General features: G+C 70.4%; 51 protein-coding genes, 1 tRNA gene and 1 riboswitch (2 of these 53 cut by a window edge). Of the genes, 12 read left to right on the top strand and 40 right to left on the bottom strand.

Translation table 11 applies throughout. The features are described 5' to 3' along the window. Positions 1-788: the 5' portion of an acetyl-CoA C-acetyltransferase gene (locus ACTWQI_RS08085; protein ID WP_443268857.1), read on the bottom strand. It extends 424 nt beyond the left edge of the window; the window shows 788 of its 1,212 coding nt (coding positions 1-788); the start codon lies at positions 786-788; the stop codon falls past the left edge of the window. Between the two features lie 133 nt (positions 789-921). Here ACTWQI_RS08085 and mce point away from each other — a divergent pair, with 133 nt between their 5' ends. From mce to ACTWQI_RS08050, 7 genes are all read left to right on the top strand, one after another. Then, entirely contained in the window at positions 922-1,371 is a 450-nt protein-coding gene (gene mce, locus ACTWQI_RS08080) for a methylmalonyl-CoA epimerase (RefSeq protein WP_443268855.1), read from the top strand. A gap of 254 nt (positions 1,372-1,625) precedes the next feature. Beyond that, positions 1,626-5,267 carry a polarized growth protein Scy gene (gene scy / locus ACTWQI_RS08075; RefSeq protein WP_443268853.1) on the top strand — a complete coding sequence of 1,214 codons (3,642 nt, stop codon included), beginning with the start codon at positions 1,626-1,628 and terminating at the stop codon, positions 5,265-5,267. Between the two features lie 115 nt (positions 5,268-5,382). After that, positions 5,383-6,318 (top strand): cellulose-binding protein, encoded by a 936-nt coding sequence (locus ACTWQI_RS08070; RefSeq protein ID WP_443268851.1) that lies wholly within the window; start codon positions 5,383-5,385, stop codon positions 6,316-6,318. Between the two features lie 207 nt (positions 6,319-6,525). Beyond that, complete coding sequence (locus ACTWQI_RS08065; protein WP_443268849.1) at positions 6,526-7,560, top strand: ATP-binding cassette domain-containing protein; 1,035 nt, start codon at positions 6,526-6,528, stop codon at positions 7,558-7,560. A gap of 3 nt (positions 7,561-7,563) precedes the next feature. Further along, complete coding sequence (locus ACTWQI_RS08060; RefSeq protein ID WP_443268848.1) at positions 7,564-8,334, top strand: ABC transporter permease; 771 nt, start codon at positions 7,564-7,566, stop codon at positions 8,332-8,334. Positions 8,335-8,518: 184 nt separating this feature from the next. Then, entirely contained in the window at positions 8,519-9,784 is a 1,266-nt protein-coding gene (locus tag ACTWQI_RS08055) for an ATP-binding cassette domain-containing protein (RefSeq protein WP_443268846.1), read from the top strand. Next, a complete protein-coding gene (locus tag ACTWQI_RS08050; protein ID WP_443268844.1) occupies positions 9,781-10,920 on the top strand; it encodes an ABC transporter permease in 1,140 nt (379 codons plus the stop codon). The genes ACTWQI_RS08055 and ACTWQI_RS08050 overlap by 4 nt, the downstream gene beginning before the upstream one ends. Positions 10,921-10,963: 43 nt before the next feature. On the opposite strand, the gene ACTWQI_RS08045 is transcribed toward ACTWQI_RS08050, so the two are convergent. Then, positions 10,964-11,314 carry an ATP/GTP-binding protein gene (locus ACTWQI_RS08045; protein ID WP_443268842.1) on the bottom strand — a complete coding sequence of 117 codons (351 nt, stop codon included), beginning with the start codon at positions 11,312-11,314 and terminating at the stop codon, positions 10,964-10,966. A gap of 234 nt (positions 11,315-11,548) precedes the next feature. Here ACTWQI_RS08045 and ACTWQI_RS08040 point away from each other — a divergent pair, with 234 nt between their 5' ends. Continuing rightward, on the top strand, positions 11,549-12,577 hold the full coding sequence (locus ACTWQI_RS08040) for an LLM class flavin-dependent oxidoreductase (protein WP_443268841.1): 1,029 nt from the start codon (positions 11,549-11,551) through the stop codon (positions 12,575-12,577). Positions 12,578-12,644: 67 nt separating this feature from the next. Here the strand turns inward: ACTWQI_RS08040 and ACTWQI_RS08035 are convergent, their stop codons facing one another. Beyond that, positions 12,645-13,037: an SCO5389 family protein gene (locus ACTWQI_RS08035; protein WP_443268839.1), complete on the bottom strand. Its 393-nt coding sequence runs from the start codon at positions 13,035-13,037 to the stop codon at positions 12,645-12,647. Positions 13,038-13,327: 290 nt separating this feature from the next. On the opposite strand from ACTWQI_RS08035, the gene nucS reads away from it, so the two are divergent. After that, entirely contained in the window at positions 13,328-13,990 is a 663-nt protein-coding gene (gene nucS / locus ACTWQI_RS08030; protein ID WP_443268838.1) for an endonuclease NucS, read from the top strand. 66 nt (positions 13,991-14,056) lie between these two features. Here nucS and ACTWQI_RS08025 read toward each other — a convergent pair whose 3' ends face one another. From ACTWQI_RS08025 to ACTWQI_RS08015, 3 genes are all read right to left on the bottom strand, one after another. Then, complete coding sequence (locus tag ACTWQI_RS08025) at positions 14,057-16,666, bottom strand: ATP-binding protein (RefSeq protein ID WP_443268836.1); 2,610 nt, start codon at positions 16,664-16,666, stop codon at positions 14,057-14,059. A 312-nt stretch (positions 16,667-16,978) separates the two neighbouring features. Next, positions 16,979-17,302 carry an STAS domain-containing protein gene (locus ACTWQI_RS08020; protein ID WP_443268834.1) on the bottom strand — a complete coding sequence of 108 codons (324 nt, stop codon included), beginning with the start codon at positions 17,300-17,302 and terminating at the stop codon, positions 16,979-16,981. Positions 17,303-17,434: 132 nt separating this feature from the next. Then, entirely contained in the window at positions 17,435-18,283 is an 849-nt protein-coding gene (locus tag ACTWQI_RS08015; protein WP_443268832.1) for a 3-hydroxyacyl-CoA dehydrogenase family protein, read from the bottom strand. Positions 18,284-18,643: 360 nt separating this feature from the next. Between ACTWQI_RS08015 and ACTWQI_RS08010 the strand changes: the two genes are divergently transcribed. Both ACTWQI_RS08010 and ACTWQI_RS08005 read left to right on the top strand, forming a co-directional pair. Beyond that, entirely contained in the window at positions 18,644-19,216 is a 573-nt protein-coding gene (locus ACTWQI_RS08010; protein WP_443268831.1) for a cob(I)yrinic acid a,c-diamide adenosyltransferase, read from the top strand. Between the two features lie 245 nt (positions 19,217-19,461). Then, positions 19,462-21,081: a glycosyl hydrolase family 18 protein gene (locus ACTWQI_RS08005; RefSeq protein ID WP_443268829.1), complete on the top strand. Its 1,620-nt coding sequence runs from the start codon at positions 19,462-19,464 to the stop codon at positions 21,079-21,081. 144 nt (positions 21,082-21,225) lie between these two features. Here ACTWQI_RS08005 and ACTWQI_RS08000 read toward each other — a convergent pair whose 3' ends face one another. The 26 genes from ACTWQI_RS08000 to ACTWQI_RS07875 all read right to left on the bottom strand — a co-directional run bounded on the left by ACTWQI_RS08000 (position 21,226) and on the right by ACTWQI_RS07875 (position 49,597). Continuing rightward, positions 21,226-21,705 (bottom strand): DUF2550 domain-containing protein, encoded by a 480-nt coding sequence (locus ACTWQI_RS08000; RefSeq protein ID WP_443269334.1) that lies wholly within the window; start codon positions 21,703-21,705, stop codon positions 21,226-21,228. A 151-nt stretch (positions 21,706-21,856) separates the two neighbouring features. Next, positions 21,857-22,237, bottom strand: a complete 381-nt coding sequence (locus tag ACTWQI_RS07995) for a F0F1 ATP synthase subunit epsilon (RefSeq protein ID WP_443268827.1) — start codon at positions 22,235-22,237, stop codon at positions 21,857-21,859. Positions 22,238-22,356: 119 nt separating this feature from the next. Then, positions 22,357-23,799 carry a F0F1 ATP synthase subunit beta gene (gene atpD / locus ACTWQI_RS07990; protein ID WP_443268825.1) on the bottom strand — a complete coding sequence of 481 codons (1,443 nt, stop codon included), beginning with the start codon at positions 23,797-23,799 and terminating at the stop codon, positions 22,357-22,359. A gap of 3 nt (positions 23,800-23,802) precedes the next feature. Beyond that, on the bottom strand, positions 23,803-24,714 hold the full coding sequence (locus tag ACTWQI_RS07985) for a F0F1 ATP synthase subunit gamma (RefSeq protein ID WP_443268823.1): 912 nt from the start codon (positions 24,712-24,714) through the stop codon (positions 23,803-23,805). A gap of 2 nt (positions 24,715-24,716) precedes the next feature. Then, a complete protein-coding gene (gene atpA / locus ACTWQI_RS07980; RefSeq protein ID WP_443268821.1) occupies positions 24,717-26,288 on the bottom strand; it encodes a F0F1 ATP synthase subunit alpha in 1,572 nt (523 codons plus the stop codon). 118 nt (positions 26,289-26,406) lie between these two features. Beyond that, complete coding sequence (locus tag ACTWQI_RS07975; protein WP_443268819.1) at positions 26,407-27,222, bottom strand: F0F1 ATP synthase subunit delta; 816 nt, start codon at positions 27,220-27,222, stop codon at positions 26,407-26,409. Further along, positions 27,219-27,764, bottom strand: a complete 546-nt coding sequence (locus ACTWQI_RS07970; RefSeq protein ID WP_443268817.1) for a F0F1 ATP synthase subunit B — start codon at positions 27,762-27,764, stop codon at positions 27,219-27,221. Before ACTWQI_RS07970 ends, ACTWQI_RS07975 begins: the two co-directional genes overlap by 4 nt. A gap of 44 nt (positions 27,765-27,808) precedes the next feature. Then, positions 27,809-28,054: an ATP synthase F0 subunit C gene (atpE, locus tag ACTWQI_RS07965; protein WP_443268816.1), complete on the bottom strand. Its 246-nt coding sequence runs from the start codon at positions 28,052-28,054 to the stop codon at positions 27,809-27,811. A 77-nt stretch (positions 28,055-28,131) separates the two neighbouring features. Beyond that, positions 28,132-28,944: a F0F1 ATP synthase subunit A gene (gene atpB / locus ACTWQI_RS07960; protein WP_443268815.1), complete on the bottom strand. Its 813-nt coding sequence runs from the start codon at positions 28,942-28,944 to the stop codon at positions 28,132-28,134. 252 nt (positions 28,945-29,196) lie between these two features. After that, positions 29,197-29,637 (bottom strand): hypothetical protein, encoded by a 441-nt coding sequence (locus ACTWQI_RS07955; protein WP_443268813.1) that lies wholly within the window; start codon positions 29,635-29,637, stop codon positions 29,197-29,199. Between the two features lie 259 nt (positions 29,638-29,896). Next, entirely contained in the window at positions 29,897-31,195 is a 1,299-nt protein-coding gene (locus tag ACTWQI_RS07950) for an MraY family glycosyltransferase (protein ID WP_443268811.1), read from the bottom strand. 116 nt (positions 31,196-31,311) lie between these two features. Then, positions 31,312-32,664 carry a serine hydroxymethyltransferase gene (gene glyA / locus ACTWQI_RS07945; RefSeq protein ID WP_443268809.1) on the bottom strand — a complete coding sequence of 451 codons (1,353 nt, stop codon included), beginning with the start codon at positions 32,662-32,664 and terminating at the stop codon, positions 31,312-31,314. A gap of 279 nt (positions 32,665-32,943) precedes the next feature. After that, the gene (locus ACTWQI_RS07940; protein WP_443268807.1) at positions 32,944-33,591 is read right to left on the bottom strand and encodes an arsenate reductase/protein-tyrosine-phosphatase family protein; all 648 of its coding nucleotides are present in this window, start codon (positions 33,589-33,591) and stop codon (positions 32,944-32,946) included. Then, a complete protein-coding gene (locus ACTWQI_RS07935; RefSeq protein ID WP_443268805.1) occupies positions 33,588-34,235 on the bottom strand; it encodes an L-threonylcarbamoyladenylate synthase in 648 nt (215 codons plus the stop codon). Before ACTWQI_RS07935 ends, ACTWQI_RS07940 begins: the two co-directional genes overlap by 4 nt. 172 nt (positions 34,236-34,407) lie before the next feature. Then, positions 34,408-35,253, bottom strand: coding sequence for a peptide chain release factor N(5)-glutamine methyltransferase (prmC, locus tag ACTWQI_RS07930; RefSeq protein WP_443268803.1), 846 nt, complete (start codon positions 35,251-35,253; stop codon positions 34,408-34,410). Between the two features lie 42 nt (positions 35,254-35,295). Then, positions 35,296-36,372, bottom strand: a complete 1,077-nt coding sequence (gene prfA, locus ACTWQI_RS07925) for a peptide chain release factor 1 (protein ID WP_443268801.1) — start codon at positions 36,370-36,372, stop codon at positions 35,296-35,298. 200 nt (positions 36,373-36,572) lie between these two features. Beyond that, positions 36,573-36,797 carry a 50S ribosomal protein L31 gene (gene rpmE / locus ACTWQI_RS07920; RefSeq protein ID WP_443268800.1) on the bottom strand — a complete coding sequence of 75 codons (225 nt, stop codon included), beginning with the start codon at positions 36,795-36,797 and terminating at the stop codon, positions 36,573-36,575. A 160-nt stretch (positions 36,798-36,957) separates the two neighbouring features. After that, complete coding sequence (locus ACTWQI_RS07915) at positions 36,958-38,079, bottom strand: LCP family protein (RefSeq protein WP_443268798.1); 1,122 nt, start codon at positions 38,077-38,079, stop codon at positions 36,958-36,960. A gap of 220 nt (positions 38,080-38,299) precedes the next feature. Further along, entirely contained in the window at positions 38,300-40,063 is a 1,764-nt protein-coding gene (locus ACTWQI_RS07910) for a trypsin-like serine protease (RefSeq protein WP_443268796.1), read from the bottom strand. A gap of 250 nt (positions 40,064-40,313) precedes the next feature. Further along, complete coding sequence (gene rho / locus ACTWQI_RS07905; protein ID WP_443268795.1) at positions 40,314-42,341, bottom strand: transcription termination factor Rho; 2,028 nt, start codon at positions 42,339-42,341, stop codon at positions 40,314-40,316. Between the two features lie 336 nt (positions 42,342-42,677). After that, the gene (gene thrB / locus ACTWQI_RS07900; protein WP_443268794.1) at positions 42,678-43,592 is read right to left on the bottom strand and encodes a homoserine kinase; all 915 of its coding nucleotides are present in this window, start codon (positions 43,590-43,592) and stop codon (positions 42,678-42,680) included. A 267-nt stretch (positions 43,593-43,859) separates the two neighbouring features. Next, on the bottom strand, positions 43,860-44,945 hold the full coding sequence (gene thrC, locus ACTWQI_RS07895) for a threonine synthase (RefSeq protein ID WP_443268792.1): 1,086 nt from the start codon (positions 44,943-44,945) through the stop codon (positions 43,860-43,862). A 10-nt stretch (positions 44,946-44,955) separates the two neighbouring features. Continuing rightward, a complete protein-coding gene (locus ACTWQI_RS07890) occupies positions 44,956-46,302 on the bottom strand; it encodes a homoserine dehydrogenase (RefSeq protein WP_443269333.1) in 1,347 nt (448 codons plus the stop codon). A gap of 132 nt (positions 46,303-46,434) precedes the next feature. After that, complete coding sequence (gene lysA, locus ACTWQI_RS07885; RefSeq protein WP_443268790.1) at positions 46,435-47,826, bottom strand: diaminopimelate decarboxylase; 1,392 nt, start codon at positions 47,824-47,826, stop codon at positions 46,435-46,437. A 37-nt stretch (positions 47,827-47,863) separates the two neighbouring features. Next, positions 47,864-48,955: an ArgS-related anticodon-binding protein NrtL gene (gene nrtL / locus ACTWQI_RS07880; RefSeq protein ID WP_443268788.1), complete on the bottom strand. Its 1,092-nt coding sequence runs from the start codon at positions 48,953-48,955 to the stop codon at positions 47,864-47,866. A gap of 135 nt (positions 48,956-49,090) precedes the next feature. Further along, positions 49,091-49,597 (bottom strand): response regulator, encoded by a 507-nt coding sequence (locus ACTWQI_RS07875; RefSeq protein WP_443268786.1) that lies wholly within the window; start codon positions 49,595-49,597, stop codon positions 49,091-49,093. 274 nt (positions 49,598-49,871) lie between these two features. Between ACTWQI_RS07875 and ACTWQI_RS07870 the strand changes: the two genes are divergently transcribed. Continuing rightward, a tRNA-Arg gene (locus tag ACTWQI_RS07870) sits at positions 49,872-49,943 on the top strand. A gap of 100 nt (positions 49,944-50,043) precedes the next feature. Here ACTWQI_RS07870 and ACTWQI_RS07865 read toward each other — a convergent pair. The 8 genes from ACTWQI_RS07865 to ACTWQI_RS07830 all read right to left on the bottom strand — a co-directional run. After that, positions 50,044-50,184 carry a hypothetical protein gene (locus ACTWQI_RS07865; RefSeq protein ID WP_443268784.1) on the bottom strand — a complete coding sequence of 47 codons (141 nt, stop codon included), beginning with the start codon at positions 50,182-50,184 and terminating at the stop codon, positions 50,044-50,046. Between the two features lie 150 nt (positions 50,185-50,334). Next, the gene (locus tag ACTWQI_RS07860; RefSeq protein WP_443269332.1) at positions 50,335-50,913 is read right to left on the bottom strand and encodes a DUF6596 domain-containing protein; all 579 of its coding nucleotides are present in this window, start codon (positions 50,911-50,913) and stop codon (positions 50,335-50,337) included. Continuing rightward, a complete protein-coding gene (locus tag ACTWQI_RS07855) occupies positions 50,850-51,272 on the bottom strand; it encodes a sigma factor-like helix-turn-helix DNA-binding protein (RefSeq protein ID WP_443268782.1) in 423 nt (140 codons plus the stop codon). Before ACTWQI_RS07855 ends, ACTWQI_RS07860 begins: the two co-directional genes overlap by 64 nt. Before the next feature lie 2 nt (positions 51,273-51,274). Continuing rightward, a complete protein-coding gene (locus ACTWQI_RS07850; RefSeq protein ID WP_443268780.1) occupies positions 51,275-51,757 on the bottom strand; it encodes a VOC family protein in 483 nt (160 codons plus the stop codon). A 501-nt stretch (positions 51,758-52,258) separates the two neighbouring features. After that, positions 52,259-54,583 carry a 5-methyltetrahydropteroyltriglutamate--homocysteine S-methyltransferase gene (gene metE / locus ACTWQI_RS07845; RefSeq protein WP_443268778.1) on the bottom strand — a complete coding sequence of 775 codons (2,325 nt, stop codon included), beginning with the start codon at positions 54,581-54,583 and terminating at the stop codon, positions 52,259-52,261. Between the two features lie 193 nt (positions 54,584-54,776). Further along, a riboswitch (cobalamin riboswitch) is annotated at positions 54,777-54,985 on the bottom strand. A 146-nt stretch (positions 54,986-55,131) separates the two neighbouring features. Further along, positions 55,132-56,142: a pyridoxal-phosphate dependent enzyme gene (locus ACTWQI_RS07840; protein ID WP_443268776.1), complete on the bottom strand. Its 1,011-nt coding sequence runs from the start codon at positions 56,140-56,142 to the stop codon at positions 55,132-55,134. Continuing rightward, on the bottom strand, positions 56,063-57,109 hold the full coding sequence (locus ACTWQI_RS07835; protein WP_443268774.1) for a GHMP family kinase ATP-binding protein: 1,047 nt from the start codon (positions 57,107-57,109) through the stop codon (positions 56,063-56,065). Before ACTWQI_RS07835 ends, ACTWQI_RS07840 begins: the two co-directional genes overlap by 80 nt. Then, positions 57,106-57,671, bottom strand: the 3' portion of a protein-coding gene (locus tag ACTWQI_RS07830; RefSeq protein ID WP_443268773.1) for a Rossmann-like domain-containing protein. Its footprint extends 271 nt past the window's final position; only the last 566 of its 837 coding nucleotides appear in the window; its start codon lies off the right edge, out of view; it ends in the stop codon at positions 57,106-57,108. Before ACTWQI_RS07830 ends, ACTWQI_RS07835 begins: the two co-directional genes overlap by 4 nt.

Genomic DNA, 57,671 nt, shown 5'->3' with positions numbered 1-57,671 from the left:
ACGACGGCGGCCGCGCCGTCGGAGATCTGCGACGACGTTCCCGCCGTGATGGTCCCGTCCTTGGCGAAGGCGGGCCGCAGCTTGCCGAGCGACTCGGCCGTGGTCTCCGCCCGGATTCCCTCGTCCTTCGAGAAGATCACCGGCTCGCCCTTGCGCTGCGGGATCTCGACCGGGGTGATCTCGGCGTCGTACAGCCCGTTCTTCTGCGCCGCGGCGGCCCGCTGGTGGGACAGCGCGGCGATCTCGTCCTGCTCGGCCCGGCCGATGCCCAGCCGGGTGTTGTGCTTCTCGGTCGACTCGCCCATGGCGATGCCCTCGAAGGAGTCCGTCAGCCCGTCGTGGGCCATGGCGTCGAGCATTTCCACAGCGCCGTACTTGAAGCCCTCACGGGACTTCGACAGCAGATGCGGGGCGTTGGTCATCGACTCCTGCCCACCGGCGACGATCACGTCGAACTCGCCCGCGCGGATCAGCTGGTCGGCGAGCGCGATGGCGTCGAGCCCGGACAGACACACCTTGTTGACAGTGAGCGCCGGCACGTTCATCGGGATCCCGGCCTTGACGGCGGCCTGCCGCGCCGGAATCTGCCCGGCGCCCGCCTGCAGAACCTGGCCCATGATCACGTACTGCACCTGGTCGCCGCCGATGCCGGCCCGGTCGAGCGCGGCCTTGATGGCGAAGCCGCCGAGGTCGGCCCCGGAGAAGGTCCGCAAGGACCCGAGCAATCGCCCCATGGGCGTACGGGCGCCTGCGACGATCACGGAGGTGGTGCCGGTCGTACCAGTCATGAGGGTCCCCTAGGGAGAGGAAGTGAACGAGGGTTTACGTCAATGTACTGAGCAGTACGCCCGCGGTCACCGGTCCGCAGGTGTGATCGCGCGCACGTTGCGTAACCATGTGTGCGAGAGGTGCACTGGAGCCATGCTGACGCGTATCGACCACATCGGGATCGCCTGTTTCGACCTCGACAAGACTGTCGAGTTCTACCGTGCCACCTACGGCTTCGAGGTGTTTCACACCGAGGTCAATGAGGAGCAAGGGGTCCGTGAGGCCATGCTCAAGATCAATGAGACCTCGGATGGGGGCGCCTCCTACCTCCAGCTTCTGGAACCCACCCGCGAGGACTCCACCGTCGCGAAGTGGCTGGCCAAGAACGGCGAGGGAGTACATCACATCGCCTTCGGGACGGCCGACGTCGACGCGGACGCCCAGGCCGTCCGGGACAAGGGCGTCCGGGTCCTCTACGACGAGCCGCGCATCGGCTCGATGGGCTCGCGCATCACCTTCCTGCACCCCAAGGACTGCCACGGCGTCCTGACCGAGCTCGTCACCTCCGCCGCCTCCCACGGCGAACCCGAAAACGACCACTGACCGTTCCTTCTCCTGGCCGGTAGAGTGGCCCAGGCCGCGGTGCGGGTTGGGGGCTGTGGCCCATGCCTCGCCGATGATCTGACACCATTCTCCGATAGGCACGTACTGGAGCGCGTGGAGCCGCCGACCACGGATCCACGCTCGCCAGGGCGAGCCGGCGAAGAACAGTGCAGATCGGAGAACCGGGCCGGCGCCCGGGCGGCAGAAAGCAGGCGCCGGTATCGACGCAACCAGGGGACGGATGGGACCGCGGAGTGCGGGGCTACGACCGCTACGAGGCTGACGACCACCTCTCGAAGTTCGAAGCCGAGATGGAGCGGCTGAAGACCGAGCGGGAGAAGGCCGTCCAGCACGCCGACGACCTCGGCTACCAGGTCGAGGTGCTGCGCGCCAAGCTGCACGAGGCGCGCCGCAACCTCGTGTCCCGCCCTGCCTACGACAGTGCCGACGTCGGCTACCAGGCGGAGCAGATGCTCCGCAACGCCCAGATCCAGGCCGACCAGCTGCGCGCCGACGCCGAGCGCGAGCTGCGCGAGGCCCGCGCCCAGACCCAGCGGCTGCTCCAGGATCAGGCCGAGCGGCAGGCCCGGCTGGAGGCCGAGCTGCACGCCGAAGCGGTCGCCCGCCGGCAGCGCCTGGACCAGGAACTGGCCGAGCGGCGGGCCACCGTCGAGTCGCACGTCAATGAGAACGTCGCCTGGGCCGAGCAGCTGCGGGCCCGCACCGAGGCCCAGGCCCGCCGGCTCCTGGAGGAGTCCCGGGCCGAGTCCGAGCAGGCGCTCGCCGCCGCCCGCTCCGAGGCGCACCGCCTCGCCGAACAGGCCCGTGAGCGGCTGGTCTCCGAGTCCGACGCGGCCCGTGCCGAAGCCGATGCGATCCTGCGCCGGGCCCGTACGGATGCGGAGCGGCTGCTGAACGCGGCCTCCAACCAGGCCCAGGAGGCCACCGACCACGCCGAGCAGCTGCGCAGCTCCACCGCCACCGAGTCCGACTCGGCCCGCCGCCAGGCGACCGAGCTGACCCGCGCCGCCGAGCAGCAGATGAAGGAGGCCGAGGAGGCGCTGCGCGCGGCGCGCGCCGAGGCCGACCGCCTGCGCGAGGAGGCCGAGGCCGCCGCCTCGAAGCGGCTGAGCAGCACCGAGTCCGAGAACGAGCAGCGCACCCGTACCGCCAAGGCCCAGATCGCCCGGCTGGTCACCGAGGCCACCAAGGAGGCCGAGGCCACCAAGGAGGAGGCCGAACAGGTACGGGCCGACGCCCGGGCCGAGGCCGAGCGGCTGATCGCCGAGGCCGAGGAGATCGCCCGCTCCAAGGCGGCCGAGGACGTCGCGGCCCAGCTCGCCAAGGCCGCCCGCAGCGCCGAGGATGTGCTGGCCAAGGCATCCGAGGACGCCCAGGCGACCACGCGGGCCGCAAGCGAGGAGGCCGAGCGGATCCGGCACGAGGCCGAGGCCGAGGCGGAACGGCTCCGCGAGGAGGCGCAGAGCAGCGCGGAGCAGCTCAAGGGCGCGGCCAAGGACGACACCAAGGAGTACCGCGCCAAGACCGTCGAGCTGCAGGATGAGGCCCGCCGGCTGCGCGGCGAGGCGGAGCAGCTGCGCGCGGATGCCGTCGCCGAGGGCGAGCGGATCCGCGGCGAGGCGCGCCGCGAGGCGGTCCAGCAGATCGAGGAGTCGGCCAGCACCGCCGAGGAGCTGCTGGCGAAGTCCAAGGCCGACGCGGAGGAGCTCCGGGCCGCCGCCGCCACCGAGGGCGAGCGCGTCCGCACCGAGGCCATCGAGCGGGCCTCTCAGCTGCGCAGGCAGGCCGACGAGGCGCTCGAGCGCGCCCGCACGGAGGCCGAGGAACTGCGCGCCGAGGCCGCGGAGCAGACCCGGCAGATCTCGGAGGCGGCCGCCGAGGAGGCACGCCAGCTGCGCGAGGAGGCCGAACAGGCCGCCCGCGACCGCCGCGAGGAGGCCGCCGAGGAGCTGACGCGACTCCACACCGAGGCCGAGGAGCGGGTGACCGCGGCCGAGCAGGCGCTGGGCGAAGCCCGTACGGAGGCCGAACGGCTGCGGCGGGAGGCCGCCGAGGAGACCGAACGGCTGCGCTCCGAGGCGGCCGAGCGGATGCGCACGCTCCAGCAGCAGGCCGAGGCCGAGGCCGAGCGCCTGCGGGGCGAAGCCGCTGCGGACGCCTCGAACTCCCGCGCCGAGGGCGAGGCCGTGGCCGTACGGCTGCGCAGCGAGGCAGCGGCCGAGGCCGAGGAGTTGCGGGCCCAGGCCCAGGAGACGGCGGACCGGGTGCGGGCGGAGGCCGCTGCCGCGGCCGAGCGCACCGGCACCGAAGCCGCTGAGGCGTTGGGCGCCGCCCAGGAGGAGGCGTCCCGCCGCCGCCGCGAGGCCGAGCAGCTGTTGAGCGAAGCCCGTGAGGAGGCGCACCAGGAGCGGGCACAGGCGCGCGAGCAGAGCGAGGAGCTGCTGGCTTCCGCGCGCCAGCGCGTCGAAGAGGCGCAGACCGAGGCGCAGCGCCTGGTCGAGGAGGCCGAGCGGCGATCGGCGGAGATGGTCGCGGCCGCCGAGCAGACCGCGCAGCAGGTACGGGACTCGGTGACCGGGCTGCACGAGCAGGCGGAGGAGGAGATCTACGAGCTCCGCTCGGCCGCCGAGCACGCGGCCGCCCGCACCCGCTCCGAGGCGCAGGAGGAGGCGGAACGGGTCCGCGCCGACGCGTACGCCGAGCGGGAGCGGGCCTCCGCAGACGCGACCCGGATCCGCCGCGAGGCGCAGGAGGAGGGCGACGCCGCCAAGTCGATGGCGGAGCGCACGGTCACGGAGGCGATCGAGGAAGGCGACCGGCTGCGCTCGGAGGCCCGGGAAGCCGCGGGGACGCTGCGCACCGAGGCGGCGGAGCAGGTCGACCGGCTCATCACGGAGGCCTCCGCCGAGGCCGAGCGGCTGCGGAACGAGGCCGCCACGACGCTCGCTTCGGCCCAGGAGCACGCGGCGCGCACCCGTGCCGATGCCGACCGGATCAAGGCCGACGCCGAAGCGGAGGCGGAGCGGCTGCGCTCCGAGGCGCAGGAGGAGTCGGACCGCGTGCTGGACGAGGCCAGGGAGGCCGCTGCCAAGCGGCTGGGCGGCGCCGCCGAACAGGCCGACCAGCTCGTCGCCAAGGCCCAGGAGGAGGCCGTGAAGGCCGCGACGGCCGCCGAGGAGCAGGCCGACACCATGGTGGGAGCGGCCCGCACGGAGGCGGACCGGATCGTCACCGAGGCGACGGACGAGGGCAACGGTCTGGTCGAGCGGGCCCGTACGGACGCGGACACGCTGCTGAGCGAGGCCCGCCGGGACGCCACCGCGATCCGGGAGCGCGCCGAGGAGCTGCGCGCCCGCACCGAGAGCGAGATCGAGGAGCTGCACGAGCGGGCGCGCCGGGAGACGTCGGAGGCCGTGAAGACCGCGGGCGAGCGCGTGGACAAGCTCGTGAAGGCGGCGAACCAACAGCTCGCGGAGGCCCAGGAGAAGGCCAAGGCGCTGGTCTCGGATGCCGGCAGCGAGGCGAGCAAGGTACGGATCGCCGCGGTGCGGAAGGCCGAGGGGCTGCTCAAGGAGGCCGAGCAGAAGAAGGTCGAGGCACTCCGCGAGGCCGAGAAGGTCCGTTCCGAGGCCGCTGCGGAAGCCAAGCGCATGGTCGACGAGGGCAAGCGCGAGCTGGAGGTGCTGGTGCGCCGCCGCGAGGACATCAACGCGGAGATCTCCCGCGTCCAGGACGTGCTCGAGGCGCTGGAGTCCTTCGAGGCTCCGGGCGGCTCGAGCAAGGCTGGGGCGAACGGCAGCTCCACGGCGGGCGGCGGCAAAGCACCCGCCGGAGCAGGTGCCGCCCGATCGAGTGGCAAGCAGTCAGAGGGATGAGACACCCGAAAGGGGGTTCATTCTCCAGATGGAACCCGCATTGACTCGATGACACGCCGTCCTCGCCCCTAGGATTCCCTCTATCACCTCACCGGTCTCTTTCGACAGGAACCCCATGAGCGACACTTCCTCCCCCTTCGGCTTCGAGCTCGTGCGGCGTGGATACGACCGCGGGCAGGTGGACGACCGCATCACGAAGCTCGTCGCCGACCGTGACAGTGCACTGGCTCGTATCACTTCTCTGGAAAAGCGCATCGAGGAGCTGCACCTCGAGACTCAGAACGCCCAGGCTCAGGTCGCCGACGCCGAACCGTCGTACGCCGGGCTCGGCGCGCGCGTCGAGAAGATCCTCCGGCTCGCCGAGGAGGAGGCCAAGGACCTGCGCGAGGAGTCCCGCCGGGCCGCCGAGCAGCACCGCGAACTGGCCGAGTCCTCCGCCCAGCAGGTCCGCAACGACGCAGAAGCGTTCGCTGCCGAGCGCAAGGCGAAGGCCGAGGACGACGGCGTCCGGATTGTCGAGAAGGCGAAGGGCGAGGCGGCGAGCCTGCGCGCCGAGGCCCAGAAGGACGCCCAGTCCAAGCGCGAGGAGGCGGACTCCCTCTTCGAGGAGACCCGCGCCAAGGCCGCCCAGGCCGCCGCCGACTTCGAGACGAACCTCGCCAAGCGCCGCGAGCAGTCCGAACGCGACCTGGCATCGCGTCAGGCCAAGGCCGAAAAGCGCCTCGCCGAGATCGAGCACCGTGCCGAGCAGCTCCGCCTGGAGGCCGAGAAGCTGCGCACGGACGCGGAGCGCCGGGCCCGCCAGACGGTGGAGACTGCGCAGCGCCAGGCCGAGGACATCGTGGCAGACGCCAACGCCAAGGCCGACCGCGTCCGCAGCGAGTCCGAGCGCGAGCTGGCGGCGCTCACCAACCGCCGCGACAGCATCAACGCGCAGCTGACCAACGTGCGCGAGATGCTGGCGACGCTGACCGGCGCGGCCGTCGCCGCGGCCGGTACCCCGGACGAGGAGCCGGCCACCCGCGGCGTTCCGGCCCAGCAGTCCCGGTAGTCGCTCGCCGCTACGGCCGCTTCCGCGGAACCGGACGACGCCCCGTGCGCCTCGTGCCAGCAAGATGGCGCGAGGCGCACGGCGTTGAGTGGCCCGAAGGGCGCACGATGAGGCCGGTTGCCGACGCCCGAACGGCGCGCTCGTCGGGCTACCCCGCCCGGAGGGCGCGCGGTGGCGAACGGCATCGCCGTGTGTTTAGCGTGTGGGGTGATAGAGCTCGAAGAGCTGACGAAGCGGTACGGGGACAAGCTGGCCGTCGACCGGCTGACGTGCACAGTGCGCCCCGGCATCGTCACCGGCTTCCTCGGTCCCAACGGCGCGGGCAAGTCCACCACCATGCGCATGGTGCTCGGCCTGGACTACCCCACCGCCGGAGACGTCCGGATCGACGGCCGGCACTACGCCGATCTGCGGGACCCCCTCACCTCCATCGGCGCGCTGCTCGAGGCGAAAGCGGTCCATGGCGGCCGCAGCGCGTACCACCACCTCTTGTGCCTGGCACAGAGCAACGGCATCCCGCGCCGGCGGGTCCATGAAGTGCTGGACCTCGTCGGCCTGTCCTCCGTCGCGAAGAAGCGCGCGAAGGGCTTCTCGATGGGCATGGGGCAGCGGCTCGGCATCGCCGCCGCCCTGCTTGGCGACCCGCGGATCCTGATGTTCGACGAGCCGGTCAACGGTCTCGACCCCGAGGGCATCCACTGGATCCGGAACCTGATGAAGCGCCTGGCCGCAGAGGGCCGTACCGTCTTCGTCTCCAGCCACCTGATGAGCGAGATGGCGCTCACCGCCGACCACCTGGTGGTCATCGGCCAGGGCAGGCTCCTCGCCGACACCGCGATGACCGACTTCATCGCGCGGAACTCGCGGTCGTACGTACGGCTGCGCTCGCCCGAGAGGGAGCGGCTGCTCGATGTCCTGCACGAGGCGGGCCTGACCGCGGTGTCCGTGGCGAACGGATCGCTCGAGGTGGAAGGCGGGGATGCGGCCAGAATCGGCGAGCTGGCGGCCGAGCACCGCCTGGTGCTGCACGAGCTGAGCCCGCAACAGGCCTCCCTGGAGGAGGCGTTCATGCGGCTGACCGCCGGATCGGTGGAGTATCACGCCCACAGCGACGGAGGCGGAGCCGGTCTCCCGGCACCGGCGCCCGTACGAGCGGCAGCCGGTGCCGGGGAGCCCGCCCAGGGAGCCTGGGGCGCGGACTGGCGGGCCCGGACGGGCAGCCGCGACCGAGAGGGGGCCTGACCGATGGCAGCTACACAGGTCCTGCAGTCGGAGTGGACGAAGATCAGGTCCGTGCAGTCGACACTGTGGACGCTGAGCCTGGCGCTGGTCGTCACCCTCGCGCTCGGCGCGCTGATCAGCATCGTCACCCGCAACACCTTCGAGGACCTGTCGGTGCGGGACCAGGCCGCCTTCGACGCTACCCGCGTCAGCTTCGCGGGCATGGGACTCGGGCAGCTGGCCATGATCGTCTTCGGCGTGCTGGTGATCTCCAACGAATACAGCACCGGGATGATTCGCACCTCGCTCGCAGCCGTGCCGCAGCGCGGCACCTTCCTCTTCTCCAAGATCGCGATCGCCTCGTCACTCGCCCTCCTGGTCGGTGTCGTGACGAGCTTCGGCGCCTTCTTCCTCGGTCAGGCCCTGCTGGGCGAGCACCGGGCCTCCCTCGGCGACTCGGGCGTCCTGCGCGCGGTGTTCGGCGGCGGTCTCTACATGGGCCTCATCGCGATGTTCTCGATGGGCGTCGCGGCGATGCTGCGCAGCCCGATGCTCTCGCTCGGCGTTCTGATGCCGTTCTTCTTCATCATTTCCAACATCCTGGGCAATGTGGACGCCACCCGGAAGGCCGGCCAGTACCTGCCGGACCAGGCCGGCAGCCACGTGATGCAGGTGGTCGCGCCGCCCGACGACGCCGCGCCGTACGGGCCCTGGGGCGGACTCGCCATCATGGCCGCGTGGGTGGCTGCCGCGCTCGTCGGCGGCTACGTGGTCATCAAGAGGCGAGACGCGTAGCCCCGCTCCCGTACCCGGTGCCGCCCGTTCCCGCCCCCGTCCGTCATCACACGCCCTGAGGGGCGGCGCCGGCGACTGGACGGGATGCGCCGTCCCTTCTCACCTGAAGGGAACCGTCAACGTCTCGTTACCCTCCTAACCCTTACGGGGGCGTGTGCCCCGACTACCTCTCAAGGGGCGGAGAATGATCGAGGCAGTCGGCCTGACCAAGCGCTACGGCGCCAAGACGGCCGTGTACAACCTGTCGTTCCAGGTGCGGCCAGGTGCCGTCACCGGCTTTCTGGGGCCCAATGGCTCCGGCAAGTCGACGACGATGCGCATGATCCTGGGGCTCGACCGGCCGACGAGCGGGCGGGTGACGATCGGCGGGCATCCCTTCCGCCGACTGCCGAACGCACCGCGCCAGGTGGGCGCGCTGCTCGACGCCAAGGCGGTGCACGGCGGCCGCAGCGCGCGCCACCATCTGCTGTGCCTGGCGCAGCTGTCCGGCATACCGGCCCGCCGGGTGGACGAGGTTCTCGGTGTCGTCGGCCTGCAGGACGTGGCGAAGAAACGGTCGCAGGGCTTCTCGCTCGGCATGGGGCAGCGGCTCGGCATCGCAGCGGCACTGCTCGGCGATCCCCAGGTGCTGCTCTTCGACGAGCCGGTCAACGGCCTCGACCCCGAAGGCATCCTGTGGGTCCGCAACCTGATGAAGCGGCTGGCCTCCGAGGGCCGTACCGTCTTCGTCTCCAGCCACCTCATGAGCGAGATGGCGCTCACCGCCGACCACTTGATCGTGATCGGGCGCGGCCAGCTGCTCGCCGATATGAGCGTGAAGGACTTCATCGCGGCCAACTCGGCCGGTTTCGCCAGGGTCCGTACGCCGGACGACGACCCGGTACAGCGGGAGAAGCTGATCTCGGTACTCGGCGAGGCGGGCGCGCAGGTGCAGCCGGAGCCCGACGGCGCGCTGCGGGTGACCGGCGTGCCGCTGCCCCGGATCAGCGATCTCGCGCACGACGCGGACGTGCGGCTGTGGGAGCTCTCGCCACACCAGGCGTCGCTGGAAGAGGCGTACATGCGGATGACGCAGGGGGCGGTGGACTACCGCTCGACCACCGATCAGCGGGCCGGCCTGCAGGCTCCCCCTGCCGCCGGCTACGCACCCCCTCCCGGGCCAGGCTTCGTGCCCAGCGGACCGCTGCCGCCGGGCAGCTACGCGCCGCCGCAGGCGGGTGGCCACCCCCAGGCGTGGCCCGCACCGGCGCCCGGGCAGCCGGGCATCTTCGGTGCCGCGCCGCAGGGCGGCCCGGCGGCAGGTGCCCCGAACCCGTACGCACAGCCTCCGGTGGGCGCACCGGCGAGCACGCCCTACCCGTACGCCGCCCCGCAAGGGCATCCGCAGGGGCGACCCGCGCCCGGTGCAGGCCACGACACGACCAAGCGCGACAACGAGGACGCCCGATGACGACCCCTCACCAGCACCAGGACGCGGCAGCGTCCGCTATGCCCCCGCAGGCCCCGACACCGGCTCCGCCGCTGCAGCGCAGCGGCCCGGTTCCGCAGCAGCCGCCGACAGCCGCTCCGGGCGCCGGCCCCGTACCGCCCTACGAGGGCTTCTCACCCGCCGTACCCGCGCAGGCTTCGACAACCGCCCCAGTCGGCGCCCCACCCGTCGCTCCGCCGCGAACCGCTGCCCCGCAGGCACAGCCGTTCGCCGCAGGGGCGTCGCAGGGAAGTTACGCGCCCGCACCCGCCGGGGGCGGGGCATACACGTCGCCCATCCCCGTACGGCGCACGCACTTCGGCCACGCACTCGCCTCCGAGTGGACCAAGATCCGCACCGTCCGCTCCACGATGTGGACGCTCGGCATCATGTTCGCCCTGGTCGTGGGCATCGGGACCTTGGCGGCCCTCGGTCTCGACAGCTCCGACGAGGCCCAGACACCGATCCTTGCGGGCGGTCTCTTCGGGCTGATGCTGGGCCAGATCTGCATCATCACGCTCGGCGTCCTGGTGGTCAGCTCCGAGTACGGGACCGGCATGGTCCGCACGACGCTCACCGCCTGCCCGTCCCGAAGCCGGGTGCTCGCCGCCAAGGCCGTCGTGTTCTTCCTGCTCGCCTTTGTGATGACGACCGCGGCCACCGCCCTGACGGCGCTGATCAACTCATCGATCCTGGGCGGCAAGCCCGCGCTGGAGTACGCCGACATCCCCAAGGAGTCGATCGTCGACGGCGTGGTGATCGCCACCAGCAGCGAGTGGCTCGGCGCGACCGTCGGCGCCGGGCTGTACGTGGCGCTGCTCGGACTGCTGTCGCTCGCCGTGGGAGCCCTGCTGCGCCACTCCGCCGGCGCCATCACCACCATGCTCGGCGTCGTCCTGCTGCCGCTGCTGCTGGCCCTGTTCATGGTGACGGAGAGCCTGCAGGAGGTGCGCGAGAAGCTGATCGAGTACTCGCCGCTGAACGGCCTCGCGTCGCTCTACCGCATCCCGATGGACGGCGGCCAGGGCGACGGCTGGGACCTGCTCTGGATCCTCGCGGGCGTGACAGCCGCCGTACTGGTCGCCGCCTTCGCGCTGTTGGAGAAGCGCGACGTCTGACCGCCGCAGAAGGGGGCCGCCGAAGGGCGAGCCGTGGGCCCGTTCAGTAGCGCGGCGCGTTCCGGGACCGCTGCACCCGTGTGGTGCGGCGGTCCTTCGCATTCCAGCACGCCCGATGCCAGTGCCGCCGGTCCTCGACGGCACCGTGCCGGGCCCAGGCCACGACATGCGGAACGCCAGGGGGGATCTCCTGGTCGCAGCCGGGGCAGCGGTAGTGCTTGGCGGCGGCGGCGCCGGCGATCTGCCGTACCATCCACTCCTCGCCCTGCCAGCTCTCCGTAATCCCCCAGGGTGGGGGTCCCCCCGGCGAAGCCGGAGGGCGTGCACCCTCCGGGCCGCCATCGCCCCACGGGAACGACTTGCCGCCGCGCGGGCGGTTTCGACGCGGAGACACGGGGCACCTCGCGAGGATCCGGGGTTTGCTTGCCATGACCAGCGTACGCGCCGGGCTCAGGGGACTCGCAAGAAGCGCACACCGGCAGAGCAGAAGTGGCCAGCCCCGTCGACAACCTTCACGATCGCCCCGATAATCCGTCAAACTTCTTGCGAGGCCGTGCCCTTGGCACGTGTCAGACGTTATTGCCACCAAGGGGGGTATGCCGCGTCGGCCGCGAGGAGGCAGAAGGCGATGCGCTTAGGAGCTTTTGTACTGGCCGCCCAATTCCCGGGCCAGGGACAGGGGGAGGCGCTGCACCGCGCGGTGCGATCGGCCCAGGCCGTGGAAGAGGCGGGGCTCGACTCGGTCTGGCTCGCCGAGCACCACTTCGTACCGTACGGGGTCTGTCCCTCCGCGGTGACGCTTGCCGCGTTCCTGCTCGGCCGCACCCGCCGGATCGGGGTCGGCACGGCCGTCAGCGTGCTGCCGACCGTTCATCCCGTGGCGCTTGGGGAGCAGGCCGCGCTGCTGCACCTGACGTCCGGCGGCCGGTTCACCCTCGGCGTCGGCCGCGGCGGCCCCTGGGTGGACCTCGAGGTCTTCGGCGCCGGGCTGGAGGCGTACGAGTCGGGCTTCCCCGAATCCCTCGACCTACTGCTGCGCTGGCTGAGCGAGCCCCGCGTCGGCGCCGACGGCGAGCGCTTCGCCTTCCGTGAAGTCCCCGTCGTACCGCGCACGGACGAGCTGTTGGACGCCCCCGAGGGACCGCCGGTGCTGGTCGCGTGCACCTCCCCCGGGAGCGTCCGGCTCGCCGCCGAGCGCGGGTTGCCCATGCTGCTGGGCATGCACTGCGACGACGAGGAGAAGGCGGAGATGGTCGCCCTCTGGCGCACCTCCGCTCTGGAGGTGGGCCGTTGTCCTCAGGAGGTCGCCGACGCCGAACACGTCTCGGCCGGTGTGGTGCAGATCGCCGATGCGCGGCAGGACGCGATTGAGGCCCTGGCCAAGGCGATGCCGGGGTGGCTCCGCCAGGGCCTGGAAGCGCATGTCACGGTCGACGGCCGAGCACGGCGGATGCGCGACCCGCACACGTACACCGAGTTATTGTGCGCGCTGCATCCGGTGGGGACGCCGAGCCTGTGCGCCGACCGTCTTGCGGCGACGGCCGAGCGCACGGGCGTGAACCGTTTCGCCTTGCTGGTCGAGGGCACGGGCGATCTGGCGGCCACGGAGGAGAACGTACGACGCCTGGGCAGCGAGGTGCTGCCGCTCCTCATCTAGCCCCCCGGAGGCTGCCGCTCCTGCACCGATACACCTCCCCCCATATGCGGAGCGGCAGCAGAGAGGCTCAGCAGTCCCGGAGTACTGGCGACTGGTTGAGCAGCTGGCCGCGTATGGATGTGAACCGAGCCAGTCGCTCATCGGCCGACGGGTCGAGCGGGAAGACCGCCACCCGGTGGCAGTTCTGGAACGCCAGCCGCACGCCGAAGTGCCGTTGCAGTGCACCACGTATCGCGTCACTCGCCAGCGCTCGAAGCAGCTGGCCGCGCGCCTGCTCGTCCGGCGGCGGCACCTGGTTGTCGGCGAACTCGCCGCCATCCACCTTGAGCTGTGCCACCAGAGAGCTGATCATCTCCCATGCGTAAGGCAGGGAGGTCCGGACGCAGTCGACGAATTCGGCTTCGTCGACCTCGCCTCGCTCGGCCTGTTCAAGCAGGGCCGGTGAGACGTCGAGCGACATGGATTCTCCTCTCGCGACCCCGGGGAACGGGGTCTTGCGGGCAGGTAAGGGAAGCCGTCGCGACGCAGCGTGCTCGTACGACAACTTCCCGCTTCAACGGTAGGGCGGGCAAGGCGGTCGCACCAGGCGAATGGGCACACAACCGGCCACGGCCGAACGGGATCATAGGGATTAAAGGGGGCGGCCCGCAGGCCTCGGTCGAGGGTGGTGGCGGTGGGGTCGCCCATGCCGATGGCCAGGGGAGGGTGGGAATCGCGTGGACCACGGCCGGTCCAGTAGCGTGACCGACCATGCGTCTCGTCATCGCCCACTGCTCCGTGGACTACGCGGGCCGGCTCACGGCCCACCTTCCGTCGGCACCCCGTCTCATCCTGGTGAAGGCCGACGGCAGCGTCTCGATCCACGCAGACGACCGGGCCTACAAACCCCTCAACTGGATGTCCCCGCCGTGCACCCTCAAGGAGGGCGACGGCGAGGTGTGGACCGTGGAGAACAAGGCGGGCGAGAAGCTCATCATCACCATGGAGGAGGTGCTGCACGACTCCTCGCACGAGCTCGGGGTGGACCCCGGCCTGATCAAGGACGGGGTCGAGGCGCACCTCCAGCAACTGCTCGCCGACAGGATCGAGACCCTCGGCCAAGGCTATTCACTGATTCGGCGTGAATACCCCACCGCCATCGGGCCGGTGGACATCCTCTGCCGCAATGCGGACGGCGGAGTCGTCGCCGTGGAGATCAAGCGGCGCGGCGAGATCGACGGGGTGGAGCAGCTCACCCGCTATCTCGAACTCCTCAACCGCGACCCGCACCTGGCCCCGGTGCAAGGGATCTTCGCGGCACAGGAGATCAAGCCGCAGGCGCGCGTGCTGGCGACCGATCGCGGCATCGGCTGTGTCGTCCTCGACTACGACGGGCTGCGCGGCATCGAGGACGACAAGCTCCGGCTCTTCTGACCACCCGGTCCTCCGGCACCGACTCACCGGCCCCGACGCCACCGAGGCGGCCGTACCGGCCCCCGATCAGGCGACCGGGGCCGGCGCCACACCCGCATCGGTCGCGCCGTACGACCCCGGAGTGCTGTACGACGCCGGCGCGCTGTACGACCCCGGCGCGCTGCTGACGGCCGGATCACTGCCCGCGGGACTGCTGGGCGCGGGACCACTGGCGGTGGTGGACGTGTCCCCGCCGGGATCCGACGTCGGCGTGGGGATGCCCGTCGGACTCGACGACGGCGGCGGCGAGCTGCTGGGCGAACTGCTCGGTGGCTTCGTGGTAGACGGCGGCTTGGAGGAGGACGGCGGCTTCGACGTCTCGTCCGGCGTCCCCGGCTTCGACGAGCTCGGCTTGCCGGTGGGCGATGGCTTCCCCGTGTCGCTGTCCCCGGGCTGCGGCAGGCCCGGGGTCCCGGGAGCCCGGCTCACGCTCGGCTTCTGGGACCGCTGCGTCGCGCTCTGCGTCGGCTCGTCGGCGATGAGCCCGTTGCTGCCGTCGTCCTCGTTGTCGGACTGCTCGGACTGCACGCGGTCCGCCGGCCGGTCCTCGCCGTCCGACGAGGCGCCGAGGGTCACCACGGCGCCCAGAACGGCCACCAGGAGCGCGCCCGCTCCCGCCGCGACCATGTTGCGCCGGGCTCCGCCGACGACCGTACGGCGCATCCCGGCGAGCTTCCCGGAGCCCCCGCCGCGCCCGGGCCCGTCCTGGCCGTGCCACCCCCGCTGAAGGCTGTCGGGGATCGTGACCACGGTGGCGGCCTCGTCCCCACCCGTGCCCCCGCGCCGGAGGCTCTGGGGGAGCACGGCTGTGACCCCGCCGGGCGGCGAGACGGAAGCGTCACCCTGTGCGTCCGGGACCTCTTCGCCCGCCGCCGCCCGCCCGACGCCGGGCACGAAGCCACCGGCCTTGTCCTCGACCAGTGCCAGCGCCCGGCGACCCGCGACCGTGCCACGGCGGTCGGAGAGCGCCCCGCGCAGCCCGATGGAGGCCTCCAGTTCGGCACGCGCCCGGTCCAGATGGCCGGTGCACAGCGCCAGAACGCCCAACTCGTGGTGGAAATAGGCCTCCTGGGCGACCTCGCCGGCGACTCGCGCCGCCTCCTGGCCGTGCCGCAGTGTCCGCTCCCACACGCTCCAGGTCAGGGCCGCGGCGAACACGGGCGCCGCCGTACGGGCCAGCAGAACGGCCGTACTCGCACGACCGCCTTCCGCATGTCCCACCAGGGAGCCCAGCGCGGCGAGGATCGCGTCCGACTCGGCAGCCGCCCGCTCCGGGGTGACGGACGAGTGCCCGATCCACCAGGCGTAGTGCTGGGCCGCGGTATGGGCCCGGGCGGCCGCGTCGTCCGCGTACCCGGCGGTCACCAACTGGGCCGCGGCTCCGGCCGCCAGCCGGTAGTGCGCCGCGACGCGAGTGATCAGTCCGCAGGCGAGCAGCTCACCGACTGCGGCGTCGGCGTGGGTGTCCCCGACCAGCGCGGGCAGATGCGACTGGTGCGGGCACTCTCCGCCGAAGGCGACAGCGAACCGCAGGCTCTCGCGGGCCGCCTCGCTCAGCCGGGAGGCGATCAGGGCGACGGGCGCGGCCGCCTCGGCGAGCGACGGCAATCGGAAGTCCTGCCGGTCCTCGTCGAAGGACGGGTCGCGCGGCCGGTCCTCGAAGGCGCCGTGCTCGTCCGAGGCGTCGAACTCGGCGCGCAGCGCATCCCGCTGCCGGAGCAGCGCCCCGGCCTGGATGAAGCGCAGGGGCAACCCCTCGGACTCGAACCAGAGATCCGCCGCCCACGCCGTCTCGTCCTCGTCGAGCGGCCGACCCGCGGCCTTCGCCAGGAGCTCCACGCAGCCGGTGCGGGAGAGCCCGGCGAGGAAGACCTCCTCGAGGTGCGATGTGGCGGAGGGAGACGGGACATCGGGCGTGGCCGAGATCAGGAAGGCGCACTCGGGCGTGGCGTCGAGCAGCTCGTCGAGCGCGCTCCCGCCGAACTCGACGTCGTCGAGCACCACGACCGCCCCGATCCCGCCGACCGCCGCCAGGAGCTCCGCACGGGCGGGCCGGTGCAGCGGCGCCCGATGGACCGTCGTGAAGAGCTCGTGCAACAGGTCGGTCGGGGTGCGGTGGTGGCCGGAGAGCCGGACCAGACCGTCCGGGGCGAGGCCGGCACAGTCCGCGGCGACGGCGTCCAGCAGGGTCGTACGACCGGAGCCGGACGGGCCGGTGAGGCGGACGGACCGCCCACGGGAGAGCAGGCGTACGAGCCGTTCCCGCTCCTCCTCGCGCTCCAGCAGCGGGAGCTCGGGCACAGGGGGACCGGCGGGTACGGGGGGCCGCGAGGCACGGCGCAGCGCGTCCCGCTCCTCGGGGTTCCGGCGCTCGGGGCGGCCGGGGTGCTCTCCGGGCGGACACGGCTCGATCTCGCTGCCGTCGACGGGGTTGACCGTCAGCAGGTACTCGGCTGCCACCAGCTGGACGGTCTTCGCGGGTCCGGAGCCCTTGTCTCCGTCGCGTTCGGCCGTCGCGAAGGCGGCCGTCAGGGCATCGCGGGGCGGGCGGCGCGGTGTTCCGCCGGAGTCGCCCTGCGCGTCGAGGCCGTCGTCGTCACGGCCGTGCTCTTCCGGTCCCCGGTTGTTCGGGTCCATGGTGAATGCCCCCCAGATCCGGGTTGCGTGCCTGTGCCCTCCCGGCCTGTCCGTGCTCGCCGAGCTTCCGGTCCGGTCGCCCGTCACGGGCTTTCGGTGGATATGCGACGGGCAACCGAACCCTAGACCTCGCACAGTATTCAGGAACAGGAGGGACGCCGGGACGTCGGGAACGTCACAGCTTCGTGGAGATGATGGACGGTGTCCGGAATGGGCGCCACGTCCCGCGCCGTGGCCCGGACCTGCCGCGCCCGCCGGACGCCGGTTGCGGGTACCCCCGGACGGAATCTGGGGGAGGTCACCGAGGCCCTGTCAGACCCGCGGCAGCGAATCGGCTTCGAGACCGCCTTCGATGGCCAGGATGCGGTGCAGCCGAGTGGCCACCAGCAGGCGCTGCATCTGGGGCGGTACGCCGCGCAGCACGAGCCGACGGTTGGCCCGCCCGGCCCGGCGGTGCGCTCCCATGATCACGCCGAGGCCGGTGGCATCCCAGGAGTCGAGTCCGGTGAGGTCCAGCACGAGGTCGCCCCGCCCGGAGTCGACCGCGGTGTGCAGGACCGTACGGGCGTCCGCCGCACTCCGGACGTCGAGGCGGCCCCCGACGACCAGCTCGGCGTGGTCGCCCCTGATATGCATATCCGCTCCCCGAATGGTGCGTATGTGGTCTACGTCTACAGAACTGACTGCCTCTCACAGCACAAAGTTGCCGCCTGTAAGCGAACCGATACCGAATTCACCCGGAGGGGTGATGGCTCGGTTGACGCAACCTCAGTACTTGTAAAAGCCCTGCCCGCTCTTCCGGCCGATGTCACCCGCGTCAACCATCCGGCGCATGCCCTCCGGCGGCGCGAATTTCTCGTCCTGTGTCTCCGTGTAGATGTTGCTGGTGGCGTGCAGCAGAATGTCGATGCCGGTGAGGTCGGCCGTGGCGAGCGGGCCCATGGCGTGGCCGAACCCCAGCTTGCAGGCGATGTCGATGTCCTCGGCGGAGGCCACGCCGGACTCGTGCAGCTTGGCCGCCTCGACGACCAGGGCCGAGATGAGGCGAGTGGTGACGAACCCCGCCACGTCGCGATTGACGACGATGCAGGTCTTGCCGACGCTCTCGGCGAACTCGCGGGCGGTCGCAAGGGTTTCGTCGCTGGTCTTGTGGCCCCGTACGAGCTCACACAGCTGCATCATCGGGACCGGCGAGAAGAAATGCGTGCCGACGACCTTCTCGGGCCGGGTCGTCGCCGCCGCGATCTTGGTGATCGGGATGGCGGAGGTGTTGGAGGCCAGGACGGTGTCCTGCTTCACCAGGCCGTCGAGGGTCCGGAAGATCTCCTGCTTGACCTCGATCTTCTCGAAGACGGCCTCGACGACGACATCCGCGTCGGCGGCGGCGTCGAGATCGGTGGTGGGGGTGATACGGGCCAGCGCGGCCTCGGCGTCGGAGGCCTCCAGCTTGCCCTTGGCCACGAACTTCTCGTACGACGCCTTGATGCCGTCGGTGCCGCGGGTCAGCGCCTGATCGGTGACATCGCGCAGGACCACGTCCCAGCCCGCCTGGGCGGAGACCTGAGCGATACCGGACCCCATGAGTCCGGCCCCGATGACGGCGAGCTTCCTGGCCACGTCTGTCCCCTTCATGCACTGTCCGCAGTTCGGCTCTCCGGCGGACCTTAGCGCTCGTGAGGGCCGGGGTGGCGGGGAAGAGATGCGCGTCACGTCTCGAATGACGGACATCACACGAGCGGCGCTCAAGCGCGTTCCGAACTGCGTAGTTGAGCACCTTTTCACGCGGCGATTCCCCGACGGTTCCTCGACCCGGCGGAGATCGTCCCGCACGATTCGCCAGGCCTCGTCCGCCCCATCCCCGGCATCTCGCGCAGCCGGGCACGGGCCACCGTGCCGGGCCACCGTGTCGGGACGGCGGCTCCGTGAGCGTCGGCACGTGGCCCCTCCTGAGGGCCGGGGCGTGGATAGGCTCGACCTATGGTCAACCTGACGCGTATCTACACCCGGACCGGGGACGACGGCACGACCGCCCTCGGCGACATGAGCCGCACCGTGAAAACCGACTCGCGGATCGGGGCGTACGCCGACGCGAACGAGGCGAATGCGGCGATCGGCGTGGCCATCGCGCTCGGGCAGCTGCCCGCGGAGATCGTCAAGGTTCTGGTCCGGGTGCAGAACGACCTGTTCGACGTGGGTGCCGACCTCGCCACTCCGGTGGTGGAGGAGCCGGAGTATCCGCCGCTGCGGGTCGAGCAGAGCTACATCGACAAGCTGGAGGCGGACTGTGACCGCTTCCTCCAGGACCTGGAGAAGCTGCGCAGCTTCATCCTGCCCGGCGGTACGCCGGGCGCGGCGCTGCTGCACCAGGCGTGCACGGTGGTCCGCCGCGCCGAGCGGTCCACCTGGGCGGCGCTGGAGAAGCACGCCGACATCATGAATTCGCTCACGGCGACCTATCTCAACCGCCTGTCCGACCTGCTGTTCATCCTGGCGCGAACGGCCAACAAGGACCGCGGCGACATCCTGTGGGTTCCGGGCGAGAACCGCTGAACTATGCGGTTCACGGCGCGATGGGGATGATCTCGGGAAAGTACGGGGCATAGCGGGCCATCCCGTGTCAGCGACCGGTGGCGCGCAGGCGTCTTGCGCCTTTGGTCCAGACCTCTTGACGATTGGTCCAGACCTTCTTACGCTCCCCCTCACTGTGGTGAGCGAGGTGTGACCTGGGCTCACCGGGCGGCACAAGGTTCTCGAAGGTCACACCCCCTCAGTCCGGACCCACTCGAGGAGCACCCTTGAGCACAGGAACCGCACGACGCATAAGACCCGTACGACGGATCAGATCCAGAGCAATCGCGGCCCTCACCGCCCTCCTTCTGCCCCTCACCGCACTCGTCGGCCTGGCGACTCCCGCCCAGGCGGCCACGACCACCGCCACCTACACCAAAGTCCAAGACTGGGGCACCGGCTTCGAGGGCAAGTGGACGGTGAAGAACACCGGCACCACGGCCATCAGCAGCTGGACCGTGGAGTGGGACTTCCCCTCCGGCACCAAGGTCACCAGCGCCTGGGACGCGGACGTGACCAACTCCGGAGACCACTGGACGGCCAAGAACAAGAGCTGGAACGGCAGCCTCGCGCCCGGCGCCAGCGTCACCTTCGGCTTCAACGGCACCGGCGGCGGCAGCCCCTCCGGCTGCAAGATCAACGGTGCTTCCTGTGACGGCTCGTCCGACCCGGGAGACCCCGGTGACCCGGGCGACCCAGGCGACCCGGGAGACCCGGGCCCCACCGATCCCGGTGCGCTCGTCAAGCTCGGCTACTTCACCGAGTGGGGCGTCTACGACCGCAACTACCACGTCAAGAACCTGGTGACCAGCGGCTCCGCCTCCAAGATCACCCACATCAACTACGCCTTCGGCAACGTCCAGGGCGGAAAGTGCACGATCGGCGAGGCCTACCCCGACTACGAGAAGTCATACACCGCCGAGCAGAGCGTGGACGGCGTCGCCGACACCTGGGACCAGCCGATCCGCGGCAACTTCAACCAGCTGCGCAAGCTGAAGAAGATGTACCCGCACATCAAGGTGCTGTGGTCCTTCGGTGGCTGGACCTGGTCCAAGGGCTTCCCCGAGGCCGTGCAGAACCCGAGCGCCTTCGCCGAGTCCTGCTATCAGCTGGTGGAGGACCCGCGCTGGGCCGATGTCTTCGACGGCATCGACCTGGACTGGGAGTACCCCAACGCCTGCGGCCTGACCTGTGACTCGAGCGGACCGGCCGCCTTCAAGAACATGATGCAGGCGATGCGCGCCCGGTTCGGCAACAACAACCTCGTCACCGCGGCCATCACCGCCGACGGCTCCAACGGCGGCAAGATCGACGCGGCCGACTACGGAGGCGCCGCGCAGTACGCCGACTGGTACAACGTGATGACGTACGACTTCTTCGGCGCCTGGGCGGCGCAGGGTCCGACCGCCCCGCACTCACCGCTCACCTCCTACAGCGGAATCCCCCAGCAGGGCTTCAACTCCGACGCCGCCATCCAGAAGCTCAAGTCCAAGGGCGTCCCCACGAGCAAGCTGAATCTGGGGATCGGGTTCTACGGACGCGGCTGGACCGGTGTCACGCAGAAGGAGCCCGGCGGCACGGCGACGGGGGCGGCGCCCGGCAAGTACGAGGCGGGCATCGAGGACTACAAGGTGCTCAAGGGCAAGTGCCCGGCCAACGGGACTGTCGCGGGCACGGCGTACGCCCACTGCGGCTCCGAATGGTGGAGCTACGACACCCCGTCCACGATCACCGGGAAGATGACCTATGTGAAGAACCAGGGCCTCAAGGGCGCGTTCTTCTGGGAATTCAGCGGTGACACCACCAACGGCGAGCTGATGACCGCGATCGACAGCGGTCTGAAGTAGCCCCGGAACGGGCCGGGGAGGCGGTGTCGCCCCCGCCTCCCCGGTCTCTCCACGTAAACCTGTGGGACCTCTCGCCCTTTTAAGCCACATTCACTCTCCCCCAGCTACCGCTGGGAGGGGCCCCCACCCAACGAGGAGCCCCTTTTAAGCAACATTGACTCGTTGGCCGGGCGGGGCGGCCTCGAGCCAGGCGAGAAAGCCCGTGAGCGCATCCTCGCTCATCGCGAGTTCGGCGCGCGTGCCCCGGTGCAGACAGCCCAGAATGATGGCCTCGGAGAGCAGTGCGAGCTCCTCCTCGCCCTGCGGTGCCCGGCGTGAGAGCACCTCGATCGCGGAGCGCTCCAGCACGCGACGCGGGCGCGGGGCGTACGAGAACACCCGGAACCACTCGATCCGGTCCCCGCTGTAGCGCGCCACGCCGTACACCCAGCCCTTGCCGCTGGGCTCGACGTCGCCGGCCGCCGGTCCGGCGTCCGTATCCCCCCGCACGGGCACGTTCCAGCGCAGACTGCAGTCGAACGTACCGCCGGAGCGCTGGATCAGCCTGCGGCGCAGGCCGAAGACGAACAGCCCCAGCAGCACCAGGGCGACGACCACGCCGATCACGACCAGGGCGAGGAACATCTTCACCGACCTCCTCGCCTCGAGTACCGGACCAGTATGACCTCGTGATTCGCCTCAGCCGCGGACCACCCTGGGGAGACCCAGCGGCGTCCGCGGCTGTGGGAGCACCCCCGGACGGAGTCCGGGGGAGCGTGGCATGTGGCCGGGCGGCTCAGCGGTTCCCCGCCGCCGTCGCGGCGAGCCGGACCTCCGCACGCCGCTCGGCGGCGGCGTCTGCCTCGGCCTTCGCCCGCTCCAGGGCCCGCTCCACACGGGCCACATCGATCTCGTCCGCCAGCTCCGCGATCTCGGCGAGCAGCGACAGCTTGTTCTCGGAGAACGAGATGAATCCACCGTGCACCGCGGCCACGACGGTGCCACCGTCGCTCGTACGGATGGTGACCGGGCCGGGCTCCAGCACACCGAGCAGCGGCTGGTGGCCGGACATGACGCCGATGTCACCCGATGTGGTGCGCGCGACGACCAGGGTGGCCTCACCGGACCAGACATTGCGGTCCGCGGCGACCAGCTCGACGTGCAGCTCAGCAGCCAACGTGGCTCCTCGGGTATCCACCTGCCGTGGCAGGTGTCCAGACAAAGACTGGGGTGTCAAGAATAACGGGCGTGACGGTCAGGGGCGGGCGAGCCCGCCCCTGACCGGAGAGCAGATGCTCAGGAGACACCCAGCTCCTTGGCGTTCTTCTTGAGGTCGTCGAGACCACCGCACATGAAGAAGGCCTGCTCGGGGAAGTGGTCGTACTCGCCGTCCGCGATCGCGTTGAACGCGGTGATCGACTCGTCGAGCGACACATCCGAACCGTCCACACCGGTGAACTGCTTCGCCGCGTGGGTGTTCTGCGACAGGAAGCGCTCGATACGGCGGGCGCGGTGGACGACCAGCTTGTCCTCCTCGCCGAGCTCGTCGATGCCGAGGATCGCGATGATGTCCTGGAGGTCCTTGTACTTCTGCAGGATCCCCTTGACGCGCGAGGCGCACTCGTAGTGCTCCTGCGTGATGTAGCGCGGGTCCAGGATGCGGGACGTCGAGTCCAGCGGGTCCACCGCCGGGTAGATGCCCTTCTCCGAGATCGGACGCGACAGCACGGTCGTCGCGTCGAGGTGCGCGAAGGTCGTCGCCGGCGCCGGGTCGGTCAGGTCGTCCGCGGGGACGTAGATCGCCTGCATCGAGGTGATCGAGTGACCACGGGTCGAGGTGATGCGCTCCTGGAGCTGACCCATCTCGTCCGCGAGGTTCGGCTGGTAACCCACCGCGGACGGCATACGGCCGAGCAGGGTGGACACCTCGGAACCGGCCTGGGTGAAGCGGAAGATGTTGTCGATGAAGAACAGCACGTCCTGCTTCTGCACATCGCGGAAGTACTCCGCCATGGTCAGACCGGCCAGGGCCACCCGGAGACGGGTGCCCGGGGGCTCGTCCATCTGGCCGAAGACCAGCGCGGTCTTGTCCAGAACGCCGGACTCTTCCATCTCATGGATCAGGTCGTTGCCCTCACGGGTGCGCTCGCCGACACCGGCGAACACGGAAACGCCCTCGTGCAGCTTGGCCACACGCATGATCATTTCCTGGATGAGGACGGTCTTGCCAACGCCCGCACCACCGAACAGACCGATCTTGCCGCCCTTGACGTACGGGGTCAGCAGGTCGACGACCTTGAGGCCGGTCTCGAACATCTCGGTCTTGGACTCGAGCTGGTCGAAGGCGGGGGCCTTGCGGTGGATCGCCCAGCGCTCGGCCTCCTTGCCGCTCTCCTCGGGGAGGTTCAGCACCTCACCGAGGGTGTTGAACACCTTGCCCTTGGTGAAATCGCCGACCGGCACAGTGATGCCGGCGCCGGTGTTGGTCACCGCGGCCTGGCGGACCAGACCGTCGGTGGGCTTCATGGAGATGGCACGGACCAGACCCTCACCCAGGTGCTGGGCGACCTCGAGGGTCAGCGTCTTCTTCGCGCCGGCCTCGGCCGGGTCCTCAACCTCAACAGTCAGGGCGTTGTAGATCTCCGGCATCGCGTCGACGGGGAACTCCACGTCGACGACCGGGCCGATGACCCGCGCGACGCGGCCCGTCGCCGTGGCCGTCTCAACAGTGGTTGTCATATGTCAGTCACTCCCCGCGGTCGCGTCGGCCAGGGCACTGGAGCCACCGACGATCTCGCTGATTTCCTGGGTGATTTCGGCCTGGCGGGCCTGGTTGGCAAGCCGCGTGAGCGACTTGATGAGCTCTTCGGCGTTGTCGGTCGCCGACTTCATCGCACGGCGGCGGGCCGCGTGCTCCGAGGCGGCCGACTGCAGCAGAGCGTTGTAGATACGGCTCTCGACGTACCGCGGCAGCAGGGCGTCCAGGACGTCCTCCGCCGACGGCTCGAAGTCGTAGAGCGGAAGGACCTCGCCCTTCTTCTCCGTCTCCTCCGTCGCCTCGAGGCTGAGGGGCAGCAGCCGGTTCTCGACCGGGGCCTGCGTCAGCATCGACACGAACTCGGTGAAGACGATGTGCAGCTCGTCGACCCCGCCCTCGGCCGTGTCGGTGAGGACAGCCTCGACCAGAGGAGCGGCGACCGCCTTGGCATCAGCGTACGACGGCTTGTCCGTGAACCCCGTCCAGGAGTCCTTGATCGTGCGGTGGCGGAAGCTGTAGTAGGCGACGCCCTTGCGGCCGACGATGTACGGGACGACCTCCTTGCCCTCGGCCTTGAGACGCTCCGTGAGCTTCTCGGCAGCCTTGATGGCGTTGGAGGAGTAGCCGCCGGCGAGACCGCGGTCGCTCGTGACGAGCAGCACCGCGGCACGCACGGGCTGCTCGGCCTCGGTGGTCAGCGGATGCTGAGTGTTGGAGCCGGTCGCCACGGCCGTCACCGCGCGGGTGAGCTCACTCGCGTACGGCGTGGAGGCCGCCACCTGGCGCTGCGCCTTGACGATGCGCGAGGCGGCGATCATCTCCATCGCCTTGGTGATCTTCTTGGTGGCCGTGACGGACTTGATGCGGCGCTTGTATACCCGAAGCTGGGCGCCCATGCTCAGCCCTCACCCAGCAGCTTGCCGTCCGAGGTCTCGAACTGCTGCTTGAAGGAGGTGATGGCGTCCGCGACGGCCTGCAGGGTGTCGTCGGACATCTTGCCGCCCTCGCGGATCGACGTCAGCAGGCCCTTGTGCTCCCGGTGCAGGTAGTCGAGGAGCTCCCGCTCGAAGCGGCGGATGTCCTCGACGGGCACATCGTCCATCTTGCCGGTGGTGCCGGCCCAGATGGAGACGACCTGGTCCTCGGTGGGGTACGGGGCGTACTGGCCCTGCTTCAGCAGCTCGACCATGCGCTTGCCGCGCTCCAGCGACGCCTTGGACGCCGCGTCCAGGTCGGAGCCGAAGGCGGCGAACGCCTCGAGCTCGCGGTACTGGGCGAGGTCCACGCGAAGCCGGCCGGAGACCTGCCTGATGGCCTTGTGCTGGGCGGAGCCACCGACACGGGAGACCGAGATACCGACGTTCAGCGCCGGGCGCTGGCCCGCGTTGAACAGGTCGGACTCCAGGAAGCACTGGCCGTCGGTGATGGAAATGACGTTGGTCGGGATGAACGCCGAGACGTCGTTCGCCTTGGTCTCGACGATCGGCAGACCCGTCATCGAGCCCTTGCCCATGTCGTCGGAGAGCTTGGCGCAGCGCTCCAGGAGGCGGGAGTGCAGGTAGAAGACGTCACCCGGGTAGGCCTCGCGGCCCGGCGGGCGGCGCAGCAGCAGGGACACGGCGCGGTAGGCGTCGGCCTGCTTCGACAGGTCATCGAAGACGATCAGGACGTGCTTGCCCTGGTACATCCAGTGCTGGCCGATGGCCGAGCCGGTGTACGGGGCGAGGTACTTGAAGCCGGCCGGGTCGGACGCCGGAGCCGCGACGATCGTCGTGTACTCCAGGGCGCCGGCCTCCTCCAGCGCGCCGCGCACGGACGCGATGGTGGAGCCCTTCTGGCCGATGGCGACGTAGATGCAGCGGACCTGCTTGTTCGGGTCGCCGGAACGCCAGTTGTCGCGCTGGTTGATGATCGTGTCGACGGCCAGGGCGGTCTTCCCGGTCTGGCGGTCACCGATGATCAGCTGGCGCTGACCGCGGCCGATCGGGGTCATCGCGTCGACGGCCTTGAGGCCCGTCTCCATCGGCTCGTGCACCGACTTACGGGCCATGACGCCCGGTGCCTGCAGCTCGAGGGCGCGACGGTCTTCGGTCTCGATCTCGCCGAGGCCGTCGATCGGGTTGCCGAGCGGGTCGACGACGCGACCCAGGTAGCCCTCGCCGACGGCGACGGACAGGACCTCTCCGGTGCGAGAGACCGGCTGGCCCTCCTCGATGCCGCTGAACTCACCGAGGACGATCGCACCGATCTCGCGCTCCTCGAGGTTGAGGGCGAGGCCGAGGGTGCCGTCCTCGAACTTCAGCAGCTCGTTCGCCATGACCGAGGGAAGTCCCTCGACCTTCGCGATGCCGTCGCCGGCAACGCTGACCGTACCGACCTCCTCGCGCGAGGCCGCGTCCGGCTTGTACGCCTGGACAAAGTTCTCCAGCGCGTCCCGGATCTCCTCCGGCCGGATCGTGAGCTCCGCCATCTGGGTTCCCTGCTCTCCTTGTTGGGCCCGAAGTCTTTAGGGGGTCTGGGGGCGACCCCCAGAGGACTCTGCACGGCCCAACTCGGGCCGCTGTGAATCGTGTTGAGTTGGTGGCTGGTCAGCCGGCCATCCGCCGACCCACCTCTTCGAGGCGGTCCACGATGGTCCCGTTGATGACCTCTTCGCCGACCCGCACCGAGATCCCGCCGAGGACCTCGGGGTCCACGTCGAGGTTCAGGTGCATCTGCCGGCCGTACAGCTTCGCCAGCACAGCGCCGAGACGCTGCTTCTGCTGGTCACTGAGCGGCACCGCCGAGGTAACGACCGCGACCATCCGGTCACGGCGCGCCGCGGCCAGCTTGGAGAGGGCGTCGAGCCCTCCCTCAAGGCTACGACCACGCGGCTGTGTCACAAGACGCACCACGAGTCGCTCGGTGACCGGGTGGGCCCTGCCGCCCAGCAGGCTGCGCAGCAGCTCCGCCTTGGCGGAGACGGTGGCCGTACGGTCGGTCAGCGCCGCCCGCAGCTCGGTGGACGAGGCCACGATCCGGGCGAACCGGAACAGCTCGTCCTCGACGCCGTCGAGCGCGTCGGCCCGCTGCGCCGCGACGAGGTCGGCGATGTTCGCCAGCTCCTCGATCGCGTCCACCAGGTCGCGCGAGCGCGACCAGCGGGAGCGGACCATGCCGGAGAGCAGATCGACGGTCTCGCCGCCGACCTGACCGCCCAGCACGCGCGCGACCAGTTCGGCCTTGGCCTCACCGGCCTGCGCCGGGTCGGTGAAGACCCGACGCAGCGACACCTCGCGGTCGAGCAGCCCCGTGACGGCGGCCAGCTCCTCGGCGAGCTGCGCCGCGTCGACGGACGTGTTGTCCGTCAGCGCGTCGAGACGCTCGCGCGCGGAGGCCAGTGCCTCGCGGCTCGCTCCATTCATCGGGCTGCCTCGGCCTTCTCCTCGAGCTCGTCGAGGAAGCGGTCGATGACGCGGCTCTGCCGGGCGACGTCCTCGAGGGACTCGCCGACGATCTTGCCGGCCAGACCGGTGGCGAGCGTGCCCACGTCCTGGCGCAGCGCGGCCGCGGCCTGCTTGCGGTCGGCCTCGATCTGGGTGTGGCCGGCGGCGATGATCTCCTCACGCTGCCGCTGGCCTTCCGCGCGCATCTCGGCGATGAGCGCGGCACCCTGCTCCTGCGCCTCCTGGCGCAGGCGGGCGGCCTCGTGCCGGGCCTCGGCGAGCTGAGCCTTGTACTGCTCGAGCACGTCCTGGGCCTCGGACTGGGCCGCCTCGGCCTTCTCGATCCCGCCCTCGATGGCCTCGCGGCGCTGCTCCAGAACCTTGTTGATGTTCGGGAGGAGCTTCTTGGCGAGGAAGCCGAAGACGATGGCGAACGCGATCAGGCCGATGACGAGCTCTGGGATCGGCGGGATGAGAGGGTTCTGCTCCTCCCCCTGCGCCAGGAGTTCCAGGGCGTTCACATCATTGCCTTTCGTCGGATAGGGCTGGTCGACGCTGTCTGGTGTCAGCTGCCGTAGACGAACGGCATGACGAGGCCGATGAGGGCAAGCGCCTCACAGAAGGCGAAACCGAGGATCTGGTTGGTACGGATCAGACCGGCGGCCTCGGGCTGGCGGGCAAGCGCCTGGGTGCCGTTGCCGAAGATGATGCCGATACCGACACCGGGGCCGATGGCAGCGAGACCGTAGCCGATGGAGCCCAGGGCCTTGATGTCACCTTCGAGGGCGGCGAGGTTCTGCACAGCGGACATGCCGTTTCTTCCTTCTTCTTCATGGACCGGTGGGGGTTGGCCACCGGACGCCTACAGGACTGAGGGTGCGGGTGTGCTCAGTGGTGCTCGGCGAGGGCGCCCTGAACATAGGAGGTGGCCAGGAGGACGAAGACGTACGCCTGGATCGCCTGGATGAAGAGCTCGAAGATGGTCATCACGACGACCATCACGAACGAGACGCCCGCGTACGCGATGCCGATTCCGTTCAGCAGGTACCAGCTCGCGATGGTGAACAGCAGCAGCAGGGTGTGACCCGCGAACATGTTGGCGAAGAGCCGGACGCCGTGAGTGAACGGTCGCACGATCATGTTCGAGAAGAACTCGAGCACGACGACCATGGGGAGGACGGCGCCGAGCGATTTGTCGTAGCCGGTGATGTTCTTCACGCCGCCGACGAAGCCGTGCTTCTTGAAGGTGAGCGAGACCCACAACACGTAGACGATCAGTGCGAGGCCCACCGGGAAGGCGATGATCGACGTCACCGGGAACTGTGCAATCGGGATGATCGCCCAGAGGTTCATCATCCAGACGAAGAAGAACAGCGAGACCATGAGCGGGACGTACTTCTCGCCCTGACGCTTGCCCAACGTCTCGTAGACGATGCCACGGCGCACGAAGTCATAGCCGGCCTCTGCGACCATCTGCAGCTTGCCAGGCACCACGGTCGGCTTATTGAAGGCGGCCCAGAAGAAGCCCACGATGGCAATCGAGCCGAGGAGCGCCAGCAGCATCGGCTTGTTGAACTCGATGCCGCCGACCTCGAACATCTCCTTGAAGACAAAGGAGTGCAGGCCAGGGGCATCGAAGCCGCATCCCGAGAAGATGTGGCAATCGGTCTCGAAGGCGAGCGTCATCTGGTCAGCACTCACCGCGAGCTCCTTCAGCGTGGCGCATAGGTACGGCAACCTCGATGTGTCGGCGCGGCACGAAGCCGCGGGTCGGCACTGGACTGGTCTTACGAATGTGGGGGCGGCTGATCGAGCCCAACGCAGGCATCAACTGCATGGACTGCCGGTTCCGTCCCGAGAACCCTGGAAACTCAGCCGCCTGCGCCTGCGATGCCGCAGTTGGCATCGGACCATAGCAGGACCGCGATCGCATGCTTATACCGGCCCTACCTGTCACGTCGCCGACCCTGCGGCTTCGGGCTTCTTGCCCTGAGCTGAAGACTCCGGCTCGACGTAGAGGATCTTGGCCTTCATGTGCGCACGGGCCTGGGTGGCGACCCAGACCAGCGTCGCAGCGACGAGCGCGCCACCGAAAACCTTGGGGTGGAACAGCGTCGTGTCCTTGAACGCGGCCATGAACATGAAGAGCAGCAGCAGCTGAGCCGTGTAGAGCATCAGGCCCATCGCCTGGAAGAGATGGGGCAAGGACCGCGCGGTCCGCTGCAGAACGACGAGCCCGATCCCCATGAACAGCATCACCACCGCCGTCCCGGCGGCCGCGCCGATCGCCCCCTTGCCACCGGCGAGCACGGCGCCGACAACGACGGCGATCACGCCGACAGCAGCCGTGGGAACGGCGGTTTGGAGCAGCATTCGGGCGTCAGGTGACTGCATGGCGGCAACTCCGCTCGGGGGTCGGGGCGAGTGTCGTCATGGACGAGCGTAGGTCCCGGCAGAGGTCGTACCTCGCGCCAAAGATCCATCGCACTAAGGTTCTTCGGCCTCGCCGCCGGGTCTCGTGAACGGTATCACAATCTATTTGATGAGGTCTTTACCTACTTGGTGTGCTGCCCGTCACACATACGAGCTAGGTCCCGCACCAATGAGCTGACGACGAAGTCACTTGCCCCATATGGGAGATTTGTCACACGCCCTACCAGTCGCGAGACCGCCCACCGATCGCCGTCGCGCCGACCGGAACGCGGGTACGGCCCTCGTGCTCCGCCGTCCCCCTGGCCAACTCAGGCACCACGGACAGCTCTGCGGCTGCCTCCCTCAAGCGATCGCTCCGCCGGTAGCGGGGCGGGAGGAAGGACTCCGCCCAGCGCGGGGCCCGCGGGGTGAAGCGGGGCATCAGCAGCAGCACCAGGCCCACCGCGCTCAGGGCGACGATCGCCAGCACGATCCACATGCTGGCCGAGTTGACCGAGTACGCGACCGCGCCGAAGGCGATCAGGGCCGACCAGAAGTACATGATCAAGACTGCGCGGCTGTGCGAGTGGCCGATCTCCAGCAGGCGGTGGTGCAGATGACCGCGGTCGGCGACGAACGGCGACTGGCCCTTCCAGGTGCGGCGCACGATGGCCAGGACGAGGTCCGCGACCGGGACCATCAGCACGGTGAGCGGCAGCAACAGCGGAATGTAGACCGGCACCGTCGTGTGCACCGCCGCCCGCTCCGAACCCGTGAAGAGCTTCAGGGCGTCCGGGTCCACCTGGCCCGTGATGGAGATCGCCCCCGCCGCCAGGACGAGCCCGATGAGCATCGAGCCGGAGTCGCCCATGAAGATCCGCGCCGGGTGCATGTTGTGCGGCAGGAAGCCCAGGCACATGCCCATGAGGATCACCGCGAAGAGCGTCGCAGGCGCCGCCGCCTCCAGGCCGTAGCCGAACCACATCCGGTACGCGTACATGAAGAACGCCGCCGCCGCGATGCAGACCATGCCGGACGCCAGACCGTCCAGGCCGTCCACGAAGTTCACGGCGTTGATGGTGATGACCACGAGTGCGACCGTGAGCAGCGTGCCCTGCATCGAGGTCAGGGCGACCGACCCGACGCCCGGCACCGGGATCCACAGGATCGTGAGCCCCTGCATCACCATCACGCCGGCGGCGATCATCTGCCCGCCCAGCTTGATCAGCGCGTCCACGCCCCACTTGTCGTCCAGCACGCCCAGCAGCCAGATCAGCGCGGCGCCGGAGAGCAGGGCCCGTGGCTCGTTCGACAGCTCGAAGACTTTTCCGACGTTGGAGAGATGGGCGGCGACCAGCAGACCCGCGCACAGGCCCCCGAACATGGCGATCCCGCCGAGCCGGGGCGTCGGCTCGCGGTGCACGTCACGCGCCCGGATCTCCGGCATCGCCCCGGCTGCGATGGCGAACTTCCGCACCGGGCCGGTCAGCAGATAGGTGACTGCGGCCGTGACGCACAGCGTCAGCAGGTATTCACGCACGGGCTGCCCCAGGGGTATCGCTGGCCATCTCCGCCCCACACCTTATTCGGGTCTGCGGAGAGGCGCGTACACCGTGCAGGACGTGCGCGCTCCCCAGATGGTTGCACAGGCCCCCGTTACCCGGGCTCCGCCCCCGGTTGCGCGGCCGGGTAGGGCGGGAAGGCTCTGGTGAGCTCCGTCGCCTCTGTGCGCACCTTCGTGTCCTCCCGCAGCGCCGCCCCGACGAGCTTGGCGATCCGCCCCATCTCCGCCTCGCCCATGCCCTGCGTGGTGACCGCCGCGCTGCCCAGCCGGATGCCGGTGGTCGGGGCGGGCGGTGCCGCGCCGTACGGCAGGCAGCAGGTGTCCAGGACCACCCGGGCCGCGGCGCAGCGGGCCCGGGCGGTCCGCCCGTCGAGCTCCAGCGGGGCGACATCGGCGGTGATCATGTGGGTGTCGGTGCCGCCCGTGGTCACGGTCAGCCCCTCGTCGGCCAGCCCAGCGGCCAGCGTCTGCGCATTGGCCACCACCTGCTGGGCGTACGCCGCGAAGGCGGGGGTGGCGGCCTCGCCGAAGGCGACGGCCTTGGCCGCGATCGTGTGCATCTGAGCCCCGCCCTGGGTGAAGGGGAAGACCGCCCGGTCGATCCGCTCCGCGAGGTCCGCTCCGCACAGGATCAGCCCGCCCCGCGGGCCCCGCAGCACCTTGTGTGTGGTCCCGCACACCACATCGGCGTACGGCACCGGGTTGGGCGCCGCGCCTCCGGCGACCAGGCCCAGCGGGTGCGCGGCATCGGCGATGAGGAACGCGCCGACATCGTCCGCGATCTCCCGGAAGGCGGCGTAGTCGGGGTGGCGGGGGTAGGAGATCGAGCCGCAGACGATGGCCTTGGGGTGGTGCTTGCGGGCGAGGTCGCTGACCTTGTCGTAGTCGATCAGGCCGGTCTTCGGGTGAACGCCGTAGCCGACGAAGTCGAACCAGCGGCCGGAGAAGTTGGCCGGGGAGCCGTGGGTCAGGTGGCCGCCCTGGGGCAGGGCCATGGCCAGCACGGTGTCGCCGGGCCGCAGCAGGGCCGCGTACGCCGCGAGCACGGCGGAGGAGCCGGAGTGCGGCTGGACGTTGGCGTGCTGGGCGCCGAAGAGCACCGTGGCCCGCTCGGCGGCGAGCCGCTCGGCAAGGTCGACCAGCTCGCAGCCGCCGTGGTGGCGGGCGCCCGGGTAGCCCTCGGCGTACTTGTTCGCGAACGGGGAGCCGAGCGCCGCGAGGACCGCGGGAGAGGTGAAGTTCTCCGCCGCGATCAGCTGGAGTCCGGTGGATTGGCGGTCCAGCTCGGCGAGCAGCAGCCCGGCGAGTTCGGGGTCCTGGCGGCGCAGGGCGTCGTAGTCCGGGCCCCACCGGGTGGCGGGGCCGGGGTGCGCCTCACCTTCTCCACGGACTTCGGTTCGGGCGCTGAGGTGCGTCCCCTGGTTGGCTGAGGTGGTGACCGGCATGGCTGGCTCCGGACCGTGGGAAGGTGCACTGCTGATGAGGGCGCGCGGGCGTCATCCCCAATGTAGGCCCAGGAATGCGGGACGGCGCGGTGCGTGCTCGGGTCTGTGGTCCGCGGGGAGCCGTCGACGCCTCCGGGTGGCCGAGCTGCGGGAATGCGTGCGACGGAGCGGATGCCCCCGGATACGCCCCGCCACCGCGCGGCCGGGCTGAGGTGCAGGGGACTCCCCGGGAAGTGCGGTGCCGGCGAAGGGGGTCATTGATGAGCGACCGGAGAGGCCCTACGTGCGCGCCGGGACTCCGGTCAGCGCCGTGACCACCGGGTCGAGCGCCTGGTGGATCTCCTCGCCGATGCTGCGGAAGAAGGTGATCGGCGCACCGTAAGGGTCGTAGATCTCGTCCGCCTCCGGGCTGGGCGCCAGCAGCCAGCCCCGGAGCGCCGCCGCAGCCCGGACCAGGGCTCGGGCCCGGTCCACCACGACGCCGCCGGGCTCCGGGTCGGGCAGCGTCGCGACGTCGATGGCCCGTACGAGCCGGGTGAACTCCTTCAGCGTGAACGTGCGCAGCCCCGCGGAGTGGCCCATGGAGATCACCTGGGCCCGGTGGTCGCGAGTCGCCGTGAGCACCAGGTCGGCCCGGATGACGTGCTCGTCGAGCAGCTCGCGACCGAGGAATCCGGCGGGGTCCGCGCCGAAGTCGGTCAGCACGGTCGCGGCGTGTGCCTCCATCGGGGCGCCTTCGTGGCCCCAGGTGCCCGCGCTCTCCACGATCAGACCCCCCGTCATGGGATCGCCGAGCCGGTCCGCCAGGGCATGGCGGGTCAGCCGCTCGGTGATCGGCGAGCGGCAGACGTTGCCGGTGCTGACGTGGAGGATGCGGAAGGTGTCGTCGATCTTCCCCGCTATGCCACGCCCCTCAGGGGCGGTCAACTGGCCTCCTCGAGGCCGGGTACGACCTCCCGTAGCTGCTCGGCTGTGAGCGCGCCCGCACGCAGCAGCACGGGGACCTTGCCGGTGACGTCCACGATCGAGGAGGGCACGGCGGCCGGCGTCGGGCCGCCGTCGAGGTAGACGGAGACGGCGTCGCCGAGCATCTCCTGGGCGGCGTCGCAGTCCTGTGGGGACGGGTGTCCCGTGAGGTTGGCGCTGGAGACGGCCATCGGACCCACCTCGTTCAGCAGCTCGATGGCGACCGGGTGCAGGGGCATGCGTACGGCGACGGTGCCGCGGGTCTCCCCCAGGTCCCACTGCAGGGACGGCTGGTGGCGGGCGACGAGAGTGAGGGCGCCCGGCCAGAAGGCGTCGACGAGCTCCCAGGCCTGCTCGGAGAAGTCGGTGACCAGGCCGTGCAGGGTGTTCGGGGAGCCGACGAGGACGGGTGAGGGCATGTTCCGCCCACGGCCCTTGGCCTCCAGAAGGTCTCCCACGGCTTCGGAGTTGAACGCGTCCGCACCGATGCCGTAGACGGTGTCGGTGGGGAGCACGACCAGCTCGCCGCGGCGGACGGCCGCCGCGGCCTCGCGCAGGCCGGTGGTGCGGTCGGTCGCGTCGCTGCAGTCGTAACGCCGTGCCATGTAACGGGCCTCCCTGTGCCGGGGATCCTGGGTCCGGGGATCCTGCCGGTTGTGCCTGCTGTGCCTGCTCTGCCACTCAGTCTGCTCATCGCGCTGTCATTGCTGTCTCCTCCAGCTAACGCTGGGAGGTGCCCCCTGCCGACATCGTGCCGTCGGTCGGCCACGGTCACGGTCACGGCGTCGCCCTGCGTGCCGTGGCGAAACGGGGCCGGTTGTTGAGGTCCGGGTGGTCCGCCGCATCGGCCCAGCCCCGCTCCTCCGTGAAGATCCACGGAACCTGGCCGCCCTGGGTGTCGGCGTGCTCGATCACCACGACGCCGCCGGGCCTCAGCAGCCGGTGGGCGGCCCGTTCCAGACCCCGGATGGTGTCCAGGCCGTCCTCGCCGGAGAACAGCGCCAGCTCGGGGTCGTGGTCACGGGCCTCGGGCGCGACATACTCCCACTCCGTCAGCGGGATGTACGGCGGATTGGAGATGACCAGGTCAACCTGTCCGTCGAGCTCCGTCAGGGCGGTACGGGCGTCGCCGTGGTGCAGCTGCACGCGCGACCCCTCGACGTTCTTCCCGGCCCACTTCAGGGCCCCCTCGTCGAGTTCGACGGCGTGCACCCGCGACCGCGGCACCTCCTGGGCCAGGGCCAGTGCGATGGCGCCGGAGCCGGTGCACAGATCGACGATCAGCGGCTCGACGACGTCCATCGCCCGCACCGCGTCTATGGCCCAGCCGACCACCGACTCGGTCTCCGGCCGCGGCACGAAGACACCGGGTCCGACCTGGAGCTCCAGATAGCGGAAGAAGGCGCGCCCGGTGATGTGCTGGAGCGGCTCGCGGGCCTCGCGGCGGGCGATCGCCTCCCAGTAGCGGGCATCGAAGTCGGCATCGGGCACCAGGTGCAGCTCGCCCCGCTTGACGCCGTGGACGAACGCCGCGAGCTCCTCCGCGTCGAAGCGCGGTGAGGGCACGCCGGCGTCCGCCAACCGCTGAGTGGCCTGGGCCACCTCGGCGAGCACCACGTTCACGTCATCCTCCAGCGGGTCCGTGAGCCCCTGTTCAAGCCGCCGTCACTGTGCTGCGGACAGCTTGGCGGCAGCGTCCGCGTCGACGCACGCCTGGATCACCGCGTCCAGTTCACCGTCGAGCACCTGGTCCAAGTTGTACGCCTTGAAGCCGACACGGTGGTCGGAGATGCGGTTCTCCGGGAAGTTGTACGTCCGGATGCGCTCGGACCGGTCAACCGTACGGACCTGGCTGCGGCGGGCGTCCGCGGCTTCCTTCTCGGCCTCCTCCTGGGCTGCCGCCAGCAGCCGGGCGCGCAGGATGCGCAGGGCCTGCTCCTTGTTCTGCAGCTGGCTCTTCTCGTTCTGGCAGGAGGCGACGACGCCGGTCGGGAGGTGGGTGATGCGGACGGCGGAGTCGGTGGTGTTGACCGACTGGCCGCCGGGGCCGGAGGAGCGATAGACGTCGACCCGCAGGTCGTTCGGGTTGATCTCGATGTCGACGTCCTCGGCCTCGGGCAGCACGAGCACGCCCGCTGCGGAGGTGTGGATCCGCCCCTGCGACTCGGTCGCGGGGACGCGCTGTACGCGGTGCACCCCGCCCTCGTACTTCAGCCGCGCCCAGACGCCCTGGCCGGCCTCGGCGAGGGCGCCGCCCTTCGACTTCACCGCGACCTGGACGTCTTTGTAGCCGCCGAGATCGGACTCGTTGGCCTCGATGATCTCGGTCTTCCAGTTGTTGCGCTCCGCGTAGCGCAGATACATGCGCAGCAGGTCGCCGGCGAACAACGCGGACTCGTCGCCGCCCTCGCCCGCCTTGATCTCGAGGATGACGTCCTTGTCGTCACTGGGGTCGCGCGGGACGAGCAGCAGCCTCAGCTTCTCGGTCAGTTCCTCGCGCTGCTTCTCCAGGTCCTTGACCTCGGCCGCGAACTCCGGGTCGTCCTGGCCGAGTTCACGGGCGGCCTCGATGTCGTCGCCGGTCTGCTTCCAGGAGCGGTAGGTGCCGACGATCGGGGTCAGTTCGGCGTAGCGCTTGCCAAGCCTGCGCGCGCCCGCCTGATCGGCGTGGACCGCGGGGTCGGCGAGCTTCTTCTCGAGATCGGCGTGCTCGCCGATCAGTTCCTCGACCGCCTCGAACATCGGGACTCGTTCCTTCGGAAGGTGGGGCACCGCCCAGCGGTAGCTGGGGGAGGGCTGGCGTAGCGGGGGCCTGGCGGCACCGTGCGGACCTGCGGACTTGCCGACCTGGGGGCCCACGGGGCTGCGGGCCTGCGGGACGACAAAGCGCCGGTCCGATCACCCCTGCGCGGGGGCGACCGGAGACCGGCGCCTGCGGGTCGCTACTTCTTGGCGGACCCGGCCTTCTTGCCGAAGCGGGCCTCGAAGCGGGCCACACGGCCACCGGTGTCGAGGATCTTCTGCTTGCCCGTGTAGAAGGGGTGGCACTCGGAGCACACATCCGCGCGGATGTTGCCTCCAGTGACGGTGCTCCGGGTGGTGAAGGAGGCGCCGCAGGTGCAGCTGACCTGGGTCTCCACATACTCCGGGTGAATGTCGCGCTTCAAGGGATCTCCTAGGTTCGGGAGGGCACCGGGTCGCATGTGCGGGCTTGCTCATGCGTGAACCGGGGCCGACGTACCAGTTTGCCAGCACTGGCCGCATCTCCCAAAACCGGGGGCAGGCGGCCGCTATTCCCTCTGGGCGGGCTGGGCGAGGGGTGCCTGCTCAGGGGCGTTCGACCAGGTCCGCGGCATCGCCGGACCGTTCGCTCGCGGTGCCCTTGGTCGCGGACGCGGGGATGGGCCGGCCCTTGCGCAGCGCATCCCAGACCTGCCGGCACTGCTTCTCGATCGGCACGACCCGGTTGGGGTCGGCGCGGTCGTACGCCACCGGCAGGGTCACCATGCTCATGTCCTCGGAGCCGATGCTCCGCAGGCCCTTGGTGAAGTCCAGCAGTTTGTTGACCGATGCGAGGTCGGAGTCGGTGGTGACGGTCCGGGTCGCGGTGTCGGCGAGGCCGTAGAGCTTCCGGGGGCTGCCGAACAGGTCGATGGCCTTGACCTGGTCGATCAGCGCCTTGAGGAAGGCGTGCTGGAGCTCTATGCGAGCGAGGTCGCTGCCGTCCCCGACCGCGTGCCGGGTGCGTACGAGGCCGAGAGCCTGCTCGCCGTTCAGCCGGTGCTCGCCGGGCTCCAGCGTGAGCCGGCTTCTCCTGTCATTGATCGGCTCGGCCGTGGTGAGGGGGACCCCGCCCAGCTCGTCGATGAGCTGCTTGAAGCCGGTGAAGTCGACCTCGATGTAGTGGTCCATACGGATGCCGGACAGTTTCTCGACGGTTTTGACCGTGCAGGCCGGGCCGCCCACCTCGTACGACTCGTTGAACATGGCGCGCGGCACGGCGGGCGCGGTGCCGCCGGAGGTCCGTTTGCACTCGGGGCGGGCGACCAGGGTGTCCCGCGGGATGCTGACGATGCCGGCGTGCCGGTGGCCCTTGGAGATGTGCAGAATCATCGCCGTGTCCGCGCGGGCGCCGTCCTCGCCGCCGTAGCTGGCATTGGCGCCCGCGCGGGAGTCGGAGCCGAGGACGAGGACGTCCATCGACCCGTTGTCGACGTCATCGGGGCGGTCGGTGCCCAGGATGGCGTCGATGTCCACGCCTTTGAGGTTGCCGTCGAGGCGCACGTAGACGAAACCGAGGGCGGCGGCGCCGAGCAGCGTCAGGCCGGCGACCGACCACACGGTCACCTTGAGTGCCCGGTGGGCCCGGCCGGGCACCTGCCACCGCCGGCCGGTGGCGGGCATGCCGCCCGGCCGCGGTCCCTCTGCGCTCCTGCTCTGGTCCGCCATGTGCTCCTCAGTGGTCCTCGGATAGCCTCCTCGGGTTCCCCCGATTCCCCATGCCGACACAACCGACCGTCGAAGCCGTCACCTTTGAGGACGACGGCTTTCGGAGCACGGTTGCACGGCGCCCCCGAGCGCCTTCACGGGAAGGCTTCGGGGCGCCGTGTCCGCCGTCGCGGGGCGAAGACCCCACTCACCGGTCTCACCTGCGGTTTCGGCCGAGGTGTCAGCCGAAGATGTTGTACTGGTTCCAGTCGGTGCCGATCGTGACGCGGGCGGCGAAGAGCTCGGAGGAGGCCTTGCCGGTGCCCGGATAGAGATACAGAGTGCCACCGGACGTGCGCGAAAGGTAGTCGGCCTTGCCGTCACCGGTGACGTCACCGGGTGCCGCGAAGGCGTTGTACTGCTCCCACTCGCGCACCTTGACCCCGGCCGCGAAGGGCGCGGACGCCTTGCCGGTGCCCTTGAGCAGATACACCGCTCCCCCGCTGGCCCGCGCGAGAAGGTCGGGCTTGCCGTCGCCGGTGAAGTCGCCCTTGCCGCGCAGGGAGTTGTAGCCGGCGTATCCGTTGCCCGCGGTGATCCGGGGCTGATACGTGCCGTCGCCCTTGCCCGGGTACACATAGAGCGTGCCGCCCGAGGTGACCGAGAGCAGGTCGGGGTACCGGTCGCCGGTCACGTCGCCGGGGGCGACGACAAACTTCCGGGTGCTCCAGTCACTTGCGATCTTGGTGTCGGTGTAGGTGGAGCTGGTCGCGGAGCGGTGCCGCCAGTACATCGCGCCGTCCGAGCGGCGCCGGATGATGAAGTCCTGGTGGCCGTCGCGGTTCAGGTCCGCCTGGAGGACGTTGTTGTACGCGCTCCAGGAGCCGCTGAGCTCCTTGCGGGTGGCGAAGCTGGTGCCCAGCGAGTCGTAACGGTAGGCCTTGCCGCCGGTGGCGGCGCGCACGAAGAGGTCGGCCTTGCCGTCCCGGCTCAGGTCGGTGTCGTCGATGCGCGGCGCGAACTTGGGTGCGTAGGTGGAGACCTTGGTGAACACCTCGTAGGTGCCCGCCACATTGCACGCCTGCTTCTCGTTGCCGATGCCCCAGGAGACGATTCCGGCGACCTTGCCGCCGACGACGAGCGGGCCGCCCGAGTCGCCGGGGCAGGTTGTGGTGGCGGTGGTGTCGTCGCCCGTGCCCATCGGGCCGGTGCAGATCATGTTGCCGGGCTTGAAGGCGCCGGCGCCGAGTATGCCGTCGAGGTTCTCGGTGCAGTCGGCGTCGGAGTTGATCGGCAGCGAGGCGCGCAGCAGTGTCGAGGAGAGCTTGCCGGTCTCCCGGTCGGAGCTCGTCAGGCCCCAGCCGTACGCGGTGCCCTGGGTGCCCGGCGCGTACAGCGCCGTGTCGTCGGTGCCGGCCCAGGAAAGGGTCTTGTGCTTCAGCGGCTTGGCGAGTGTGAGAACCGCCACATCGTTGTTGATCGTTTGGGGGTCGTAGCCGTCGCGCACCCAGCTGCGGACGACGTCGACGAACTCGCCCTCGCTGTTGTCCGGCCCGCCGAGCAGCTTGCTGGTCCCGGCGAGGACGGCGCCGTACTTGCCCCAGTCCTGGCGGACGCCGTCACCGTCGTGCAGACAGTGCGCGGCCGTGAGCACCTTGTTGGGGGCGACGAGCGTGCCGCCGCAGGTGAAGTAGTAGAGGCCGTCGCGGTCCCATTCGAAGAGCAGCTGGACCATCCAGGGCGCGCTGCTGTACGAGGTGCTGGTGCCGCCGATGATCCGCGCGTCCTTGGACGCCTGGCCCGTGCCGGAATCGGCATCGGCGCTGCCCGGGTCCTCGACGGAGAACCCCTTGGGGGCGCTCAGTCCGGGCCGGGGGTCGGACTCCCCCGCGTAGGAGGTGGCGGTCAGCACACCGCCGGTGACCAGGGCCAGGGCAAGCCCGGTGGCCGGGATGACACGGCTGAGGCGGCGTCTGTGCCGCCCGCCGCGAAGAGAATTACGCACTCACGTCTCCCGTGATGGGGATGGAACAAGGAGTGCTTCAGGAAAGGGACTTGGGCCGGCAGGCGCGTCACGGCAGCACGAAGTCGGGCCGCGACGGCCGTAAAAGTCTTCCGAGAGTGCCCCTCGCTGCTCGGCAGCGAGGCCCCCACCTTCGGCGAGCGCGATCGTACAAGCAACGGGGCCTCCTCGTCACCGCTGTTCCGCGGTGACGAGGAGGCCCCGGTGTGCTGCTGTGGCGCCGGCCGCCGGCTCAGTCGCCGTTCGGCGTGGGCGTCGTCTTCTGGATCTGCAGCAGGAACTCGCCGTTGCTCTTGGTCTGCTTCATCTTGTCCAGCAGCAGTTCGATGGCCTGCTGCTGGTCCAGGGCGTGCAGCACCCGGCGGAGCTTCCAGACGACGCCCAGCTCCTCGCCGCCGAGCAGGATCTCTTCCTTGCGGGTACCGGACGCGTCCACGTCCACCGCCGGGAAGATCCGCTTGTCGGCGAGCTTCCGGTCGAGCTTGAGCTCCATGTTGCCGGTGCCCTTGAACTCCTCGAAGATCACCTCGTCCATCCGCGAGCCGGTCTCGACCAGCGCGGTGGCCAGGATGGTCAGCGAGCCGCCGTCCTCGATGTTCCGCGCGGCACCGAAGAAGCGCTTCGGCGGGTAGAGCGCGGTGGAGTCGACACCACCGGACAGGATGCGGCCGGAGGCGGGGGCTGCGAGGTTGTACGCGCGGCCCAGGCGGGTGATGGAGTCCAGCAGCACGACCACGTCGTGGCCCAGCTCCACCAGGCGCTTGGCGCGCTCGATGGCGAGCTCGGCGACCGTGGTGTGGTCCTCGGCCGGGCGGTCGAAGGTCGAGGAGATGACCTCGCCCTTCACCGACCGCTGCATGTCGGTGACCTCTTCCGGACGCTCGTCGACGAGGACGACCATCAGATGGCACTCGGGGTTGTTGTGGGTGATCGCGTTGGCGATCGACTGCATGATCATCGTCTTGCCGGCCTTCGGCGGCGAGACGATCAGACCACGCTGGCCCTTACCGATGGGCGCCACCATGTCGATGATTCGCGTGGTGAGGCCACCCGGCTCGTTCTCCAGACGCAGCCGCTCCTGCGGGTACAGCGGAGTCAGCTTGCCGAACTCCGGGCGGCCGCGGCCGGTTTCGGGCGCCATGCCGTTGACCGAGTCCAGCCGGACCAGCGCGTTGAACTTCTCGCGGCGCTCGCCCTCGCGGGGCTGCCGGACCGCGCCGGTGACGTGGTCGCCCTTGCGCAGGCCGTTCTTGCGGACCTGGGCGAGCGAGACGTACACGTCGTTCGGGCCCGGGAGATAGCCGGAGGTGCGGATGAACGCGTAGTTGTCGAGGATGTCCAGGATGCCCGCGACCGGGATCAGGACGTCGTCCTCGGCGATCTGCGGCTCGCCCGCGAAGTCGTCGCGGCCACGACGGCCACGGCGGTCGCGGTAGCGGCCGCGGCGGCCCCGACGACCGCCCTCGAAATCCTCGTCGTCCTGCTGGCCGCCCTGACCGCGGCCCTCCCGCTGCTGGCGGTTGCCGCCGCCCTGGCCGCCGTCGTCACCCTTGCCACGACGGCCGCGCTCACGGCGGTCGCCCTTCTGACCCTGCTGGCCGCCCTGGCCCTGCCCCTGGCGGTCGCCCTTGGGCCGGCCCTCGGCCGTGTCGGCCGCGGCCTCGGCCTTGGCATCGGTCTTGGTGTCGGTCCGCGTCTGGACCTTGGTGGCGGTGGCGGCGGTGCCCTCGGCGGTCTCGGGGCTGGCCGCCTGCGCGGTGGCCCGCCGCCTGCGGCGCTCACCGGCCGGCTGCTCGTCGCTGGCCGGCTGGCCCGGGATCTCGATCTGGCGCTGGGAGACGGCCTCGGAGGGGGCCTCCGTGCCGGCCTCGGAGTCGCCGGTGCGGGCCCGGGACGTGGCCCGGCGCCTCGGCTTGGACTCGCCCTCGGCCTCGGCACTGGCGTCAGCGGCCTTGGCGGGGGCGGCTCCCCCAGAGCCTGCGGCCTGGGTGGTACCCCCACCCGCCTGCTTCTCCTTGATGACCTCGATCAGCTGGCTCTTGCGCATCCGCGCGGTCCCCCTGATGCCGAGGCCGGAGGCGACCTGCTGCAGCTCGGCCAGGACCATGCCCTCGAGGCCGGTGCCGGAGCGGCGGCGCCGCGGGGCAGTGCCAGAGGCAGCACCGGTGGCAGGCGCGGCGGGAGCGTCCGTGGCGGGCGCGGAAGCTGCGCCGACCGTGTTGTCGGCAGTCACGCCCATCAGATCGGTGGTGTCGCTCACGAAGGGTCCTTCCCTGGAGCGGGCGTCGGCCTGTTCTGGCTCGGCGACCGGTTGTGCTGTCCGGCTTACGGTCCTTGCGTACGTGGACCGGGCCGGGGCGGTGGTCCGCCGGTTCGGCGGAGAGAACATTTGATGGTTCCGGCGCGTCGCGCCGTTTCCGGAGCGTGCTCGAAGCTGCTCAGGCAGGCTGCTCAGGCAGTTTGGGAGGCTCCCGGAAGAAGGGTGGCCCCGGAAGGGGACACGGAGCACCACACCGTGGAGGTGTCGAGTGCTGACTTGAGGTTAACACTACCGGATCCAACAAACATTCCCCCTCTCCCAGACCGGCAATCGTGTTCATGCGAGCGGCAGGACACTCGCACCTGCTGTGTCAAGGGCCAGACGGTTCGCCGCCCACCCCTCGCCCGCCAGCCGTGCGACCTTGTCGGCCGCAGCGTCCTCGGCCAGTGCGAGCACCGTCGGGCCCGCACCGGAGATGACTGCAGGGACGCCGTCCGCCCGCAGTCGGTTCACCAGCGTCATGCTCTCGGGCATCGCCGGGGCACGGTACTCCTGGTGCAGCCGGTCCTCCGTGGCCGCGAGCAGCAGCTCGGGGCGCCTGGTCAGCGCCTCGACGAGCAGCGCGGCCCGACCCGCGTTCGCCGCCGCGTCCACATGCGGAACCGTACGGGGCAGGAGGCCGCGGGCCGTCTCGGTGAGGACCGCGTTCGAGGGCACGAAGACCACCGGAACAACGGATTCCGAGGGCTCCATCCTGATCGCCCGGGCGGCCCCCGCGTCGGTCCAGGCCAGCGTGAAGCCGCCGAGCAGGCAGGCGGCGACATTGTCCGGGTGGCCCTCGATCTCGGTGGCCAGCTCCAGCAGGGCCGTGTCGTCGAGCCGCTCGGCGCCGCCTATGGTCACGGCGCGGGCGGCCACGATGCCCGCACAGATGGCAGCGGAGGAGGAGCCGAGGCCACGGCCGTGCGGGATGCGGTTGGCGCACACCACCTCCAGCCCCCGCGGCTGGCCACCGAGCACGTCGAACGCCGCCCGCAGCGACCGTACGAGCAGATGGCTCTCGTCACGCGGCAGCGTTTCGGCGCCCTCCCCCGCGATGTCGACGTGCAGACCGGCCTCGGCGACCCGGACGACCACGTCGTCGTACAGCCCCAGACCCAGGCCGAAGGCGTCGAAGCCCGGGCCGAGGTTGGCGCTGGTGGCGGGGGTGCGCACCCGTACGGCGGCGGCACGGAAAGCGGGACCGGCCATCGCTCGATGACTCTCCTTGGTGTGGAACTTCGGAACTGCCCCCGGGCGTCCCCATGAGGCACCCCAGGGCCCGGCGCGACAGCACCGCGCATAAGTGGCGGGCAAGCTGCGGCGGGGCGGGGTTCGACTGCCAGCCTATCGAAGGAAGGTTCTGTGGCGACATAGGGCGCACAGGAGGCGCACGATGCGTGTCGCGCATCTGCCCGTGCTTCACCACGGCGTTTCAGCTCGAAACGATCGACATATGGCACCCGGCTCGGTCCGGGTCTAGGCGAGGCCGAGCCGCTCGGCGGCCGCGTCCGCGTCCACCGGGACCGTCACGGGCTGCGGCGCGCCGGCCACGGCCCAGTCCGGGTCCTTGAGCCCGTTCCCGGTGACCGTACAGACGATCCGCTGCCCGGGGTCGACCTTGCCCTCCTCGGCGGCCTTCAGCAGGCCGGCGACGCTCGCCGCCGACGCAGGCTCGACGAAGACGCCCTCCTGCGAGGCGAGCAGCCGGTACGCGGCGAGGATCTGACGGTCGGTCACCGCATCGATGAGACCGCCGGATTCGTCCCGGGCCTGCTCGGCGAACGCCCAGGAGGCGGGGTTGCCGATCCGGATCGCGGTCGCGATGGTGTGCGGCTCCTTGACCGGCTCACCGCGCACTATCGGGGCGGCACCGGAGGCCTGGAAGCCCCACATCCGCGGGCGGCGGCCGGCAACGCCGTCCTCCGCGTACTCACGGTAGCCCCGCCAGTACGCGGTGATGTTGCCGGCGTTGCCCACCGGCAGCACATGGATGTCCGGCGCGTCGCCGAGCGCGTCGACGATCTCGAAGGACGCCGTCTTCTGTCCCTCGATGCGGTACGGGTTGACCGAGTTGACCAGCGCGACCGGGTACCTCTCGGACAGGCCGCGGGCCAGCGTCAGGCAGTCGTCGAAGTTGCCGTCGACCTGGAGGATGCGCGCGCCGTACACCAGCGCCTGGCCCATCTTGCCGAGCGCGATCTTGCCCTGTGGGACGAGGACGGCGCAGACCATTCCGGCCCGTACGGCGTACGCGGCGGCCGAGGCGGAGGTATTGCCGGTGGAGGCGCAGATGACGGCCTGCGCGCCCTCCTCCTTGGCATGGGTGATGGCCATGGTCATCCCCCGGTCCTTGAAGGACCCGGTGGGGTTGGCGCCCTCGACCTTGAGATGCACCTCGCAGCCGGTGCGCTCGGAGAGCACCTGCGCGGGCACGAGCGGCGTGCCGCCCTCGCGGAGGGTGACGACCGGGGTCCGATCCGTCACCGGAAGGCGGTCGCGGTACTCCTCGATGATCCCGCGCCACTGATGCGTGCCGGTGGGCCGGTCGACGACTGCAGACATGGTTTCTTCCTTACTCCCCTTCAACCCGCATGATGCTCGCGACGTCCCGTACGGTGTCGAGCCGGCGCAGCGCCTCGACCGTCGCCGAGAGCGCGGCGTCGGGCGCCCGGTGGGTGACGACCACGAGCGAGGCCTCCCCGCCCTCCCGTCGCCCACCACCACCCTCAACCGAGGCACCTGCGGCGCCGCTGTATTGATCCTTGCCCTGCTGGCGGACCGTGTCGATGGACACCTGGTGCTCGGCGAAGACCGTGGCGACCTGGGCGAGGACGCCCGGTTTGTCGGCGACGTCGAGGCTGATGTGGTACCGCGTCACGACCTCACCCATATGGCTGACGGGAAGCCGGGTGTACGCGGACTCGCCGGGGCCGGTGGACTCGCTGACCTTGTTGCGGCAGATCGCCACCAGGTCGCCGAGGACGGCGGAGGCGGTGGGCGCGCCACCCGCACCGGGACCGTAGAACATCAGCTGGCCGGCGGCGTCGGCCTCGATGAAGACCGCGTTGTACGCCTCGTGGACGGAGGCGAGCGGGTGGCTGAGCGGGATCATCGCCGGGTGCACGCGCGCGGTGACGGACTGCCCGTCGGCGGCGCGCTCGCAGATCGCCAGGAGCTTGACCGTGCAGCCCATCCGGCTCGCCGAGGCGATGTCGGCGGCGGTGACCTCGGTGATGCCCTCGCGGTACACGTCCTCGATGGTGACCCGGGTGTGGAAGGCGATCCCGGCCAGGATCGCCGCCTTGGCGGCCGCGTCGAAGCCCTCCACGTCGGCGGTCGGGTCGGCCTCCGCGTAGCCGAGCGCGGTGGCCTCGTCCAGCGCCTCGCTGTAGCCGGCGCCGCTGGAGTCCATCCGGTCGAGGATGAAGTTGGTGGTGCCGTTGACGATGCCGAGAACGCGGTTGACCTTGTCCCCGGCCAGCGATTCGCGCAGCGGGCGGACGAGCGGGATGGCACCGGCGACGGCGGCCTCGTAGTAGAGGTCCGCGCCGTACTGCTCGGCCGCCGCGTGGAGGCTCGCGCCGTCCTCGGCGAGCAGGGCCTTGTTGGCGGAGACCACGCTCGCGCCGCGCTCGAAGGCGGTGGTGATGAGGGAGCGGGCGGGCTCGATGCCGCCGATGACCTCGATCGCCACGTCGATGTCGCCGCGTTTGACGAGCGCCATGGCATCGGTGGTGATCAGCTCGGCGGGCACGCCCTCACGGACCCGGCCGGGGCGGCGCACCGCGATCCCGGCCAGCTCGACCGGGGCTCCGACCCGTGCCGCGAGGTCGTCCGCGTGCGTCGTCATGATGCGCGCCACCTCTGAGCCGACCACTCCACAGCCCAGCAGCGCCACCTTCAGCGGACGCGTACGCATCATCCGACCTCGCTTCTCCTACTTCGTGTGTCAGTGCACCAGTCTCACTCACCGGACGAGACTTTCCGTCACCGTTCCGGATGTCGAGACACCCTTCTCGCGTGCTTCTTCGCCTGGTCGCAGACCGCTCGATTATCCGACGTCAAGGCGGAGAAGGTCCTCCTCCGTCTCCCGCCGGACGATGACCCGCGCCTCGCCGTCCTTGACGGCGACGACGGGCGGGCGGAGCGCATGGTTGTAATTGCTCGCCATGGAGCGGCAGTACGCGCCGGTGGCGGGCACCGCGATCAGATCCCCCGGCGCGAGGTCGGCGGGGAGGAACGCGTCCCGTACGACGATGTCGCCGGACTCGCAGTGCTTGCCGACGACGCGGGCGAGCATCGGCCCGGCGTCGGAGCGACGCGAGACGAGGGCGACGCTGTACTCGGCGTCGTACAGCGCCGTGCGGATGTTGTCGGACATGCCGCCGTCCACGCTCACGTACGTCCGCAGGCCGTGCAGCGGCTTGACCGTGCCGACCTCGTAGAGCGTGAAGGCGGTGGGGCCGACGATCGCGCGGCCCGGCTCGACGGAGATCCGCGGCACCGCGAGCCCGGCGGATGCGCACTCGCGGGTGACGATCTCGCCGAGCGACTCGGCGATCTCGTGCGGCTCGCGCGGGTCGTCCTCCGGGGTGTACGCGATGCCGAGGCCACCACCGAGGTCGATCTCCGGCAGCTCGACGCCGTGCTCGTCGCGCACCTGCTTCAGCAGCCCGACCACGCGGTGGGCGGCCACCTCGAAGCCGGAGGTGTCGAAGATCTGCGAGCCGATGTGGGAGTGGATGCCGACGAGTTCGAGATGCTCCAGCTTGAGGACCCGGCGTACGGCCTCGGCAGCCTGGCCGCCGGCCAGCGGAATGCCGAACTTCTGGTCCTCGTGGGCGGTGGCGATGAATTCGTGGGTGTGCGCCTCGACGCCGACCGTGACCCGGATCTGGACCCGCTGACGCGTGCCGAGCCGCTCGGCGATGTGCGCGACCCGGGCGATCTCCTGGAAGGAGTCTAGGACGATCCGGCCCACACCCTCCCTCATGGCGCGCTCGATCTCCTCGGTGGACTTGTTGTTCCCGTGCAGGGCGATGCGCTCGGCGGGCATGCCCGCGGCCAGGGCGGTGGCGAGCTCGCCGCCGGAGCAGACGTCGAGGTTGACCCCCTCCTCGTGCAGCCAGCGGACCACGGCCCGGGAGAGGAATGCCTTCCCGGCGTAGAAGACGTCCGCTCCCTCGCCGAACGCGCCCAGCCAGGCGCGGCAGCGGGCACGGAAGTCGTCCTCGTCGAGGATGTAGGCGGGGGTGCCGAAATCATCGGCGAGCTGCTTGACGTCGAGGCCACCGACGGTGACAACGCCGTCGGCGTCGCGGGAGACCGTACGGGACCAGACCCGCGGGTCGAGCGCATTGAGGTCGGCAGGCGGTGGGGTGTAGTGCCCCTCGGGCAGGACGTCGGCGTGACGGGGACCGGCGGGGTGGGCGGAACGACTCATGGACAGTGATCTCCTCGGGGCCCTCGGAGGTGCGACCTCAGAGGTGGACTGGTGCGGTGATGCCGAGCAGGTGCAGGCCTCCGGCGAGCACCGTCCCGGCCGCCTGGGCGAGAGCGGCGCGGGTCCGGTGGAGGCCTGCGGGTTTCTCGTCACCGCGAGGCAGTACGGGGCAGGTGTCGTGGAAGTGGAAGAACGCGTCGGCCGTCGCTTCGAGGTGCCGGGCGACCCGGTCGGGGGCGCCGAGGCGGGCGGCGGAGCCGAGGACGGCGGGGTACTCACCGATGGCGGCGAGCAGGGGCGCGGCACCGGGGTGACCGGGCTCGGCCTCCTGGGGGGCGACGGGGGTGACGCCCAGCTCGGCAGCGTTGCGCAGGAGAGCGCAGGCGCGGGAGTGGGCGTACCGAACGCGGAAGAGGGGGTTGGACGCGCGCTGGGCGAGGAGGTCGCCGGGGTCGGTCCGGGGGTGATCGTGGGCGGCGGGGCGGAGGAGGGCCCAGCGGGCGGCGTCGGGGCCCAGGGTGCGGAGGAGCTCGGCGGCGGAGAGCTTGACGGGCACGGGCCGTACCGTGCGGACCGCCGGCTCGGTTGAGGGCCCGGCTGCGGGGATGAGGCCGCCGCCGTCGGCGGCGACGCGCAGTTCCCCCCATGCGGGGTCGGCCGCATGCTCGCACCGGAGGGTGACGGCGGCCCCCTGGGTGCGCAGGATCCGGGCGAACGCGTCTGCGGTGACGGCGGCACGGGTCTCATACGGGTGGTCGAGCCGGATGGCCTGCTGGGCGTACGTGTCCGCGTACCCGTACTGCGCACCGGCGTCGAGCACGGCTCGTACGAGCGCGTGACGGGCGCCGCCCTCGAGGGTGATGTTGAGGAACCCGGGCTCGGCGATGTCGACGCGGGCGATTCCCGGTTCCGCGGCGAGCCGGGACCGCAGGACCTCGGCCACCCCGCGCGGCGGCCGCCCCGCGGGCTTGGCCAGCTGCAGCGCGATGTTGGTGGCGTAGTCCCCGCAGCCAGGCCGCGGGGGACGCCGCACCACCGCCCGCGTCGGCACCGGCACACGTAGCTCACCGGCCTCGACGGCACGGCGCACGGTGCACAGCACGGTGCGGGAGAGCTCGGCGGGGGTCACGGGACAAGCCTATGGGAGGAGGGGGGTGGGTCCGCGAACCGGTTTCCTCCGGCCCGACCGCGGCGGAGGCTCAGCACCGCGAGAGCACAGGGCGCGGGGTCGCGCGGGGGACTCGGCGGTCGGCGGAAGCCGGGCTCAGCCTGCCGGATGACCTGCGGGTTCCACGTCACCGCCGGCCCCGTCGGCCCCGGAGAGCGGCACCTCTGACTGGCCGGAGGACACACCGTCCGCCCCGGGCCGAGCGTCCCCGCCGCTCCCGTCGTTGCGCTCCTGTCCGGTCAGCCGCCGTACGAGCCGCACGAGCTCGACCGGTTCGAAAGGCTTGGCCAGAATTGCGTCCACGCCCGCCGTGTGCCCGCTCTCCACCTCGAGGTGGGTGCAGGCGCTGATGATCGCGACGGGGATGTCGCGGGTACGGGGATCGGCGTGCAACCGGCCCGCCGTGCGCATCCCGTCGAGGCGGGGCATGACGACATCGAGCGTGATGACATCGGGACGCACCCGGTGCACGACCTCCAGGCACTCGGCACCATCGGCCGCGGTCACGACCTCGAACCCCTCGAGCTCGAGATTGACCCTGATCAGCTGCCGGATGACCTTGTTGTCGTCGACGACAAGGACCCGGCCGGACGCGCCAGGCACAAACTGAGGGTAGGTCCACGGCTCCGGCTGCGTCCGGGTTTTGCCCACTTCCGCCACCTGCGGGGGAGGTTCGGTGCCCGCTGTGACCGATGTGTTCCCTGCGACGCACGCGACCGATGATTCTCGGCCACCAGCCGCTCGCAACAGACGAACACCCGTTTCCGCGGCCCGTCGCCCTGCGCCCGGATGCGCTTCGGCACCGACAAAACCCTGTTCATGAACCCCACTCCGGAGCTGGTAGGGTTCTACACGTCGCCGCAAGAGCCGACGAGTCGCCCCCGTAGCTCAGGGGATAGAGCAACGGCCTCCGGAGCCGTGTGCGCAGGTTCGAATCCTGCCGGGGGCACTCCTTCTGAAGTGCAAAGAGATCCCGTGATCAGCCAGGACGCTGAGGGCGGGGTCTTCGTGCGTATGCAGCCGTTTGCAGCCCTGAGCGGGTAGACCCCTCAAGCGCCGACCGGCTGCCGCCGCTCGTCGTGGTAGTGCACGTTCGAGATCTTCGGCTGCGTGGACGGTTCAGGGAAGCCCCGCTCCTTGAGAACCGGCTGGATCCGGTTCGTGAAGAACGCATTCCATGCCTCGGACACGCAAAGCGGGCGATCGGAGCGCAGTGCGTCTGTCTGTGTGCGAGAGCCAGGAGCAAGGCCGACCGGATGGCCGGATGCTGCGGCCATGGGGTCCGCCGGGGACCAGCCGGGCGTGGGTCAGGCCGTGCGTCGCACGGGCCAACGCCGGGGCTAGGTCCAGCTGATGCGTTCCTGGAGTACCGCCTGTTCTGCGGGGTTGGCGGTCAGTTCGAGGGCGAGCCGGTCAGCGGCACGAGCCTGGTCCGGTTGGCCGAGCTCGCGCAGGAGATCAGCGCGAGTGGCGTGGTACAGGTGGTAGCGGTCCAACTCGGCGGCGAGACGGTCCACTTCGGTCAGGGCGGCCTGGGGCCCTGAGGTATAGCGCAGGGCGATCGCCCGGTGCAGGCGGATGACGGGGGACGGTGCGAGGTGCAGCAGCATGTCGTACAGGAGCACGATCTGCTCCCAGTCGGTGTCCCCCCAGCATCCGGCTTCGGCGTGACAGGCGACGATCGCGGCCTGGAGCTGGTACGGGCCGGGACGCTGCCGCATGGCGGCACCGGTCAGCAGCCGTGCCGCCTCCGCGATCGCCTCCCGGTCCCACAGGGACCGGTCCTGGTGTTGCAGCAGCACCAGCCCGCCCTTGGAATCGAAGCGGGCGGCTGCGCGGGCGCGGTGCAGCCGGATCAACGCGAGCAGGCCGGCCACCTCGGGCTCGGTCGGCATGAGCTGGTGGAGCAGGGTCGCCAGCCACTCGGCGTCGTCGACGAGATCGCGTGACTGCGCCTGCTCGGCGGTGGACAGGTAGCCAACAGCAGGTAGATCACCGCGAGGACTTCGGTCAGGCGGGCGCCCAGCTCATCGTCATCAGGAATCCGATACGGGATTCCGGCATCAGTGATCTTTCGCTTGGCGCGGGTGATCCGTTGCGCAACGGTCGTTTCGCGCACCAGGAACGCCCGGGCGATCTGGGCGGTGGTCAGGCCGCACACGACCCGCAAGGTGAGCGCGATCTGTGCCTGCCGGGGCAGCGCCGGGTGGCAGCAGGTGAAGATCAGCCGCAGCCGTTCGTCCGGGTCGAGCCGGACCGGCCGTCTGGCCCAGTGCACGGCTACGCCTGGGCCTGGTTCTGCAGCTCGGCCATCCGCCGCATCATCTCCTCGGGCTCCACGTCCTCCACGTGCGACGCCACGGTCCATCCGTGCCCGAACGGGTCCACGATGTAGCCGTCCCGGTCGCCGTAGAACTGGTCCTGGGGCGGCCGCTGGAGCTTCGCGCCAAGGGCCACGGCTCGCGCAACGACGGCGTCCACGTCCTCCACGTAGATGAACAGGAAGGAGGGAGAGCCGGCAACACCACCGGGCGGCGGCGCCTTGGTCCCCCGCTCCGGTGACTCGTCCTCGACGATGACGACCGAATCCCCGATCTGGATCTCTGCGTGGGCGATGGTCCCGCCGGGACCGGGGAAGCGCATGCGCTCGCTCGCCCCGAACACCTCGGCGTAGAACTCGAGGGCCTTGGCTCCGCCCTGAACAGTGAGGCAGGGCGTGACCCGGCGGTACCGATCCGGAATCGGCTTCGGTTTGGTAGTCATTTGATCTTCCTCCTGGTGGGGACGCGCTTCGCGCCACCGGGCACTCCGGCGGCAAGGTACTCGGCGGGACCAGGGACAGCAGCACTGCCCGATTGGGCCTCCTACCAGCAAGACGATCGGCGGACGGCTCGATACGACACTTCCGAGAAACTTCGCTGCGAAGCAGCATGGAACCGAAACGACCCCCGTCGGCGCGGGCGGGTCGACGCGGGCGGCGACTTCCCGGTTGTCGAGGATTTTCACGAGATGCAGCAGCATGGTGCCTCGCGGGTCGGCCGTCAGCCTTCGGAGAGCAGCACGCACGATCCGGGTGCGTCCCTTCCCGACGCTGATCGTCTTTCCACCCGGCGCCCGCCGGATCCGGCCGGCCCCGCCTCCAGCAACGCATCCTGAGACCGGGCGACGTGCCGCGTCGCCTTGCGCCTGGTCACGGACGTTCTTCCGCTCTGCGAGGGGAAGGGCCGTTGCGAGCGCGTGCGCTGGCAACGGCCCTCCGTGTGCTCAGGATTCGTTATCGGGCAGTGTGGAGCGGACGTCTCGGGCGGCGGTGACGAGGTGCTCCAGTGATGCTCGGACCTCGGGCCAGCCGCGGGTCTTCAGGCCGCAGTCGGGGTTGACCCACAGCCGTTCGGCCGGAATGGCCTGAAGGCCCTTGCGCAGCAGGGCGGTCGCTTCGACCGCGCTGGGGACGCGCGGGGAGTGGATGTCGTACACGCCGGGGCCGACCTCGCGCGGGTAGCCGGCCTCGGCGAGTTCGCGGGCGACCTGCAGGTGGGAACGGGCGGCCTCCAGGCTGATGACGTCGGCGTCGAGGTCGTCGATGGCGGCGACGATGTCGCCGAACTCGGCGTAGCACATGTGGGTGTGGATCTGGGTGTTGGGCCGCACGCCGCTGGTGGTCAGGCGGAACGCCTCGGTGGCCCAGGCCAGATACGCCGAGTGGTCGGCGGCGCGCAGCGGCAGGGTCTCGCGCAGCGCGGGTTCGTCGACTTGGATGACCGAAGTGCCCGCGGCTTCCAGATCGTTGACCTCGCCGCGCAGGGCGAGGGCGACCTGGCGGGCAGTGTCGGCGAGGGGCTGGTCGTCGCGGACGAAGGACCAGGCGAGCATGGTGACCGGGCCGGTGAGCATGCCCTTGACGGGCCGGTTGGTGAGTGACTGGGCGTAGCGGGTCCAGCGGACGGTCATGGGTTCGGGGCGGGAGATGTCGCCGGCCAGGATCGGCGGGCGGACGTAGCGGGTGCCGTAGGACTGGACCCAGCCGTGCTGGGTGGCGAGGTAGCCGGTGAGCTGTTCGGCGAAGTACTGGACCATGTCATTGCGTTCGGGCTCGCCGTGCACCAGGACGTCGATGCCCGTCTTCTCCTGGAAGGAGATGACCTCGCGGATCTCGGCCTCGATCCGCTGCTCGTACGCGACCGTGTCGATGAGCCCGGCGCGCAGGTCGGCGCGGGCGGTGCGCAGGTCGGTGGTCTGCGGGAAGGAGCCGATGGTGGTCGTGGGCAGCGGCGGCAGGCGCAGATGGGAACGCTGGGCTGCGGCCCGCACGGCATAGGGCTGGGAGCGGCGGCTGTCGGCGTCGGTGATGACGGCGGTGCGGGCGCGGACCGCCGGGTCGTGGGCGAGTGCGGAGTCCGCTCGGGAGGCGAGGTCGGCGCGGTTGGCGGCCAGTTCCGCCGCGATGGTGTCGGTGCCCTGGGACAGCCCGCGTGCCAGGGCGACGATCTCGGCGGTCTTCTGGCCGGCGAAGGCCAGCCAGCGGGCGATCTGCGGGTCGATGGCGCGTTCGGCGGTGGCGTCGAGCGGGACATGCAGCAGTGAGCAGGATGCGGCCACGTCGACCCGGTCGGCGAGGCCGAGGAGCGTGGCGAGGGTGGACAGTGACTTTTCGAGGTCGTTGATCCAGACGTTGCGGCCGTCGACGACGCCCGCGACCAGGCGCTTGCCGTGCAGGCCGCCGACGGCGGCGAGGTTGTCGAGATTGGCGGCCGCGGGGCCGGTGAAGTCGAGGGCGAGCCCGTCTACGGGGGCCTTGGCCAGTACCGGCATGGCCTCTCCGAGCCGGTCGAAGTAGGAGGCGACCAGCAGTTTCGGGCGGTCGGTGAGGGCGCCGAGTTCGCGGTAGGCGCGGGCGGCGGCGTTCAGGTCGGCCGGAGTGCGGTCCTGGACGAGGGCAGGTTCGTCCAGTTGCACCCACGACGCGCCTGCCGAACGGAGGTCGGCCAGCACCTCCGCGTACACGGGAAGCAGTCGGTCCAGGAGTGTCAGCGGCTCGAAGTCGGCCGCGACCCCTGGGGCGGGCTTGGCGAGGAGCAGGTAGGTGACGGGCCCGACCAGAACCGGGCGCGCGGTCAGGCCGAGCGCGAGGGCTTCCTTGAGCTCGGCGACCGGCTTGGCGGAGTCGGCGATGAAGATGGTGTCCGGGCCGAGTTCCGGAACCAGGTAGTGGTAGTTGGTGTCGAACCACTTGGTCATCTCCAGCGGCGTGACGTCCTGGGTGCCGCGGGCCATCGCGAAGTAGCCGTCCAGGGCGTCCGCCTCGACCTCGGCGCGGTGACGGGCCGGGATCGCGCCGACCATCATGGTGGTGTCCAGGACGTGGTCGTAGTACGAGAAGTCGCCGGTCGGGACCTCGTCGATACCGGCGTCGGCGAGTCGACGCCAGGTGGTGGCGCGCAGTTCGGAGGCGGTCTGCCGGAGTTCGGCGGCGCTCACCCGGCCCTTCCAGTAGCCCTCGACGGCCTTCTTCAGTTCTCGGTTCTGGCCCTGGCGGGGGTAGCCGTACACGGTGGCCCGTGCTGCCGCGGCTGCGGACTTGCTGGTCACGGAACTCTCCTTCGCGAGCTCTTGATGAAGCGATCCCGGAAGGGGAGACGAAGGCGCGAAGGGATGGCAGACGGGGCGGACGACATCGCTTGTGCCGTCGTTCGTGCATACGTGCCCGCCTATGACGTACTCCCCCAGACTTCGTCCGGGGGCGCCCCAACCCGCCCTCGAGGTCACCGGGATCTCCGCGCGCGGTCGCGCACGGGCAGTGGCAGGTCTTCGGACTCGCGGGCACGCCTCGTGAGGCACGAGGCATCTACTGGCCGTCGCTTCCCGGACCCGCCTGGGTCCAGTGCGTATGACGGCGGTCGTTCCCGCTCACCGCTGCGGGGCAGTCCCGGATTCCCACCGGGTTCCCTCTTACGACGCGCCTGCCGAGTCCCCCATGGCGAAGTCCCCCAGCTACCGCTGGGAGGTACCCCCATGGGGAGGGCAGGGCGAACCAGCTGCGTCGGCCAGCCTAGGCGCTGGACCAGGGGCCCGATGCCACTTTCCACATGCCGGACGGTGAGTTGCGCGGGGTTCCCTGGGCCGGGCAGGTGCGGCGGCTACGCCGCGGCCGTGGCGGGTGCAGCCGCGCGTTCCCAGCTCATACGGGACCACGGGAGGGCGAGGTGGTCCAGCGTCGATACGGCGCGGGGTGCGAGGTCTTCGACGCGCGCCGCTTCGTGGTGGCGGGCGAAGACCGAGTCCACGTACCGGTGGCCGGTGTCGGCGGCGATGAAAAGGACGGTCCGGTGCGGATCACGGCCTCGTTCCCATCGGGCCGTGAGGTAGGCGGCTCCGGTGGACAGTCCGGCGAAGACCGCGTGTCGGCGCAGCAGGTCGACGCTGCCGGCGAGAGCGGCGTCGAAGGCAATCCAGTGGACGGTGTCGTAGAGGGTGTGCGACACGTTGGCGAAGGGGATCGAGCTGCCGATTCCGGCGATGATGATCTCGGGGTCGGACACGTGCTCGCTGCCGAAGGTGATGCTGCCGAACGGCTGGACACCGACGAGCTCGACCCCGGGTGAGCATTCCCGCAGGTACCGGGCGAGGGCTCCGGTGGAGGCGCCGGATCCCACTCCGCCAACAACGGTGAGGCAGTCGGTGTCGGTCTCCTGCCGGATGCGTTCGGCGACGGCACGGTAGCCGAGGTAGTGGATGTCGTCGTGGTACTGGCGCATCCAGTGGTAGTCGGGGTGCTCGCGCAGGATTTCCTGGATGCGTTCCACGCGGCGTTTCTGGTCGAGTTTCAGATCGCTGCAGGGGTCCATCTGCTCGAGGTGCGCGCCGAGTACGGAGAGCTGGGTGCGCAGGGTGTGGTCGACGGTGGTCGAGCCCACGATGTGGCAACGCATGCCGTAGCGGTGGCAGGCGAGGGCGAGGGCGTACGCGTAGATGCCGCTGGAGCTGTCCAGCAGGGTGTCGCCGCGCCGTACGACGCCGGTGTCGATCAGGTGCCGTACCGCCGCAAGGGCGGAGACGACCTTCATGGTTTCAAAGCGGAGACAGATGAGCCGGTCGTCGAGGCGTATCAGGTCCGGCCGGCCGATCGATTCCGCGATGTGCTCGTCCATTCAGGAATTCCTCGCTGGTGGTGAAGGTCGTGAAGGTCCAGGTGACGGGGATGCCGTTGCTGTCCAGGGCGCGTACGCAGTGCCGCAGCCGGCGCCTCAGACCGGAAGCCGCGGGGTCGAAGAGCACCCCGGCCACATTGCCGCTGTGCGCGATCTGCAGCCCGACGGCGCCGACGCGTCCGACGATGTCCCTGAGGGCGTCGAACTCCTCGTGCTTCAGCAGCCGTTGACCGCACCGGGCGCTCTCGGTACAGACCTGCCCGAGCAGCGCTGGGTCGGCCTCGGCGATCGCCCGCCGCAGCAGGGAACGCAAGTGCTCGTAAGCGTGCACGTCCTCGTCGTCGTACGCGCGGGCGGGAAGGGACAGCGTGTCCACGGGCCTGCCTCCGCCCAGGGTGCAGCCCACCACGACGGCCGGCGGCAGCGCGTCGCCGAGCATTTCGAGTACGCGTCCTTCCCGCTGGGCGAACAGCAGGGGCCGACCGTCGAGCATCAGCGGATCGGATGCCCGCTCGGCTCGCACCGCCAGGCGTGCGATGGTCTCCGGCGGCAACCGCAGGCCGAAGGCGTCCGCGACCGCGCGCACCGCGGCGATGACATCGCTGCTGGAAGAGCCCATCCCCATCCCCACGGGGATGTCGCCGCTGAGCCGCAACTCCCCACCGCACGGCGGCTCCTGGCGCTGCAGGGCGGCGAGCTCCTCGAGGGCGAGGACCGCAGCGCCCAGAGCCTTCGTACGGTCGCCGGGGGTCACCGACACGTCTTCGGGCGGAGTGCCCGGTCGGCGTACGAACTCGGCGTGCGTGCCCAGGCCGGTCATGGGCAGGGTGACCAGCCCGGCGCAGCGCCGCCCGCACTCGTCGAGGAAGACGCCCTGCAGGATCTCCCCGTGGTGGCAGGAGGCATGCCCGGTGCCGGTGCTGACTTCACCGGCACCGGGTACGGCCTGGCGGGTGCTCGCCGTCACGAGCCGCTCTCGACGCGGTAGCGGTACAGGACGGTCGGTTCGGCGCTGAACTGCGAGAAGGGGAAGGGCTCTGCGGACAGTGCGGTCACGCCGGCGCCCAGGAAGGCCCGCGCCACCGCGCTGCCGGTCTGCGCGTAGACGATCAGCGGCACTTCGCGTTCACGGCAGCGCGCCAGGATCGTGTCGAACGTGCTGTTGCCGAGCGTCATTCCGGTGGCGACCACGGCTTCGGCGGTGCCGAGGACCTGGTTCATGTCGTCGGTGACGTGGTCGCCCCATTGCGTCGTCCGCAGGTTGAAGTCGCAGGGCAGCGGGACGCCGCCGCGTTCGCGGATCGCCGCGACGAGCGGGTTGACGACGCCGATCAGCGCGACCTTCGCGCCGTCCGCGATGTTCAGCAACCCGGCGATCGCCGCGTCCCGGGCCTTCGCCCGGACCTCGGGAGGTCCCGCCGGTAGCGTCACGGGCTCGGCCCGCGCCGCATCGCGGTGTGGCCGGGTCTCGGCGAGGTAGGCGTCGAGGGCGGCGATCCGCAGCGGGCGGGGCGCTTCCCGCAGGAGTA

It is taken from the genome of Streptomyces sp. KR80 (assembly GCF_052245555.1).
In the GTDB taxonomy this organism is placed as follows: Bacteria; Actinomycetota; Actinomycetes; order Streptomycetales; family Streptomycetaceae; genus Streptomyces.
The sequence above is the reverse complement of the archived record's forward strand: the minus strand, read 5'-3'. Positions and strand labels throughout refer to the sequence as shown.

Excerpts from the sequence above, each read along its gene's own strand:
- ACTWQI_RS07985 (WP_443268823.1), bottom strand. The coding sequence starts at position 24,714 with ATGGGCGCCCAGCTTCGGGTATACAAGCGCCGCATCAAGTCCGTCACG.
- atpA (WP_443268821.1), bottom strand. The coding sequence starts at position 26,288 with ATGGCGGAGCTCACGATCCGGCCGGAGGAGATCCGGGACGCGCTGGAG.
- ACTWQI_RS07850 (WP_443268780.1), bottom strand. The coding sequence starts at position 51,757 with ATGACTACCAAACCGAAGCCGATTCCGGATCGGTACCGCCGGGTCACG.
- ACTWQI_RS08000 (WP_443269334.1), bottom strand. The coding sequence starts at position 21,705 with ATGTTCCTCGCCCTGGTCGTGATCGGCGTGGTCGTCGCCCTGGTGCTG.
- prfA (WP_443268801.1), bottom strand. The coding sequence starts at position 36,372 with ATGTTCGAGGCGGTCGAGGAACTGATCGGCGAGCACGCCGATCTCGAG.
- ACTWQI_RS08010 (WP_443268831.1), top strand. The coding sequence starts at position 18,644 with ATGGTCAACCTGACGCGTATCTACACCCGGACCGGGGACGACGGCACG.
- glyA (WP_443268809.1), bottom strand. The coding sequence starts at position 32,664 with ATGCCGGTCACCACCTCAGCCAACCAGGGGACGCACCTCAGCGCCCGA.
- ACTWQI_RS08055 (WP_443268846.1), top strand. The coding sequence starts at position 8,519 with ATGATCGAGGCAGTCGGCCTGACCAAGCGCTACGGCGCCAAGACGGCC.
- ACTWQI_RS08060 (WP_443268848.1), top strand. The coding sequence starts at position 7,564 with ATGGCAGCTACACAGGTCCTGCAGTCGGAGTGGACGAAGATCAGGTCC.
- lysA (WP_443268790.1), bottom strand. The coding sequence starts at position 47,826 with ATGAGTCGTTCCGCCCACCCCGCCGGTCCCCGTCACGCCGACGTCCTG.
- atpD (WP_443268825.1), bottom strand. The coding sequence starts at position 23,799 with ATGACAACCACTGTTGAGACGGCCACGGCGACGGGCCGCGTCGCGCGG.
- ACTWQI_RS07935 (WP_443268805.1), bottom strand. The coding sequence starts at position 34,235 with ATGGCACGGCGTTACGACTGCAGCGACGCGACCGACCGCACCACCGGC.
- thrC (WP_443268792.1), bottom strand. The coding sequence starts at position 44,945 with ATGTCTGCAGTCGTCGACCGGCCCACCGGCACGCATCAGTGGCGCGGG.
- nucS (WP_443268838.1), top strand. The coding sequence starts at position 13,328 with ATGCGTCTCGTCATCGCCCACTGCTCCGTGGACTACGCGGGCCGGCTC.
- ACTWQI_RS08025 (WP_443268836.1), bottom strand. The coding sequence starts at position 16,666 with ATGGACCCGAACAACCGGGGACCGGAAGAGCACGGCCGTGACGACGAC.
- mce (WP_443268855.1), top strand. The coding sequence starts at position 922 with ATGCTGACGCGTATCGACCACATCGGGATCGCCTGTTTCGACCTCGAC.
- thrB (WP_443268794.1), bottom strand. The coding sequence starts at position 43,592 with ATGGCCGGTCCCGCTTTCCGTGCCGCCGCCGTACGGGTGCGCACCCCC.
- ACTWQI_RS07840 (WP_443268776.1), bottom strand. The coding sequence starts at position 56,142 with ATGGACGAGCACATCGCGGAATCGATCGGCCGGCCGGACCTGATACGC.
- ACTWQI_RS08020 (WP_443268834.1), bottom strand. The coding sequence starts at position 17,302 with ATGCATATCAGGGGCGACCACGCCGAGCTGGTCGTCGGGGGCCGCCTC.
- ACTWQI_RS08070 (WP_443268851.1), top strand. The coding sequence starts at position 5,383 with ATGAGCGACACTTCCTCCCCCTTCGGCTTCGAGCTCGTGCGGCGTGGA.
- atpE (WP_443268816.1), bottom strand. The coding sequence starts at position 28,054 with ATGTCCGCTGTGCAGAACCTCGCCGCCCTCGAAGGTGACATCAAGGCC.
- ACTWQI_RS08050 (WP_443268844.1), top strand. The coding sequence starts at position 9,781 with ATGACGACCCCTCACCAGCACCAGGACGCGGCAGCGTCCGCTATGCCC.
- ACTWQI_RS08040 (WP_443268841.1), top strand. The coding sequence starts at position 11,549 with ATGCGCTTAGGAGCTTTTGTACTGGCCGCCCAATTCCCGGGCCAGGGA.
- ACTWQI_RS08035 (WP_443268839.1), bottom strand. The coding sequence starts at position 13,037 with ATGTCGCTCGACGTCTCACCGGCCCTGCTTGAACAGGCCGAGCGAGGC.
- ACTWQI_RS07890 (WP_443269333.1), bottom strand. The coding sequence starts at position 46,302 with ATGCGTACGCGTCCGCTGAAGGTGGCGCTGCTGGGCTGTGGAGTGGTC.
- ACTWQI_RS07975 (WP_443268819.1), bottom strand. The coding sequence starts at position 27,222 with ATGAATGGAGCGAGCCGCGAGGCACTGGCCTCCGCGCGCGAGCGTCTC.
- ACTWQI_RS07955 (WP_443268813.1), bottom strand. The coding sequence starts at position 29,637 with ATGCAGTCACCTGACGCCCGAATGCTGCTCCAAACCGCCGTTCCCACG.
- ACTWQI_RS07915 (WP_443268798.1), bottom strand. The coding sequence starts at position 38,079 with ATGGCGGACCAGAGCAGGAGCGCAGAGGGACCGCGGCCGGGCGGCATG.